Origin of the sequence: Glycomyces tenuis DSM 44171 (assembly GCF_000427885.1) — a bacterium.
Classification (GTDB): domain Bacteria; phylum Actinomycetota; class Actinomycetes; order Mycobacteriales; family Micromonosporaceae; genus Glycomyces; species Glycomyces tenuis.
Genome location: NZ_ATYW01000010.1, coordinates 115,344 through 173,014, shown reverse-complemented (window position 1 = coordinate 173,014; position 57,671 = coordinate 115,344). Strand labels below are relative to the sequence as shown.

Annotated in this window: 42 protein-coding genes (1 of these 42 only partly in view); 27 read left to right on the top strand and 15 right to left on the bottom strand. The window is 71.0% G+C overall.

Annotated features, from left to right (window positions below):
* Nucleotides 1–19 precede the first annotated feature (19 nt).
* The 3 genes from secG to YWW_RS0113645 all read left to right on the top strand — a co-directional run bounded on the left by secG (nucleotide 20) and on the right by YWW_RS0113645 (nucleotide 3,955).
* Nucleotides 20–265, top strand: a complete 246-nt coding sequence (gene secG / locus YWW_RS0113655; RefSeq protein ID WP_211228555.1) for a preprotein translocase subunit SecG — start codon at nucleotides 20–22, stop codon at nucleotides 263–265.
* Nucleotides 266–527: 262 nt separating this feature from the next.
* Nucleotides 528–3,380 carry a hypothetical protein gene (locus YWW_RS0113650; RefSeq protein ID WP_026930564.1) on the top strand — a complete coding sequence of 951 codons (2,853 nt, stop codon included), beginning with the start codon at nucleotides 528–530 and terminating at the stop codon, nucleotides 3,378–3,380.
* Nucleotides 3,381–3,604: 224 nt separating this feature from the next.
* Complete coding sequence (locus tag YWW_RS0113645; RefSeq protein ID WP_026930563.1) at nucleotides 3,605–3,955, top strand: RNA polymerase-binding protein RbpA; 351 nt, start codon at nucleotides 3,605–3,607, stop codon at nucleotides 3,953–3,955.
* 247 nt (nucleotides 3,956–4,202) lie between these two features.
* On the opposite strand, the gene pgl is transcribed toward YWW_RS0113645, so the two are convergent.
* The 6 genes from pgl to tkt are packed head-to-tail and all read right to left on the bottom strand — an operon-like array spanning nucleotide 4,203 to nucleotide 12,386.
* Nucleotides 4,203–4,979, bottom strand: a complete 777-nt coding sequence (gene pgl / locus YWW_RS0113640; RefSeq protein ID WP_026930562.1) for a 6-phosphogluconolactonase — start codon at nucleotides 4,977–4,979, stop codon at nucleotides 4,203–4,205.
* On the bottom strand, nucleotides 4,976–5,917 hold the full coding sequence (locus YWW_RS30270) for a glucose-6-phosphate dehydrogenase assembly protein OpcA (protein ID WP_051325769.1): 942 nt from the start codon (nucleotides 5,915–5,917) through the stop codon (nucleotides 4,976–4,978). Before YWW_RS30270 ends, pgl begins: the two co-directional genes overlap by 4 nt.
* A 54-nt stretch (nucleotides 5,918–5,971) precedes the next feature.
* Nucleotides 5,972–7,492, bottom strand: coding sequence for a glucose-6-phosphate dehydrogenase (zwf, locus tag YWW_RS0113630; protein ID WP_081687449.1), 1,521 nt, complete (start codon nucleotides 7,490–7,492; stop codon nucleotides 5,972–5,974).
* 26 nt (nucleotides 7,493–7,518) lie between these two features.
* The gene (locus YWW_RS0113625) at nucleotides 7,519–9,126 is read right to left on the bottom strand and encodes a glucose-6-phosphate isomerase (protein WP_035698673.1); all 1,608 of its coding nucleotides are present in this window, start codon (nucleotides 9,124–9,126) and stop codon (nucleotides 7,519–7,521) included.
* 4 nt (nucleotides 9,127–9,130) lie between these two features.
* Nucleotides 9,131–10,261: a transaldolase gene (gene tal, locus YWW_RS0113620; RefSeq protein ID WP_026930559.1), complete on the bottom strand. Its 1,131-nt coding sequence runs from the start codon at nucleotides 10,259–10,261 to the stop codon at nucleotides 9,131–9,133.
* Between the two features lie 49 nt (nucleotides 10,262–10,310).
* Nucleotides 10,311–12,386, bottom strand: a complete 2,076-nt coding sequence (gene tkt, locus YWW_RS0113615) for a transketolase (protein WP_245595423.1) — start codon at nucleotides 12,384–12,386, stop codon at nucleotides 10,311–10,313.
* A 213-nt stretch (nucleotides 12,387–12,599) separates the two neighbouring features.
* Between tkt and YWW_RS30265 the strand changes: the two genes are divergently transcribed.
* A complete protein-coding gene (locus tag YWW_RS30265; RefSeq protein ID WP_051325767.1) occupies nucleotides 12,600–13,586 on the top strand; it encodes a heme o synthase in 987 nt (328 codons plus the stop codon).
* Between the two features lie 131 nt (nucleotides 13,587–13,717).
* On the opposite strand, the gene YWW_RS0113605 is transcribed toward YWW_RS30265, so the two are convergent.
* A complete protein-coding gene (locus YWW_RS0113605; RefSeq protein ID WP_026930557.1) occupies nucleotides 13,718–14,881 on the bottom strand; it encodes an RNA-guided endonuclease InsQ/TnpB family protein in 1,164 nt (387 codons plus the stop codon).
* Between the two features lie 145 nt (nucleotides 14,882–15,026).
* Entirely contained in the window at nucleotides 15,027–15,590 is a 564-nt protein-coding gene (locus YWW_RS0113600) for a 3'-5' exonuclease (protein WP_026930556.1), read from the bottom strand.
* A 144-nt stretch (nucleotides 15,591–15,734) separates the two neighbouring features.
* On the opposite strand from YWW_RS0113600, the gene YWW_RS30260 reads away from it, so the two are divergent.
* From YWW_RS30260 to YWW_RS30255, 3 genes are all read left to right on the top strand, one after another.
* Nucleotides 15,735–19,109: a DUF4132 domain-containing protein gene (locus tag YWW_RS30260; RefSeq protein ID WP_035704503.1), complete on the top strand. Its 3,375-nt coding sequence runs from the start codon at nucleotides 15,735–15,737 to the stop codon at nucleotides 19,107–19,109.
* A gap of 11 nt (nucleotides 19,110–19,120) precedes the next feature.
* The gene (locus YWW_RS0113590) at nucleotides 19,121–22,468 is read left to right on the top strand and encodes a DUF4132 domain-containing protein (RefSeq protein WP_026930555.1); all 3,348 of its coding nucleotides are present in this window, start codon (nucleotides 19,121–19,123) and stop codon (nucleotides 22,466–22,468) included.
* Between the two features lie 108 nt (nucleotides 22,469–22,576).
* Nucleotides 22,577–25,864 (top strand): DUF4132 domain-containing protein, encoded by a 3,288-nt coding sequence (locus tag YWW_RS30255; RefSeq protein ID WP_155830170.1) that lies wholly within the window; start codon nucleotides 22,577–22,579, stop codon nucleotides 25,862–25,864.
* Between the two features lie 79 nt (nucleotides 25,865–25,943).
* On the opposite strand, the gene YWW_RS0113580 is transcribed toward YWW_RS30255, so the two are convergent.
* Complete coding sequence (locus YWW_RS0113580) at nucleotides 25,944–26,771, bottom strand: SAM-dependent methyltransferase (protein ID WP_026930554.1); 828 nt, start codon at nucleotides 26,769–26,771, stop codon at nucleotides 25,944–25,946.
* Between the two features lie 318 nt (nucleotides 26,772–27,089).
* Here YWW_RS0113580 and YWW_RS0113575 point away from each other — a divergent pair, with 318 nt between their 5' ends.
* From YWW_RS0113575 to YWW_RS0113555, 5 genes are all read left to right on the top strand, one after another.
* A complete protein-coding gene (locus tag YWW_RS0113575; protein ID WP_026930553.1) occupies nucleotides 27,090–28,178 on the top strand; it encodes an ATP-binding protein in 1,089 nt (362 codons plus the stop codon).
* Nucleotides 28,179–28,183: 5 nt separating this feature from the next.
* Complete coding sequence (locus YWW_RS0113570; protein WP_035704501.1) at nucleotides 28,184–30,472, top strand: DUF5682 family protein; 2,289 nt, start codon at nucleotides 28,184–28,186, stop codon at nucleotides 30,470–30,472.
* A complete protein-coding gene (locus YWW_RS0113565; protein ID WP_026930551.1) occupies nucleotides 30,469–31,593 on the top strand; it encodes a VWA domain-containing protein in 1,125 nt (374 codons plus the stop codon). The genes YWW_RS0113570 and YWW_RS0113565 overlap by 4 nt, the downstream gene beginning before the upstream one ends.
* A complete protein-coding gene (locus YWW_RS0113560) occupies nucleotides 31,590–33,551 on the top strand; it encodes a hypothetical protein (RefSeq protein ID WP_035698687.1) in 1,962 nt (653 codons plus the stop codon). The genes YWW_RS0113565 and YWW_RS0113560 overlap by 4 nt, the downstream gene beginning before the upstream one ends.
* 114 nt (nucleotides 33,552–33,665) lie before the next feature.
* Nucleotides 33,666–34,799 (top strand): malic enzyme-like NAD(P)-binding protein, encoded by a 1,134-nt coding sequence (locus YWW_RS0113555; RefSeq protein ID WP_026930549.1) that lies wholly within the window; start codon nucleotides 33,666–33,668, stop codon nucleotides 34,797–34,799.
* Nucleotides 34,800–34,955: 156 nt separating this feature from the next.
* Here YWW_RS0113555 and YWW_RS30250 read toward each other — a convergent pair whose 3' ends face one another.
* Nucleotides 34,956–35,912 carry an ADP-ribosylglycohydrolase family protein gene (locus YWW_RS30250; RefSeq protein WP_035698689.1) on the bottom strand — a complete coding sequence of 319 codons (957 nt, stop codon included), beginning with the start codon at nucleotides 35,910–35,912 and terminating at the stop codon, nucleotides 34,956–34,958.
* Between the two features lie 144 nt (nucleotides 35,913–36,056).
* Between YWW_RS30250 and YWW_RS0113540 the strand changes: the two genes are divergently transcribed.
* Complete coding sequence (locus YWW_RS0113540) at nucleotides 36,057–38,519, top strand: alpha-L-arabinofuranosidase C-terminal domain-containing protein (RefSeq protein ID WP_026930548.1); 2,463 nt, start codon at nucleotides 36,057–36,059, stop codon at nucleotides 38,517–38,519.
* Between the two features lie 350 nt (nucleotides 38,520–38,869).
* Here YWW_RS0113540 and YWW_RS30245 read toward each other — a convergent pair whose 3' ends face one another.
* The gene (locus YWW_RS30245; protein ID WP_081883497.1) at nucleotides 38,870–39,859 is read right to left on the bottom strand and encodes a COX15/CtaA family protein; all 990 of its coding nucleotides are present in this window, start codon (nucleotides 39,857–39,859) and stop codon (nucleotides 38,870–38,872) included.
* Nucleotides 39,860–40,056: 197 nt separating this feature from the next.
* On the opposite strand from YWW_RS30245, the gene YWW_RS30240 reads away from it, so the two are divergent.
* The 10 genes from YWW_RS30240 to YWW_RS30235 all read left to right on the top strand — a co-directional run bounded on the left by YWW_RS30240 (nucleotide 40,057) and on the right by YWW_RS30235 (nucleotide 48,993).
* The gene (locus tag YWW_RS30240) at nucleotides 40,057–40,812 is read left to right on the top strand and encodes a helix-turn-helix transcriptional regulator (RefSeq protein ID WP_081687435.1); all 756 of its coding nucleotides are present in this window, start codon (nucleotides 40,057–40,059) and stop codon (nucleotides 40,810–40,812) included.
* A 30-nt stretch (nucleotides 40,813–40,842) separates the two neighbouring features.
* On the top strand, nucleotides 40,843–42,276 hold the full coding sequence (gene sufB, locus YWW_RS0113525; RefSeq protein WP_026930547.1) for a Fe-S cluster assembly protein SufB: 1,434 nt from the start codon (nucleotides 40,843–40,845) through the stop codon (nucleotides 42,274–42,276).
* Nucleotides 42,277–42,309: 33 nt separating this feature from the next.
* Nucleotides 42,310–43,494 carry a Fe-S cluster assembly protein SufD gene (sufD, locus tag YWW_RS0113520; RefSeq protein WP_026930546.1) on the top strand — a complete coding sequence of 395 codons (1,185 nt, stop codon included), beginning with the start codon at nucleotides 42,310–42,312 and terminating at the stop codon, nucleotides 43,492–43,494.
* A complete protein-coding gene (locus YWW_RS0113515) occupies nucleotides 43,491–43,829 on the top strand; it encodes a non-heme iron oxygenase ferredoxin subunit (protein ID WP_026930545.1) in 339 nt (112 codons plus the stop codon). Before sufD ends, YWW_RS0113515 begins: the two co-directional genes overlap by 4 nt.
* Nucleotides 43,830–43,842: 13 nt before the next feature.
* Nucleotides 43,843–44,604 (top strand): Fe-S cluster assembly ATPase SufC, encoded by a 762-nt coding sequence (gene sufC, locus YWW_RS0113510; RefSeq protein WP_026930544.1) that lies wholly within the window; start codon nucleotides 43,843–43,845, stop codon nucleotides 44,602–44,604.
* 21 nt (nucleotides 44,605–44,625) lie between these two features.
* Nucleotides 44,626–45,909 carry a cysteine desulfurase gene (locus YWW_RS0113505; protein WP_026930543.1) on the top strand — a complete coding sequence of 428 codons (1,284 nt, stop codon included), beginning with the start codon at nucleotides 44,626–44,628 and terminating at the stop codon, nucleotides 45,907–45,909.
* Nucleotides 45,909–46,376 (top strand): Fe-S cluster assembly sulfur transfer protein SufU, encoded by a 468-nt coding sequence (gene sufU / locus YWW_RS0113500; RefSeq protein ID WP_026930542.1) that lies wholly within the window; start codon nucleotides 45,909–45,911, stop codon nucleotides 46,374–46,376. Before YWW_RS0113505 ends, sufU begins: the two co-directional genes overlap by 1 nt.
* Nucleotides 46,373–46,711 (top strand): metal-sulfur cluster assembly factor, encoded by a 339-nt coding sequence (locus YWW_RS0113495; protein ID WP_026930541.1) that lies wholly within the window; start codon nucleotides 46,373–46,375, stop codon nucleotides 46,709–46,711. Before sufU ends, YWW_RS0113495 begins: the two co-directional genes overlap by 4 nt.
* Before the next feature lie 10 nt (nucleotides 46,712–46,721).
* Nucleotides 46,722–47,378, top strand: coding sequence for an acVLRF1 family peptidyl-tRNA hydrolase (locus YWW_RS0113490; protein ID WP_026930540.1), 657 nt, complete (start codon nucleotides 46,722–46,724; stop codon nucleotides 47,376–47,378).
* 103 nt (nucleotides 47,379–47,481) lie between these two features.
* The gene (locus tag YWW_RS30235) at nucleotides 47,482–48,993 is read left to right on the top strand and encodes a serine/threonine-protein kinase (protein WP_051325765.1); all 1,512 of its coding nucleotides are present in this window, start codon (nucleotides 47,482–47,484) and stop codon (nucleotides 48,991–48,993) included.
* A gap of 4 nt (nucleotides 48,994–48,997) precedes the next feature.
* On the opposite strand, the gene YWW_RS30230 is transcribed toward YWW_RS30235, so the two are convergent.
* The 4 genes from YWW_RS30230 to YWW_RS0113465 form a co-directional block, all read right to left on the bottom strand.
* The gene (locus tag YWW_RS30230) at nucleotides 48,998–50,608 is read right to left on the bottom strand and encodes an MDR family MFS transporter (RefSeq protein ID WP_035698691.1); all 1,611 of its coding nucleotides are present in this window, start codon (nucleotides 50,606–50,608) and stop codon (nucleotides 48,998–49,000) included.
* 45 nt (nucleotides 50,609–50,653) lie between these two features.
* Nucleotides 50,654–52,567, bottom strand: coding sequence for a beta-galactosidase (locus YWW_RS30225; protein ID WP_051325764.1), 1,914 nt, complete (start codon nucleotides 52,565–52,567; stop codon nucleotides 50,654–50,656).
* A gap of 104 nt (nucleotides 52,568–52,671) precedes the next feature.
* Nucleotides 52,672–53,391, bottom strand: a complete 720-nt coding sequence (locus YWW_RS0113470; RefSeq protein ID WP_026930539.1) for a type 1 glutamine amidotransferase — start codon at nucleotides 53,389–53,391, stop codon at nucleotides 52,672–52,674.
* The gene (locus YWW_RS0113465; RefSeq protein ID WP_211228553.1) at nucleotides 53,381–54,625 is read right to left on the bottom strand and encodes a Mur ligase family protein; all 1,245 of its coding nucleotides are present in this window, start codon (nucleotides 54,623–54,625) and stop codon (nucleotides 53,381–53,383) included. Before YWW_RS0113465 ends, YWW_RS0113470 begins: the two co-directional genes overlap by 11 nt.
* 612 nt (nucleotides 54,626–55,237) lie before the next feature.
* On the opposite strand from YWW_RS0113465, the gene mraZ reads away from it, so the two are divergent.
* The 4 genes in view from mraZ to YWW_RS30215 are tightly spaced (at most 15 nt apart) and all read left to right on the top strand, a layout consistent with a single transcriptional unit that may run on beyond the window.
* Entirely contained in the window at nucleotides 55,238–55,669 is a 432-nt protein-coding gene (mraZ, locus tag YWW_RS0113460) for a division/cell wall cluster transcriptional repressor MraZ (RefSeq protein ID WP_026930537.1), read from the top strand.
* A 15-nt stretch (nucleotides 55,670–55,684) separates the two neighbouring features.
* Nucleotides 55,685–56,653, top strand: coding sequence for a 16S rRNA (cytosine(1402)-N(4))-methyltransferase RsmH (gene rsmH, locus YWW_RS0113455; RefSeq protein ID WP_026930536.1), 969 nt, complete (start codon nucleotides 55,685–55,687; stop codon nucleotides 56,651–56,653).
* Nucleotides 56,650–57,225 (top strand): cell division protein FtsL, encoded by a 576-nt coding sequence (ftsL, locus tag YWW_RS34115; protein ID WP_051325763.1) that lies wholly within the window; start codon nucleotides 56,650–56,652, stop codon nucleotides 57,223–57,225. Before rsmH ends, ftsL begins: the two co-directional genes overlap by 4 nt.
* Before the next feature lie 3 nt (nucleotides 57,226–57,228).
* Nucleotides 57,229–57,671, top strand: partial view of a peptidoglycan D,D-transpeptidase FtsI family protein gene (locus tag YWW_RS30215; protein ID WP_155830168.1) — the start only. 1,705 nt of this gene lie beyond the right edge of the window; the window shows 443 of its 2,148 coding nt (coding positions 1–443); its start codon is at nucleotides 57,229–57,231; the stop codon falls past the right edge of the window.

Here is a 57,671-nt window from a genome sequence, read left to right as displayed (position 1 = left end):
GGACACCCGATCGCCGATGATGACGGTATTGACTTACACCCTTCTGGTCATCCTGCTGCTGACCAGCGCCGCGCTGATTCTGCTGGTGCTGCTGCACAAGGGCAAGGGCGGCGGCCTGTCGAGCATGTTCGGCGGCGGCATGTCGTCGGTGGCCACCGGCTCCTCGGTCGCCGAGAAGAACCTCACGCGCATCACCGTCGGTGTCGGCGTCATCTGGTTCGCCTGCGTCCTCGCCTACGGCCTCCTCTTGCGGGCGATCGCCTAGAACCCACAGCCTTCAACCGGGGGTCCGGCGGAGCGAAGCTCCGCCGGACCCCCGGTCTTTCTTCACGAGGCCCGCGGCTCTCACGGAAGAATCGTTCCGAAGACCGCGTGAGCGGCGATCCGGCGACGACCCCACTCGCGCATGGGGCTTGCCGAACTGGGCTTATGCCGACACGGACGGTATACATGGCACACTGCTGGTACACCACCTGTACCACCGCACCACATGAACGATCTCCGACCTCGAAAACCAGAGAGCCCCCATGTCTGACTCCTCCTCGGAACTCCGCCGAACTCTGCTGCGCATCAACTCGGAACTGAATGGCGAGGCCCGCTCCGCGGCCCTGGAGCAGCACGTCGAAGCCGTCTCGGCCGCCGACGACCAGCCCCTGCTCAACCAGACGCTCGCCGACCTGGTGAACTCCTACGAGTTCTCGATGGACGCCTCCCGCATCATCGTGCCCTTCGCGAGGCTGCTGCACAACTACGACACCGCCCCCGAGCATTTCGACGCGAGCACCACGCACCGCGTCTACTGGATGTTCAAATGGGTCATCTACAAGATGATCGAGCACCCCGACATCCCGCTCGAATCCGTGGAGGAATGGCTGAGCCGGTTCCGGTCCCGCTATGCCGAAGCCGGCCACTCGCTGCACCCCGTCCACGAAGCCGAGCAAGAGCTCGCCGATCACCTCGGCGACGCCGAACGCGCGGCGAAGGCCGTCACCGCGATGAACGCCGCCGAACCCGACCGGATGAGCAACTGCAAAGCGTGCCGCTGCCACAACCTCGGCTGGATCGCGGCCTGCGACGGCGAGCACGAGCGGGCCGTCGAACTGTGGAGCCCGGTCCTCGAGGGCAACCTCCGCTGCGCGCACGAACCGCACGCGGCGCTCGCGAGCTCGCTGCTGTCGCTGGTCGCGCTCGGGCGCCTCGACCAGGCCCGCGCCAACCACATGCGCGGCTACCTGATGATCCGCGACAAGGACGACATGACCTATGCCGTCGCCAGGCACCTCCGCTTCTGCGCCCTGACCGGCAACGAGGCCCGCGCCATCGAGATCATCGCCGCCCACGACCGCTTCTACGAGCTCCGGCTCTCCCTGCGCGAGCGGCGCTACCTGCTCGAAGGCGTGCAGGTGACCTGCGCGGCCCTCATGAGCCGCGGCATGGGCGACACAGAGGTCCCCGGCCCCGAGAACCGCGCCTGGCGGGCCGCCGAGCTCCACTCCTGGGCCGACGCCGAACGCCGCGCCATCAACGAGCGCTACGACAGGCGCAACGGCAACGACGCCCAGTCGCGCTCCTCCGACGCACGGGCCGCGTTCGAGGACGCCTACCCGCACGTCCCCCTGGGGCTCAGGACGCTGACGCCCGCCCGCAGGCCGAAGCGCACCGCGCCGCAGGACGAGCGGCCCTCGCCCGAGCGCTTCGAGACGGCCCTGGCCGAGGCCCGCGAGGCGACCGCCGCGTTCGCCGAGAGCGCCCACGAGCTGTGGCGTCGCGTGGACCGGCTCGCGCAGGGACTCGGCGTGGAACTCGGACCGAGCGACCTCGCCGAAGTCCTGACCGCCCGCATCGACCCCGACGCCGGACTCGACTCCGCGCTCGAACAGGCCGAGCGGGCCCGTGAGGTGTTCCTCGCCGCGGGCCTCGAAGGCAGGGCCCTCGCCAACCGCGCCTCGGTCCTGGTCTGGAGCGTCGGGGCCGACCCCGAAGCGGTGCCCGCCGAAGTGCGGCGCATCCTCGACGACGCGCGCCGCGTCGCCGCCACCGACCCGGCGAACGCCGTCCGGGCCAGAGCGCTCGCCCACATCGCGCTCATCGAGCGGTGCCGCCACCGAGGAGAGCGGCCCGACGAGGAATTGCGCGCGGCCGTCGTGGAGGTCGACGCGGCACTGGCCGAACTGCCCGACGAGCCGCGGGCCGGCCAGGCCCGCGCGCGCCTGACGCTCACCATGGCGTCCATGGAGACCGAAGCCGAGGCCCGCACCGCGGCGATGAGGGCCGCCTTCGAGCAGGCGTCGTCGGGAGACCACTCTTACGAGACCTTCCTCAGCGCGGGCGAATACGCCTCGGCGCTCAACATGGCGGGCCGCTTCGAAGCGGGCCTGGAGGTCGCCGAGACCGGCCTCGCCAGTGTCGTCCCGGAGCTCCCGGCCTTCCCGGTGGCCGCCCTCCATCTCACCGCCGCCGAATGCGCGGTGAACCTCGGCCGCTGGTCAGCCGCCGAACGCCATGCGATGCAGGCCGCCGTCCACTACGACCGCGCTCGCGAGACCGGCTGCGCCGGCGTCGCCAGGCACCTCATGGGGCTCGCGCTGGCCTCGCAGGGCCGCCACGAGGAGGCGGCCGTCATGCTCGCCGCCGCACTGGACGACCTGCCGTCCATGGACGAGCAGGAGCACTGGCGGCTCGTCGACGTGCGCTTCCTGCTCGCCGCCTCGTATGAGCGGCTGCGGAACCCCCGGGCCGGCTCCGAGCACGCCTTGGAGGCTCTGCGCCTGATCGACGGCGGCCTCGTCCACCCGAACCCGACCGTCTACGCGCGCGCGGCGCACCTGGCCGGCCGCTTCCTCGGCCGGATCGACGAGAACGAGGCGGCGGTCCAGTGCTACCGGCGCGCCGAGGAGGCGTGGCGAGCGCTGGGCGCGCTGCCGGCCGCCGCGAACTCGATCCGCGCCCTCGTGTGGCTCGCCGGGAACGGCGAGGACTCCCCGCAGCGGCGATCCGGCTCCGCGACCATGGCCGCGCTGGCCGAGGAGCTCCGGTCCGACTGGGGCGACGAGGAACTCCCGCCCGAATACCGCGAGGCGTGCCGCCGGGAAGTGGGGGAGACGCTGATGCAGCACGCCCGTTTCCTCCAACACGGGGACGAGTCGGAGCCGCTGCTCCGAGAGGCCATATCAGTGGCCGCGGACGGTGAGTTCCTCGCGGAGCAGGCGACCGAGGCCGCGCATTGGCTGATGAACTCCTTGAACTCGAACGGCGATGCGGACGGGGCGCGCGCCTGCGCCGACGAGGTCCTCAAGAGGCTGAACGCCGCCGAACACGAGCGGCTCATCGCCGGACTCGAGCGGCACCGCCGCCAATTGGGAGATGCGAATGGACAGTGAATCGCATTGCCGAATTCGGTGTATTCCGGGTGATCGAATCCGATAGGGCATTTCTCCGGTGCACGTCACCGATGGCTTTACAATATGTGCTGTGCGTCATAGAATTTGCTGGAGCGGTTCCCCTGCCGCTCCGGCCAGTGACTCACGGTGACGTTCGCGGAGCCGTGCCTTCGCATGGCCGCTATCCACAGAAGATCCCCCATCTGTGAGGAGCGATCACACATATGTCCAACGGACACGCCATCCGTGGCACCCGAATCGGCGCGACACCGGGACTCCACTCGGAACGCGGCGAACCGGTACCCCGGCAGAACGTGAGTTACTGGTGCGCCAACGGACACGAGACCGTCCGGTTCTTCGCGCTCTACGTCGATGTCCCGAGCGAATGGGATTGCACCTGCTGCGGCTGGCCGGCCAGCCGCGATCAGGCCAATCCGCCGGAACGCCGCACCGTCAAGCCGTACAAGACACACCTCACGTACGTCCGCGAGCGCCGCACCGAGGAGGAGGCCGAGGACCTTCTCGCCGAAGCGCTCGCCGCACGCGCCGCCAGCCGCGGCGAACGATTTCTCTGATTCCCCGACTGATATGAAGGAACCGCCGCCGATGCTGGTTGGGCAAGGCGGCGAAGCGGTGGCCGACGGCCCGCACACGGGCGGGGGCCACCACCCCATGGACGGCTTCCAGGTGGGAGAAGCCCAAGAAGGCAACCGAACGGCGGCGCACCGGTGGGAGGCGCCGCGAGAGCGTCGGCTTTCCTTGAAGGAGACGAGAAGAGGGGCCGGGCGATCATCGCGATCGCCCGGCCCCTCCGTCGTTCCGCTAGAACGCCAGGTGCTTCAGGTTCGCCGCGGCGTCGGCGTCGACCAGCCAGCGCGTGTGGCCCTGCGCCCGCACCAGCCCGGCGGGCAGCTCCGCCTTCGTCAGCGCCTCGTCCACCGCTTCGGCCTTGCCCGAACCGGAGGCGATGATCCACGCCGCGGCGGCGCCGTTGATCGTCGGCATCGTCAACGTCACGCGCTCGGGCGGTGGCTTGGGCGCGCCCCGCACCCCCACCGCCGGGGCGCCGCTCGCCTCCAGCGCCGGGTGCCCGGGGAACAGCGAGGCCACGTGCCCGTCCTCGCCGATGCCGAGCAGCACCAGGTCGAACGGCGGCACGCCCTCGATCCGGTCGGGCGCCTTGCCGGCGAGCCGTGACGAGGCCGCGACGCTCTCGAGTTCGGCGCTGTAGACCTCCGCGGCCTCCTCGGGCGTGTCGACGACGTCGGCGGCGGGCATCGGGTGGACCCGCTCGGGGTCCACCGGCAGCGCGTCGAGGAACGCGTCCCTCGCCTGCGTCTCGTTGCGCTCGGCGTCGCCCGAGGGCAGGAACCGCTCGTCGCCCCACCAGAAGTCGACCTTCGACCAGTCGACGACGCCCCGGATGCGGGAGGTCAGCACGTACCCGTACACCTTCGCGGCGATCCGCCCGCCGGTCAGCACGATCGACGCCTCGCCGCGCCGCGCCTGCGCGTCGGCCAGCCGGTTGACCAGTCGCGAGGCCACCGCCTCGGCGAGCACTTCGGCGTCCTCGTGGACGATCACCGCGCCGCTGCTCACGACTCGGCCTCGGGCTCGTGGTTCGCCCGGAACGTGTCCAGCACGCGCCTGTAGGCCGTGTCGGGGTCGATGTGCCGCAGCTCCTCGGCCAGCAGCTGGCCGAGCGTGCGCCCCTGGAGCAGCTGGCGGCGCTTCGGCATCCCCGCCTGGCGCAGCACGGTCTCGCCGTCGGCCTTGCGCTCGACCTCCATCGTCTCGCCGTTCGCCATCGTGAACGCCACCGACGCGATCGCAGGCAGGTGCTCGGAGTTGCGCTCGACGTCCGTGTCGACGACCTTCGGCGCGACCCCGAGCCGGTTGTGGAGCCACGCGGCCATCAGCCGCGCCGACGGGTCCTCGCGGTCGGCCTTGATGTCGATGCCCTGCACCTCGGCCGAGACGCCGTCGAAGGCGCTGGCGATGAGCGAGCGCCACAGCGTGATCCGGGTCCAGCAGATGTCGGTGTCGCCGGCGACGTAGGTCCGGGAGCGGCGGTACAGCGACTCGACCGGGTCGGTGGCCCGGGCCGAGTAGGTGATGCGGCGGTCGGCGAAGGTGCGCAGCTCCTGCTCCAGGCCGTAGCGCACCGGGTCGAGCAGCCACCAGGTCACCACCGGCACGTCCGGCGCCAGCATCGGCAGCACGATCGACGTCAGGTGCTCCTTGGCCGGCCCGTCGAGGCGCAGGATGATCGCCTCGGCGGCGCCCAGGCGCTCCCCGAGGGTGACCTCGGCGTCGATGCGCGGCTCGGCCGCGTCGGTGTCGCGCGGGATGACCAGGATCAGCCGGTACGGGTGCTCCTGGGCCGCCTCCGAGGCGGCCTGCTCGACCTGCTCGCGTTCGTCCTCAGTGGTCAGAGCCACGAGGTTGAGCGCGAGACTCGAGGTGCCGCCGACGTCGTGCAGCAGCCCGGCGAGCGCCTTCATGATCTCGCCGGTCGTGGTGTCCTTCAAATGCATTGCCGGGCTCCTCCCGAGGCGGGGACTTCGATCGCGGACATGTGCGATGCCTTCCTATGCCCGCCGCCAGCGCCGACCGGACGCCTGCAGCATGAGGTCGGAGCCGCCCGGGCCCCACGTCCCGGACTCGTAGGCCTCCGGTTTGGTGCCGGCCCAGAACTCCTCGAGCGGATCGATGACGGCCCACGAGGCGTCCACCTCGTTCGCGTCGGGGAACAGGGTCTTGTCGCCGAGCAGGACGTCCAGGATGAGCCGCTCGTACGCCTCCGGGCTGGACTCGGTGAAGGTCTCGCCGTAGCCGAATCCCATGGTGATGTCGCGCAGCTCCATGCCGGTGCCCGGCACCTTGGACCCGAACTTGACCGTGACGCCCTCGTCGGGCTGGACGCGGATGACCAGCTGGTTGTTGCCGAGGATCTGCGTGTCGTAGTCGGCGAACGGCATGTGCGGGGCCTCCTTGAAGACCACCGCGATCTCGGTGACCCGCTTGGGGAGCCGCTTGCCGGTGCGCAGGTAGAACGGGACGCCGCTCCACCGGCGGTTCTGGATCCCGATCTGCACGGCCGCGTACGTCTCGGTCGTGGAGTCGGCCGGGATGTTCTCCTCGGAGTGGTAGCCCTCGACCGGCCGCCCCTGGACCCACCCGTCGGTGTACTGGCCGCGGATGGCGGTGGCCTCCAGGTCGTCGCCGAGCTTGATGGCGCGCAGGACCTTGAGCTTCTCGATGCGGATCTCCTCGGCGTCGAAGCCGACGGGCTGCTCCATGGCGGTCAGGGCCAGCAGCTGGAGCACGTGGTTCTGGAGGACGTCGCGGGCGGCGCCGTTGGCGTCGTAGAACCCCGCCCGAGTGCCGATGCCGACGTCCTCGGCCATGGTGATCTGCACGTGGTCGACGTAGTTGGAGTTCCAGATCGGCTCGAACATCGCATTGGCGAAGCGCAGCGCGAAGATGTTCTGGACGGTCTCCTTGCCGAGGTAGTGGTCGATGCGGAACACGTCCGGGGCGGTGAAGACCCGGTCGACCAGGCCGTTGAGCTCGCGGGCGGAGTCCCGGTCCGAGCCGAACGGCTTCTCGACCACGACGCGGCGCCAGCCGCCGCCGTCCTGGCGGTTGTCGGACATGCCGGTGCGCTTGAGCTGCTTGAGCACCGTCGGGAACGCCTGCGGCGGGATCGAGAAGTAGAACGCGGCGTTGCCGGGGATGCCGTGCGTCTCGCGCAGCTCGTCGACCGTCGCGTCGAGCTTGTCGAAGGCGTCGTCGTCGTCGAACGCGCCGGGCACGAACTTGAAGTTGCCGCTCAGCCGGTCCCACACGTCCTCGCGCCAGGGCGTGCGCGCGTGCGACTTCGCGGCCTCGCGCGACATCTCCTCGAAGGTGCCGTGCGTCCAGTCGCGGCGGGCGAAGCCGACGATCACGAACGAGGCCGGGAGCAGCCCCCGGTTCGCCAGGTCGTAGATCGCCGGGATGAGCTTCTTCCGCGCCAGGTCGCCGGTGACGCCGAAGATGACCAGCGCGCACGGCTCGGGGATCCGCGGCAGGCGCCGGTCCACCGGGTCCCGCAGAGGGTTCGCCATCAGAGCGGCGGTTTCGTCGCTCATCGCTAGCTCAACCCCCTCACCGCGTGGAGCAGCTGGTTGACGCCCCGTTTGCGGTCGGTCAGGTGCAGGCGCACCAGCGGCCGGTCCCGGGACTCGAGCGCCTGGCGGTCCCCGGCGGCCTGCGCGGCCTGGAGCCCGCCGAAGGTGTAGTCCCGGCCCGGGATCTCCACGTCTTCTCCCACCGCGCCGGTGATCTGGAGGAAGACGCCGGTCTGGCGGCCGCCCTTGTGGAACTGGCCGGTGGAGTGCAGGAACCGCGGGCCCCAGCCCCAGGTGACCGGCGCGCCGGTGCGCTCGGCGAGTTCGGCGCGCAGCTGCGCGAGCGGCGCGTCGTCGAGCCGGTCGAGGTAGGCCATGACGGCGATGTAGGCCCCGTCCGAGTCCGCGTCGACGAGGAGCTCGCCGATCGCCCCGCCGACGGTCTCGGCATGGCTGCCGTAGATCTCGATCGCGCCGTCCACGGCGTGCGGGCGCTCCTCGGACAGGCCCTCGTCGAGGATTCGGTTGGTGTTCTCCTTGGACTCGGTCACGTTCGGCTGGTTGAACGGGTCGATCCCGATCAGGTGCCCCGCGTAGGCCGTGGCGAGCTCCCAGCACAGGAACTGCGCGCCGAGCGGCCCGTTGACCACCGTGTCCGGCATCGCCAGCTGCGACCCGGAGTTCGGCAGCCCGGTCGAGGAGCCGCCGACGGTGGCGTAGGTCCGGTCGGAGCCGCGGGCGCCCGCCGCGCCGGGGCCCTCGAGGACGACCGGGAGCGTGCCCTTGCCGTCCTTGCCGAGGGATTCGGCGACGAGCTGCTCGGCCCAGTCGCCGAGGCCGACGATCCCGGTGCCGTCGTCGGCGATCGTGATCGTCGGCTTCGCGGCGATGACCGCCCCGAGCACCACCGCCGGGTTCTCGTCCTCACTGGCGATGGACGCGGCGAAGGCCTCGGCCTGCTCGATGAGTTCGGCGATGTTCGCACCGGCCAGCGCGGTCGGCACGAGCCCGAACGCGGTCAGCGCCGAATAGCGCCCCCCGACGTTCGCGTCGGCCAGGAACAGGTGCGCACCGGTCTCGGTGGCGAGGGCCTCGAGCTGCGAGCCGGGGTCGGTGACGAACACGAACCGCTTCGCGAAGTCCTCGATGCCGACGCCCCTGAACGCGGCCTCGAAGGCGCGCCGCTGGGAGTCGGTCTCGACCGTCGAGCCGGACTTGGAGGAGACGACCACGGCGGTGCGCCGCAGCGACTCCTCGCCGATCTCGGCCAGGATCTGGCCGGGGTCGGTGGTGTCGAGGATGCTGATCCCCAGGTCCAAGGTTCGCGAGATGACCTCGGGGGCCAGGGAGGAGCCGCCCATGCCGCACAGCGCGACGTGGTCGATCCCCTGTTCGCCGAACTCGGCACGGAGCTTCGCGAGCGGATCGACGAGCTCCTTGGACTTCTCGAAGGTGTCGATCCAGCCCAGTCGGATCGAGGCCTCGGCCTCGGCGTCGGGGCCCCAGAGCGTCGCGTCCTTGGCCGCGAGCCTCGCCGGGATCCCCTCGCCCTTCAGGCGCTCGACCACGGCGTTCACGTCCACGCCGGTCGTGACCGCCAGGCCTCCCGCGGCTTCCATCTTCCCCATCATTCGCCTATCCTCGGTTCTCGTCTTCCGCGTGCGCGGCGAGCTTGGACTCCACTTCGGCCAGCAGCTCGTTCCAGCTGACGGCGAACTTCTCGACGCCCTCGTCCTCGAGCACCTTGACGACGTCGTCGTAGTCGACGCCGATGCGCGCCAGGTGCTCGAACAGCTCGGCGGCCTCGCCGTAGCCGGGCCGGACCGTGTCGGCCTCGACCCGCCCGTGGTCGGCGAAGTCCTCCATGGTCTGCTCGGGCATCGTGTTGACGCAGTTGGGTGCGATGAGCTCCTCGACGTACATGACGTCCCGGTAGTCGGGGTCCTTGACCGACGTCGAGGCCCACAGCGGACGCTGCGGGTGGGCGCCGAAGGAGGCGAGCCCGACCCAGCGCGGACCGGAGAAGACCTCTTCGTAGGCCTGGTACGCCAAGCGCGCGTTCGCGATCGCGGCCTTGCCCTTGAGGGACTTCGCCTCGTCGGTGCCGATCGAGTCGAGGCGCTTGTCGATCTCGGTGTCCACACGGGAGACGAAGAACGACGCCACGGACTGGATGGTGCTCAGGTCGATCCCGGCCTCCCTGGCCCCTTCGAGGCCGGCCAGGAACGCGTCCATGACCTCCCGGTAGCGGTCCAGTGAGAAGATCAGCGTGACGTTGACGCTGATCCCGGCCGCGATGGCGGCCGTGATCGCCGGCAGCCCCGCCTCGGTCGCGGGGATCTTGATCATCAGGTTCGGCCGGTCGACGGCCCACCACAGCGCCTTGGCCTCGGCGATCGTGGTCGCCGTGTCGTGGGCCAGGCGCGGGTCGACCTCGAGCGAGACGCGGCCGTCGACGCCGCCGTGGGCGTCGTAGACCCCGCGCAGCACGTCGCAGGCCCAGCGGATGTCGTACGTGGTGATCGAGCGGACCGCCTCTTCGACGCTCACCTTGCGGCGGGCGAGGTCGGCGATCTGCTCGTCGTAGCCGCCGCCCTTGGAGACGGCCTTGGCGAAGATCGTCGGGTTCGAGGTCACCCCCGCCAGGCTGCGGGACTCGATCAGCTCGGCGAGGTTGCCCCCGGCGAGCCGCTGGCGCGATATGTCGTCGAGCCATACCGAGATTCCGGCGTCGGACAGGGCGGCGAGGTTCTGATTGGTGCTCACTGGTTCCTCCAGCTGCTCTGGATAGTCCTCTGTGGCCTTATCTGCTGTCTTACTGTGCCTTCTTGATCGACGAGCGGGCCGCGTCGGCGACGGCCTCGGCGGTGATCCCGAACTCCTCGTACAGTCTCTCGAACGGCGCGGAGGCCCCGAAGTGTTCCAAGGAGACGCTGACTCCTGCGTCACCCACCAGATCGCGCCACGGCATGGCGATCCCGGCCTCGACCGAGACGCGCGCCCTGACGGCCGCCGGCAGCACCGACTCGCGGTAGGACTCCTCCTGCTCGTCGAACCACTCGCGGCACGGCATGGAGACCACGCGGGCCTTCACGCCCTCGACGGCGAGGGTCTCGGCGGCCTCGACGGCCAACTGCACCTCGGAGCCGGTGCCGATGAGGATCACGTCCGGGGTGCCCTCGGTGTCGGCCAGGACGTAGCCGCCCTTCGCGGCGCCCTCGGCGGAGCCGTACTTCGAGCGGTCGAAGGTCGGGACGGCCTGGCGGGTGAGCGCCAGCGTCGCCGGGCGGTCGGTGTTGCCCAGGACGGTCCGCCAGACCACGGCGGTCTCGTTCGCGTCGCCGGGGCGGACGACGTCCAGGCCCGGGATGGCGCGCAGCGCCGCGAGGTGCTCGACCGGCTGGTGCGTCGGGCCGTCCTCGCCCAGGCCGATGGAGTCGTGCGTCCACACGAACAGCACGGGCGTCTTCATCAAGGCCGCCAGGCGCACCGCCGGACGCATGTAGTCGGAGAACACCAGGAACGTGCCGCCGTAGGGGCGAGTGGGGCCGTGCAGCTTGATGCCGTTGAGGATCGCGCCCATCGCGTGCTCGCGGATACCGAAGTGGAGGGTGCGGCCGTACGGGTTGCCGGGGAACTTCTTGCTCTGGCGCTCCTCGGGAAGGAACGAGGGCTCGCCGGTCATCGTGGTGTTGTTCGAGCCAGCCAGGTCGGCCGAACCGCCCCACAGCTCGGGCAGGACCGGCGCGAGCGCCTCGAGCACCTTGCCGGAGGCGGCGCGGGTGGCGACGCCCTTCTCGGAGGCCTCGAACTCGGGGAACGCGGCCTCGAATCCCTCGGGGAACTCGCCGGCCCACAGGCGGTCGTGCAGCGCCTTGTTCGACGGGTTGGCCGAGGCCCACTCGTCGAAGCCGGTCTGCCAGGCCGCCCGGGCCTTCCGGCCGCGCTCGACGGCGCCGCGGGTGTGCTCGATGACCTCGTCGGCCACGGCGAAGGACTCGGCCGGGTCGAAGCCCAGGACCTCCTTGGTGGCGGCCAACTCCTCGGCGCCGAGCTTGGAACCGTGGATGCCGCCGGTGTTCTGCTTGCCCGGGGCGGGCCAGCCGATGATGGTCTTGAGGACGATCAGGCTCGGCTTGCCGGTCTCGGCCTTCGCGGCCTCGAGGGCCTCGAACAGGGCCTTCGGGTCCTCCCGGTACTGGGCCGCGGCCCGCCAGTCGACGGTCTGCACGTGCCAGCCGTAGGCCTCGTAGCGGGCGGCGACGTCCTCGGAGAGGGCGATGTTCGTGTCGTCTTCGATGGAGATCTCGTTGGAGTCGTAGATCAGGACCAGGTTGCCCAGCTGCTGGGTCCCGGCGACGGCGGAGGCCTCGTGGGTCACGCCCTCCTCGATGTCGCCGTCGGAGGCCAGCACGTACACGTGGTGGTCGAACGGGCTCTGCCCCTCCTCGGCCGTCGGGTCGAACAGGCCCCGCTCGCGCCGCGCCGCCATCGCCATGCCGACCGCCGTGGCCAGGCCCTGGCCGAGCGGGCCGGTGGTGGTCTCAACGCCCGCGGTGTGCCCGTACTCGGGGTGGCCGGGGGTGAGCGAACCCCACTGGCGCAGGCTCTTGAGGTCCTCCAGCTCCAGGCCGTAGCCGGACAGGTAGAGCTGGACGTACAGGGTCAGGCTGGAGTGCCCGCAGGACAGCACGAAGCGGTCGCGGCCTTCCCAGGTCGGCTCGCTCGGGTCGTGCCGCATGACCTTCTGGAACAAGGTGTGGGCCACGGGAGCGAGGCTCATGGCCGTCCCAGGGTGGCCGTTGCCGGCCTTCTCGACCGCGTCGGCGGCCAGCAGCCGCGCCGTGTCAACCGCTTTCTGGTCGAGTTCGGTCCACTCGAACTGTGCCACTGCGATACTCCTTGGTACTCGTCGTATTCGGGCCGTAGACATCTGCCTTTCGACCCTACCTATCCAGGCTGAACTTTATGCGCAGTCTCTCGGAGGGCGAAATTCGAACTCTTGTGAACCCGCCCACGAGCCAGTCTCCCACGTTGTAAGCGCAGGTAGGGACCCTCGCCCCGGGGCCCGGTCACAGCCTCGCGGCCCGTATGGTGAGCCCTGATGAACGAGCACCCGACCGGAGCCGCCGCCGCTGCCCCCAAGCCCGCCGCCCGACCCAGCATCCACCTGCCCGCCGACGGCCCCGAGGACGGCGAGCGCCCGAGTCTCAAAGCCCGCGTCGCCGGCTACGTGTCGCTGACCAAGCCGCGCATCGTCGAACTCCTCCTCATCACCACCGTCCCCGCGATGCTCGTCGCCGCCCGCATGGAATACCAGGGCCTGCCCTCGCTGGCGGCCGTCGTCGCCACCATCCTCGGCGGCGCCCTGGCCGCCGGCTCGGCCAACGCCATCAACTGCTACATCGACCGCGACATCGACCAGCTCATGCGCCGCACCTCGCGGCGCCCGCTGGCCAAGCAGCAGATCCCGCCGAAGAACGCCCTGATCTTCGGGCTCGTCATCGGCGCCGTCGCCGTCGCCGGCATGTGGGCCGTGGTCGGGCCGCTCGCCGCCGCGCTCACCTTCGGCGCGATCGTCTACTACGACGTCGTCTACACGATCTGGCTCAAGCGCACCACTCCGTACAACACGGTGTGGGGCGGCGCCTGCGGCGCCGCGCCGGTCCTCATCGGCTGGGCCGCCGTCACCGGGCACATGTCGTGGATGGCGTGGGTGCTGTTCGCGATCGTGTTCCTGTGGCAGCCGCCGCACTTCTACGCCCTGGCCATGAAGTTCAAGGACGACTACGCCGCCGCGGGCATCCCGATGCTCCCGGCCGTCGCCCCCGCCAGGCGCGTCGCGATCGAGTCGGTCGTCTACGGCTGGCTGACCCTCGCCGTCTCGGTGGTGCCGTTCTGGCTGGGCTCGACCTGGCTGTATCTGACGGTCGCCGTCATCACCGGCGGGCTGTTCGTCCTGGAGGCCCACAAGCTGCTCGGCCGCGTCAACCGCGGCGAGGACCCCAAGCCGATGCGGCTGTTCCACTGGTCGACCAGCTACCTCACGCTGCTGTTCCTGGCGCTGGCGGTCGACTCGTTCCTTATTTGACATCCTCCGTCCGCCTGGAGGCGGGGGATTCCCGGCTTGCGGTCCGCGTGTCGCAGCCCGTCTACGGGTGGGTTCCTGGTTCAACGGGCCGCGCCGGGTCCCCCCGGTCTTACCAGCCCTCCGCAGGCGTTTCAGCTCTCCGTATGTCCTGCGGCGAGGGATGCGAGGCGCTGGCCTTCGCGGCGGATGTTGATCTCGGCATTGGCATCCCGATCATGGACAACCCCGCATCCGCACGCCCATCGGCGTGTTCTGAGACCGTCCAGGCCCTTCGGGCCGGTCAAGGCCCCGCAGGCTGAACACAGACGCGTCGAAGGGAAGAACCGGTCCACCCTGGCAAACGTCCGTCCGGCACGGTGAGCCTTCGATTCCAGGCGGGCCAGGAACATCCCGAGTGCGGCATCGTGGACCGACTTCGCCGCCCGGCCCTGACCGAGTCCTCGAACATGCAAGTCTTCGACATAGATGCCTTGGTTCTCGGCAACGATGCGATGCACCTGCTTGTTCACCCAGTCGGATCGACTGACTTTGATGCGTTCGTGGATCTTCGCGACCTTGAGGCGGGCTTTGGCCCGATTCTTACTGCCGCGCTGTTTGCGTGACAGGGCCCGCTGCGCTTTTTTCAGCTTGCGTTTCATCCGGCGGAAGAACTTCGGCGAGGCGATGGTCTTGCCCCCGCGCAAGACCGCGAAGTCCTTCAAACCAAGGTCGATCCCGGTTTCCGCTTCGTGGTAGGCGATCGGCTCGGCCAGGTCCGTGCCCCCATCCACGGCGACGACGAACGAGGCGTAGTACTTGCCGGTCGGAGTCTTGATCACCGTCACCGAGGACGGCTCGGCCGGGAGCCGGCGGGACCAGGCGACCTTGACCTCGCCGATCTTCGGCAGGCGCAGCCTGTCGTTGTCGAGGACCTTGAAGTGGGCGTTGCGGGTGAAGCGGACCGTCTGCGTACCTGTACGACGCTTGAACCGAGGCGGTCCCATCCGAGGGCCGGAGCGTTTCCCGCTCAACGAGGCGAAGAAGTTCTTGTAAGCCCGGTCGGCATCGGCCAGGGCCTGCTGGAGCACCACCGACGACACCTCGCCCAACCATGCTCGCTCAGCGGTGCGCTTTGCCTCGGTGATCAGGGCCTTGGACAGTACCGCCTGCGTCGGGTACGGCAGGCCCTGAGTGTATGCGTGCTTCCTGGCGGCCACGGCGTCGTTAAACACCACGCGGGCGCACCCGAACGCCCGCGCCAGCGCAGTGCGCTGGGGGCGAGTCGGGTAAATGCGATACCGGTACCGAAGCAGCACCTCACCACCGTAAACAGCGAGTACGACAACAATACGGCCCAGGCTTGCACTCCCGCTGGCGTGGGATCGCGAGCAGGTAATCGCTCGGCTTCATCTTCGTTCGCAAAGGCGGATCTCTCTCCAGGCGATTGGTGTCCCCTGCCGGTCACGGCCGCGGCCATTGGCCGCGGCCGAGGAGATCGAGCACCAGCGCGGCGATGTTCCACGCGTCGTCGGCACCGCTGTGATGGCGCCCCTCCAGCGGCAGCCCCGCGATCTCGAGCGCCCGGGCCATGCCAGGGCGCCGCCGCAGCCCGCGTGCGAGAGCGAACGCCTGTTTCGCGTTCGTGTGCCGCTGCCCGAACGGGTAGGCGGTCTCGGTGGCCTTGCACTGGTGTTCGAACTGCTTGCGGTCGTAGTCGCCCCAGCTCGCCCACGGCCGCGTGCCCGCGTCGTGCTCCGCGGCGAGCCACCGGCACGCCTCGGCGAATTCGACGCCCGTGTCCACCTCGGCCTGCGTCAGGCCGGTCAGCTCGGTGCAGAACTCGCTCACAGCCGAGCGGCGCGGCCGCACCAGCATCCGATGCCTGGCGACGCGCTCGCGCGCCTCGATGTCGACGACGGTCAGCCCGATCTCGATGATCTCGTTCACCGCGCCGGGCGGCGGCTGCCCTTTCCAGCAGGTCGCCTCGACGTCGACCACGTTCAGCAGTTTCCGGGCATCGTCCATGTCCCACACCGTAATGGGCCGGTCCGGCGCGGGTCAATCGCAGCAGGGTCGTCCACCGGTAACGAACCGCCTACGCGCTCAACGGAATCACTGTTCGAACATGCGAATGCCCCCCTGTCGGTCGTCTTCTCTAGGCTTCGCGACATGAAACAGCCTGAGACGAACGACGACGCGCGTCACCCCGATGAAGACCGGCTCCGCCTCCCCGCGAGCTGGCGGCGGCATGTGCTGCCCTGGCGCGGCCGCGACGACGCCAACCGCGCCGATCTCGACGTCGCCGTCGATCCGAGCGCGTCCGAGGCGGTGGCCCGGCGGATCGAGGAGTTCCGGCCGCTCATCGAGAAGGCCATGGCCAAGGGAGGGAGCGCCAAGCAGTACATCCCCCTGGTGAAGGACCACCTCGAAGGCCGGCCGAACCCGGCCGGAGCCGCCGCTCTGATGCAGATGCTGGAGAGCACCGACTACCGCAAGGTCGATCCCGCGGGCCGACGGAGGCACCTCGACGCCTGGCTCACCGACCACGGGCTCGCCTTCGCCGCCGCCGCCGTATTGGAGGCGGCGATGATCCACGGTTACCGCCTCAAAGAGTCCCCCTACCTCTCCTGGCCCATCTCCTCCAACAGCGGTGGCGACCAGGCCCAGGCATGGAAGGACGCCCAAAGCTCGGTGCACCGCATCCGCTCACTCCTGACGCTGGCCTCCGAACCGGAGTACCGGGAGGCCGTCGCCGCGGTCGACGCCCACCGCACCGATTCGGAACGGTGCGTCGGTGCGGCGCTGCTGATGCCGACGGAAGCCGCCTGGGTCGAGCAGGCCGTCGAAGCGATCTCCGGGTACTTCACGAGCCGCCACGGCGACGACTGGATGCGGTGGTCCTTCGCCGCCGAGCCCGGATATCTCGACCGGAACCCGAGGCTCCGCATCGCCGACGTCGACGCACGCAGTCTCGCCCCGCTGATCGGAGGACTGGGAACCGCCGCTCTTCCGCTCCTGGCAAATCGACTGGACTGGCGCTTCGCGGAGCTGTCCAAACCCGCCCGTGCCGCCCTGCTGACCGCGATCGGTCTGCTGCCCTCGGACGAGGCCACCGCCTGCCTGGTCGACGGGCTGGAGCGGCCCGGCGCGCTCACCGCGCTGCTCGAGACCGCCGAGCGGTTCCCGAACCGCACGCTCCGCACCGTCGCCGCCCGCGTCGAGGACGCCGACCTGGAGACGCAGGCGCGACTCGCGGGCATCGTCAAGTCCTCCCCGGCGCTGAACGCCGCACTGCCCGAAGCCGACGAGCGCACTCGCGAGGCGATCACCGCACTCCTCGACGATCCGGACCGGGTCCCCGAGGCCCCGGCCGACGCGCTCCCGCCGCTGCTGGTCGCCCCGACGTGGAAGGACAAGCGGCGCAAGGCCGCGCCGACCGTGGTCGAAGGCCTCACGCCCTCGCTCGGGACGCGCGTCGTCTGGGACGGCGACGAAGAGCGGCGACGCTGGGCCTCGCTCCACGACGACTCCCCGTACCACCGGCTCGACGCCGAGGACGAACGGAGAGCGCTCGAGCACTTCGAAAGGCACTCCGATTCCAGCGACGCGACGCACTTCTTCGCCTGGGCGAGCGTCGAGACCGCCGAGCCGATGCTCGAGCGGTGGGACGGCACCGCCCACCGCCCCCACCGGTACGAGCTCATGCGCATCCTCGGCAGATTCGGGTCCAAGGCCGCCGACCAGATCGCCGACATCGTCAAGGGCAGCGCCTTCGGCGAGGTGCTCATACCGATCCAGAGCCTCGCGGCCGCCCGCATCGCCGCCGACTGGCTCTCCCGGTCCAGCTCCCGGGGGCCGATCGCGAAGCGCTGGTTCAACCGGCACGCCGCCGCGGCGGCCCACCTGCTCATCCCCGACGCGCTCGGCGGCGACAGAACGGCGCGCCACGCCGCGAACACCGCCCTGCGGCACTTGATCGCCTTCCACGGCGCCGAGACGGTGGCGGCCGCCGCGAAGGACTACGGCGAGGCCGCCGCCGAGGCGATCGGCTCGCTCATCGACACCGATCCGCTCGATCCCCTCGACGTCAAGATCCCCAAAACGCCGGCATGGGCGGCCCCGGCCATACTGCCGCAGGTGCTCCTGGAAGGGCGGGAGGCGGCGCTGCCCATCGAATCGGTCGGGCATCTGATCACGGTGCTCGCCATCGACAGTCTTGAACTCCCGTACGCCGGGGTCGACGTCGTCGCCGAGACCTGCGACCGCGTCTCGCTCACGCGCTTCTCCTGGAAGCTGTTCGAGCAGTGGACGGCCGCCGGCGCGCCGGCCAGGGACGGGTGGGCGTTCACTCAGCTCGCGCGTTTCGCCGATGAGGAGACCATCCGAGCGCTCGCCGCGATGATCCGCACATGGCCCGGAGAACGCCAGCACAAGCGGGCCGTCGCCGGACTCGAAGTGCTCGGCGCCATCGGCTCGCAGACCGCCCTGCGGGCGGTGCACGACATCGCGCGGAAGGTCAAGTTCAAGGGAGTCAAGGAGGAGGCCAAGAAGCAGATCGAGTTGATCGCCGACAACCTCGGCCTCACCACCGATCAGCTCGGCGACCGGCTCGTGCCCGACTTCGGACTCGACGACGAGGCGAGCCTCGTCCTCGACTACGGGCCGCGCCGGTTCACGGTCGGCTTCGACGAGCAGCTGAGGCCCTTCGTCGCCGATGAGAGCGGCAAGTCGCTGAAGAACCTCCCCAAACCCGGCGCGAAGGACGACGCCGAGCTCGCCGAGTCCGCCTACAAGCGGTTCGCGCAGTTGAAGAAGGACCTCCGCACCGTCGCCAAGGAGCAGGTGACGCGCCTGGAACGGGCGATGCGGTCGGGGCGGACGTGGACCGCCGCCGAATTCCAGGGGCTCTTCGTCGACCACCCGCTCATGCGGCACCTGGCCCGCCGCCTCGTCTGGCTCGCCGACACCGACGGGCGCCGAGAGGCGTTCCGACTCGCCGAGGACAAGAGCCTCTCAGGGGTCGAGGACGACGAGTTCGTCCTTCCCGAGAACGCGCTCGTGCGCCTGGCCCACCCGGTCGAGCTGGAGGACCGGCTGGAAGCCTGGGCCGAGAGCTTCGCCGACTACGAGATCCTCCAGCCGTTCCCGCAGCTTTCGCGCCCGGTCACGGCCTTCACCGACGAGGAGCTGAAGACCGGCCGGATCACCCGCTTCGACGGCGCGACGCTCAAGGCCGGCAGCGTCATCGGCATGGCGGCCCACTGGGGCTGGCGGCGCCCCGCCTCCGACGGCTTCTGGGTGGAACCGGGCGTCCACTACCCTCTTCCCGGAGGCGGATTCGTCGTCGTCTCGCTCGATCCGGGCGTCGAGGTCTACCTCGGCAGAGCCGACTCCTCGAAGGTCCAGACCGTCCAAGGGGTGTACCTCTCCGCCACCGCGGACTACGGCGCCCTCGGCGAAGGCCGGGACCACCCGACCGACATCGACGCGCTGACCGCCGCCGAAGTGCTCGGCGACCTCGCCCGTGTCACCGGAAACGTGTAAGGACGACCGCGATGAACGAATCCCCTGCGACCCTTCCCGACGAGAACCGCCTCGAACTGCCCGCGGCGTGGGCCAGACAGCTCCTGCCCTTGCGCGGTGAGCGCCCGGGACGCGGCGTCGAGCTCGACGCCCAGGCCCCCGAGACCGTCCGGGACCTGATCCTCCGGCACCGGGAGGAGCTGCTCCAAGCGCTGGCCGCCCCCGAGAACCGCGACTACGCGGACGCCGCCGAAGCCTACATCGAGGGCGAGCCGGACGCGCGCGGCGCCGGAGCGGTCACGGCGCTCCTGCTCTACTCGTCCCACCGCCCGGTGAGGTCGCCGCTGCGGCCCGAGCTCGACGCGTGGGTGCTCGACCACGGGCTGCCGTTCGCGGTGTGCGCCGTGATCGAGACGCTCGCGACCAGCGCCTGGCGGCCCGGCGGCGGCGTCCGGAATCCCGGCATCGCGGTCCGCATCCTCGAACCGGCGGTGGTCGGCGACCTGTACTCCCTCGTTCGGGATCCCGAGGACAGCGTCGAGGTCCTGCGGTCGCTGCTGGCCGACGCCGCCGACGAGGAGTACGCGGCGGTGGTGGCCGCCGTCGCCGCCCACCGCGACAGTCCCGTGAAGCGCGTGGCCGCCATGTTCCTGCTCCCAGGCGAACGCGGATGGAGCGACGAGGCCTGCCTGGACTACGCGGCGGGGCGGACCTATGGGCACACCGACAGGATCGTGTTCCACTCGGCGCGGAGCATCGCCCAGGTCACCGCCGCGGGCATCTCGAGCATCAAGGACTACTACATCACCAGCGCTTCGGTCGCGGCCCTGTCCGACGGGCTGGGAACCGAGAGCCTCCCGATACTGACCGAGAGCCTGGGGCGACCGCTGAACGTCGGCGACCGCCGACTCCTGCTCGGGGCCGTCGCGATGCTTCCGAGCGACCAGGCGACGGCGTACCTGCTCGACCGCCTCGACGAACCCCACGTGTTCGAATTCGCCGTAGCCGCCGCCGAGCGGTTCCCGGTCCGGACGCTCCGCGCGATCGCCGCTCTCGCGGCCGGGGCCGACGGACGGCGACGGTTGAGACTGGCCGGCGTCGCCGCGGCCCATCCGGCCCTGATGGAAGCGGCCCGCGCCTCCCTGACCGGATCGGAACGGGCGGTGCTCGACGAACTGGCCGCCGACGGCTCCTCCGTGCCGACCGCCGCTCCCGAGACACTGCCGCCACTGCTCACCGCGCCGCCGTGGACGAAGCGACGCGCCCGGTCCAAGCCCGCCGTCGTCCCCGGCCTCCAGCCGATCGGCGAACCGCGCCTGGTCTGGGCCGACGGCGAACGCGAACACTGGGCCGAACTCCCGCACCCCTACCGCCCCGGCACGGACGAGCGGTACCTCCGCCGTCTGCTCGACAACCTCGACGGGCCGCGCCCGAACCGGAGGATCGCCGAGATCCTCGCCTACGCCCCGCTCGAGACCGCCGCCCCGCTGCTCGAGCGCTGGGAGGGCGGGCCCGGCCGGTACTGGGAGACCACCTATCAGCGGCTGCTCGCCAGGTTCGGCGAGGCCGTCGTCGAAGGGATCGTCGCCGACCTCGCCAAGGAGCCGCGCTCGCAAGCGGTGCTGCTGCCGGTGCTGAGCCTCGAGGTCGCCAGGATCACCGCCGACCGGTTCCAGCGCCTGAAGTCCGCGCGCGCCGAGGCGAGGGACTGGCTCGACCGGCACGGCGCCGCGGCCGCCCGGCTGCTCGTCCCCGACGCCCTGGGAACCGGGAAGCAGGCCCGCGCGGCCGCCGAAGCGGCGCTCTCGTACGTGGCGATGCGCCACGGCCCCGAGGCCGTCCGCGCGGCCGCCGAGCCGTACGGCCCGGCGGCCGCGGAGGGGATCGAGCGGCTGCTCGACACCGATCCGCTGGAGCCGGTGGGAGTGAAGCTCCCGCACCCGGGGCCGTGGGCGAACCCGGCGATGCTGCCGCAGGTGCTCCTCAAAGGACGTGAGACGGCGCTGCCGGACGCGTCCGTGCCCCACCTGGTCACCGTCCTCGCCGTCGGCACCCCCGACTACGAGTACGCGGGCGTCGACGTCGTCGCCGAGTCCTGCGACGGCGACTCCCTGCGTGAGTTCTCCTGGGCCCTGTTCGAGCTGTGGATCTCGGTCGGCGCGCCGTCCAAGGACGGCTGGGCGCTCACCCAGCTCGCCCACTTCGCCGACGACGAGACCGTCCGGCGCCTGACGCCGCTCATCCGGGAATGGCCCGGCCAGAGCCAGCACAAACGTGCCGTCACCGGCCTCGAAGTGCTCGGCGCGATCGGCTCCGAGGAGGCCCTGCGGGCCATCCACGGCATCTCGCAGAAGGTCAAGTTCAAGGCCCTCAAGGAGAAGGCCACCGAGCAGATCGAGGCGATCGCGGCGGGACTGGGCTTGAGCGGCGAGCAGCTCGGCGACCGGCTCGTGCCCGACTTCGGGCTCGACGACGAGACGAGCCTCGTCCTCGACTACGGCCCCCGAACATTCAAAGTGGGCTTCGACGAGCAGCTCAAACCGTTCGTCACCGACGCGGACGGCAAGCCCCGCAAGAGCCTGCCCAAGCCGGGCGCCAAGGACGACGCCGCGGTGGCCGAGGCCGCCTACAAGCGCTTCGCCCAGTTGAAGAAGGACCTCCGCACCGTCGCCGCCGACCAGGTGCGGCGCCTGGAGCACGCCCTGGTCGCGGGCCGGACGTGGACGACGGGGGAGTTCCGGGAGTACTTCGTCGACCACCCGCTCGTGTGGCACCTGGCCCGCCGCCTGGTGTGGCTGGCCGAGTCAGGCGGTGAGTCGAGCGTGTTCCGGCTGGCCGAGGACAAGACCTTCACCGACGTCGAGGAGAACGAGCTCGACCTCCCCGCCGACGCGCTCGTCCGCCTCGCCCACCCGGCGCACCTCGACCGCGAGACGATCGACGCCTGGGCCGAGATCCTCGCCGACTACGAGATCCTCCAGCCGTTCCCGCAGCTCTCACGGCCTGTCATGGCCTTCACCGACGAGGAGCTGCGGACCGGCCGCCTCGAACGCTTCGAAGGCGCCAAGGTCGACGTCGGCAAGATCCTCGGCCTGGTCAAGCGCGGATGGCAGCGTGCCGCTCCGGAGGACGCCGGAGTCGAGCCCGGCATCTCGTACGCGCTCCCCGGCGGCGGCTTCGTCGTCGTCGCACTGAACCCGGGCATCGCCGTCGGGTACATCGAGGAGTGGCCGAGCCAGACCCTGGAGGCCGTCCGCCTCTCGGCCGTCGACGACTACTGGCACAGGCGCGACCGCGGCCCCGACCACCCGACCGAGATCGACGCGGTGACGGCCTCCGAGGTCCTCGCCGCGCTCGCCCGGATCACCGAGACCGCCTGACCTCCCGACGCCGCGACCCGGGTCCACTGAGGAACATGGACCCGGGCCGCGGTGACGCCCCGCAGTGATCCGACCACGGTGTCGTATCGGCCTCCTAAGCTGGCGGCCATGACTGACGCCCCGACGCCGCCACTCCCGGACGAGGACCGATTGGACCTCCCCGCCGACTGGGACCGGTACCTTCCCCTCCGGCGCGGCCAGGGACGACGCCGGCGGATCCAGGCCGACTTCGCGCGCGCCGAGCGGACCCGCTCACAGCTCGCCGCGCACATCGACCAGATAGTGCGGATCCTCGAACTGGACGCGAACCAGGGCTGCAAAGACGCGGGACTGGCCTTCGCGGAAGGAGAGCCGCACCCCTTCGGCGCGGCGGTGGTCGCCCAGATCGTCCAGCACGTGAACGTCTTCCGGCACGTGAAGCCGTTCGACTTCTTCAACCTGGTCCTCGCCGACCACGGCCCCGGCATCACGGCCGCCGCCGCCGTGGAGCTCCTGAGCCTGCTCCCGGCCCGAGACGACTCGGGCGACCGCGTGGAGTTCTACTGGGCGGGCATGGACGACCTCGACTGGACCTGGGAGCCCTTCCGCGGAGTCGTCCACGCCGTCCGGGACCTGCTGACCGCCGTCCCCGAACCCGAATACGCGCTGATCGTGTCCTTCGTGGACTCCTTCAGGGACAGCGCCGTGAGGCGCCTGGCGGCCGCCGTGCTCATGCCCGAGGAGACCGAATGGGTGCGGGAGGCCTGTGCCGAATACACCCCCGGCTACTACCGGGAGTTCATCACGCTCCTGCTGCTGCAGGCGACGAGCGCGGCCGGACACACCGAGGGCGCCCTCGACCTGGTCAAGCAGAGCTACCGCAGAAGCGCCGACTGGACGGCACCGCTGGTGGCCGCCGCCGGGGCCGACGCCCTGCCGCACCTCACCTCACTGTTGCACTGGTACTCCAGTGCGGCCGAACGCAAGACGCTGCTCAAAGCGATCGCGATACTGCCGAGCGACGAAGCGATGGCCTACCTTCTCGACCACCTCGGTGACGCCCAGGCGATCACCTTCGCGAAGGAGGCCGCCTCGCGGTTCCCCCGGCGAGCGCTCCGCCTCGCCGCCGCCAGTGCCGCCGACGCCACGCCCGGGCAGCGCAGGCGCCTGACCGGGATCATCCGGTCCGATCCGATCCTCCTCGAGACCGCGCTTCCCACGCTCGACAGGGGGACCGCGGACACCATCGCGGCCCTCATCGGCGCGGGCGGGCGGGCCCCCGAGGCCCCCGAGCGCGAACTCCCCGCCCTCCTGGTGGATCCGCCCTGGGCCAAGAAGGGCCGCAAGCGGAAAGGCCCCGTCATCGACGGCCTGGTCCCGCCGCCGGTGAACCGCCTCGAATGGGGCGACGCCGAACGCGAGGATTTCAGCTGGCGGCGCACCGCGCCCGACCAGAGCCACTACGACGAGATGGACCGGGACTTCGGCGCCGCCGACTTCGACTACACGACGTTCTTCTGCTTCGCGTCGATCGAGATCGCCCGGCCGCGGCTCGGCCAATGGCACGGCGAAGTCCGGTACACCTGGAGCGGGGAGCTCGAAGAGATCCTGCACCGCTTCGGACCCGACGCGGCGGCACCGGTCCTGAAGCTCATCGCAGCGGAGCCCGCCTACCGCGGTGAGGTGATCCTGCCGATCGTGAACCTCGACGCCGCCCGCCTGGCCGCCGACTGGTTCGCCAGGCTCAAGTCCGTCCGCGCCATCGCCGCGCAGTGGCTGAAGCGGCATCCCGCCGACGCCGCCCTGCTGCTCGTCCCCGACGCGCTCGGCGGGAGGAAGCGGGAGCGGACCGCCGCCGAAGCGGCCCTGCGCCACCTGGCCGTGACGGTCGGGCCCGAGACCGTGCGCGAGGCGGCCGGGGCCTACGGGAGCGAAGCCGCGGCCGCGCTCGAGGAGCTGACCGGCAGCGAGCCGCTGAAGCCGATCGGCAAGCGACTGCCCAAGATCGCAGGGCTGTTCGCCCCGGCGTTCCTTCCGCAAGTCCTCCTCAAGGGACGCGAAAAGGCCCTTCCGGAGACCGCCGTCGAGCACCTGCTCACCGTGCTGTCCATCGCCACGCCCGACTACCCTTACGCGGGAGTCGACGTCGTCGCCGAGCACTGCGACCGCGAGTCGCTCGCACGCTTCTCATGGGCGGTGTTCGAGCACTGGCTCGAACTCGGCGGCCCCCTGGCCCATCAGTGGGCCCTCACGCAGCTGATCCACTTCGCCGACGACGACACCGTGCGCGAGTTCGCCCCGCACGTCCGGAAATGGCCGGGCATGAGCCACCACAAGCGGGCCCTCACCGGTCTGGAGGTCCTCGGCGCGATCGGCTCCGAGTCCGCCCTGCGCGCCATCCACGAGATCGCCGAGAAGGTCGAGTTCGAATCGCTCAGGTCGGAGGCGAGCGCGCAGATCCACGCCGTCGCCGAAGGACTCGGCCTGAGCACCGAGCAGCTCGCCGACCGGCTCGTCCCCGACTTCGGGCTCGACGAGGCCTCGAGCCTGCTCATCGACTACGGGCCGCGCCGGTTCACGGTCGGCTTCGACGAGCAGCTGGTGCCGTTCGTCACCGACGACAATGGCAAGCGCCGCAAGGCCCTCCCCAAACCGGGCGTGAAGGACGACGAGGAGCTGGCCCAGCGGGGCAGGAAGCGGTTCGCGCAGCTGAAGAAGGAGATGCGGAGCGTCTCGTCCAAGCAGGTGAAGCGCATGAAGCGGGCCATGGTCGAGGGCCGCGCATGGTCGACCGAGGAGTTCCGACGCTACTTCGCGGACCACGCCCTGGTGCGGCACCTGGCCCACCGCCTGGTGTGGCTGGCCGAGCTCGACGGGAAGCGCGTGGCGTTCCGCCTGGCGGAGGACCGCAGCTGCGCCGACGTCGAAGAGGACGAGGTGGCGCTGCCCGCCGACGCGGTGATCCGGCTGGCGCACCCGGTGCTGCTGGGGGAGCAGGTCGACGCCTGGTCGGAGATCTTCGCCGACTACGAGATCCTGCAACCCTTCGACCAGCTGGCGAGGCCGGCGATGGCGTTCACCGACGAGGAGGTCGCCACCGGCCGCCTGGCGAGGTTCGAAGGCCGCCAGGCCTCGACCGGCGCGCTGCTGGGGCTGACGAACGAGGGCTGGGAGCGCGAGTCCGAGTGGGGCGGCGGCACCGGGACGGGGCTGTACCAGGTGGTGCCCGGAGCGGGCGTGCTGTCGATCGACCTGGATCCGGGGATCGTCGTAGGCGAGGTCGAGCAGGGGCGGATGCAGACGCTGACATCGGTGCGGTTGGAGCGGTACGGGGACGACGCGGACCTGTCGAAGATCGATCCGGTGCCTGCCTCCGAGATCCTGGCCGGCCTCGCGAAGGCGACGAGAACCGGCTGACTTCCGACCGGGGCACGGCTGTCACGACGGACACGGCGCCGTGGCGGCACACCGCCACGGCGCCGGGCGCTCCGCTCGATCAGGCCTTCTTCGCGATGCCCGCCATCTGCGTGCGCTCGTAGGGCTCCAGCTCCTCGACGGCGGGGACCGGCCGGTCGGGGTGCTCGGGGAACCACCTGGGGATGTACTCCAGACCCGGCGGCGCCATCTCCATGCCGAGGAAATGCCGCTCCAAGGCCTCGATCGGCCGGATCCAGCCGTTGCCGAGCGTCTCGATGCAGGCCCGCGACAGGGCCCGCTGCTCGGGTTCGCCGGTGTCGGGCCAGGAGGTGATGAACAGGTGGCTGCCGGACGACGTCGCGTCCATCAGCGTCGCGACGATGTCGTCGGGACGCTGCTCGTCGCTGATCTGCATGATCATCCCGATGATCATCACGGCGATCGGCCGATCGAAGTCCAGGAAGGAGCGGACCTCGGGATGAGTGAGGATGCGTTCGGGTTCGACCAGGTCGGCGCCTATCACGATGGCGTTGTGGTTGCCGGCGAGGAGGGCCTTCGCGTGGGAGACGACCATCGGGTCGTGGTCGACGTAGACCACCCGCGCGTCGGGGTCGATGTCCTGGGCCGCCTCGTGGGTGTTCTGCTCGGTGGGCAGGCCGCATCCGATGTCGATGATCTGGTCGATCCCGGCCGCCCGCACCAGGTACTCGACGCCGCGGATGAGTGCGTTCCGGTTCAGCCTGGCGCACTCCCGCGCCTGCGGAATGTGAGCGGCGAAGACCTCGGCGGCCTCGCGGTCGACCTCGAGATTGGTGGTGCCGCCCAAGATCGCGTCGTAGACCCGGGCGGTCGTCGGCACATTCGGGTCGACGTCCGGGGGCAGTTCGATGGCTGAGTCCTCAGTCATGTCGGCTTTCCTTTCGTGCGACGCGAGTCCTGGAGGCACGCGAACCCCACCGCCGTGAGATGTGTCTCAGATTACTGGATCCGCCCGAAACGTGCACGGCCGATTCATTCGATTTCTTTGCGCCAGAAGGGATTACATCAATCCAATCGTCTTGTCAACCGCCACCGGTGTTCGAACGCGGCGGTGTCGCACCGGCTCCCTATGCTCTGTGGGACGCCCTCGCCCGCCGAAGGAGGGGCATGAACGAACCCATTGCGTCTCAAGAGGACCGACTGCCCGGCACCCCACCGCACACGCATCGACCACTGGAAAGCAGCCATGACCCGGACAAGCCCCGAACCGAAGCTCCAACGGCCCCCCGCCGAGCGGCGCTACGCCGACGAGCTCGCGAAGCTCACCGCCGACGACACCGCGCCGCGCCCGCCCGGCTGGGCCATGAGCCTCCAGGCCGCCCGCACCTTCATCGTCGGTGACGACAAGCTCGGCATCGCCCGCAAGTTCGTCGGCGACCCGTCCCTGATCGACCGCGCCCTGGTCACCCTCGCCACCAACCGCGGCCTCATGCTCGTCGGCGACCCCGGCACCGCCAAATCACTGCTGTCCGAGCTCATCGCAGCCGCCGTCTCCGGCGACTCCACCCTCACCATCCAGGGCGGCGCCGCCACCACCGAAGACCAGATCGCCTACTCCTGGAACTACTCCCTGCTGGTCTCCGAGGGCCCCACCCGGCGCGCGCTCGTGCCGGCGCCTCTGCACCAGGGCATGGCCGAGGGCCGCGTCGTCCGCTTCGAGGAGATCACCCGCTGCCCCCTCGAAGTGCAGGACTCCCTGCTCTCGCCCCTGTCCGACCGGGTGCTGGCCGTGCCCGAACTCGAAGGCTCCGACGGCATGGTCTTCGCCCGCGAGGGCTTCAACATCATCGCCACCGCCAACACCCGCGACCGGGGCGTCAACGAGATGAGCGCGGCCCTCAAGCGCCGCTTCAACTTCGAGACGGTCTTCCCCATCGGCGACTTCGACACCGAACTGGCCCTGGTCGAGGCCGAGGCCGCGGCCGCCCTGGAACGCTCCGGCGTGCCGGTGCCGCCCAGTCGCGACGTCCTCGAAGTGCTCGTCCACGTCTTCCGCGACCTGCGCTCCGCGGACGGCTCCGGCGACCGGATGCAGTCGGTCATGTCCACCGCCGAGGCCGTCTCCGTCGCCCACGCCGTGGGCATCAAGGCCTGGTACCTGCGCGGCGGCGAGGCCGCCGCGGGCGACATCGTCGACTGCATGGCCGGCGCCGCCGCCAAGGACAACGCCGAGGACCTCGCCAGGCTCCGCCGCTACCTCGAACAGCGCGCCCCCAAGCGGAAAGGCCGACACTGGCAGGACCTCCACCAGGCGCGGAACCTGCTGCCGGGCTGATACCCATGCCTGACGATCTGCACGTCATCGGCGTGCGCCACCACTCGCCGGCCTGCGCGCGCCTCGTCGCCGACACCGTCGACCGGCTCCGGCCCGCCCACGTCCTCATCGAGGGCCCCGCCGACTTCAACGACCGCCTCGGCGAACTCGCCCTCGCGCACACCCCGCCCATCGCGATCTACTCCTATATGGCCGCCGGAGGCGCGGCGCGCCGGTCCTGGTCGCCGCTGTGCGACTACTCGCCCGAGTGGCTCGCCCTCACCAAGGGCCGCGAGACCGGCGCCGCCGTGAAGTTCATCGACCTGCCCGCCTGGCACGACGCCTTCGCCGAGGTCGAGAACCGCTACTCGGACGCCGAACGGCGCTACGCCGACGCCACCGAGCGGCTGTGCCGCGAGTTCGCCGTCGACAACACCGACGCCCTGTGGGACCACCTCGTCGAGATCGCCGACCCCGAGGGCCTCGCCGAACGCCTCGACCGGTACTTCGACCTCGTGCGCGGCGAAGCCGAGGCCACCGAGCCCGACAGCGCCCGCGAACGCCACATGGCCGAGTGGATCCGCGCCGCCCTCGCCGAGGACGACGGCCCGGTCCTGGTGGTCTGCGGCGGCTTCCACGCGCCCGCCCTGCGCCGCCTCGCCGAAGCGGGCGGCCCGCGCGCGTGGCCGGAGGTGCCCGGCCCGCCCCCGGACGCCGTCGTCGGCAGCTTCCTCGTGCCCTACTCGTTCAAGCGGCTCGACGCCTTCGCCGGATACCAGTCCGGGATGCCCTCGCCCGAGTACTACCAGCGGCTGTGGGACGACGGCGCGGAGACGGCCGCGGGCGCGCTCGTCGAACTCATCGCCACGCGGCTGCGCGGCAAGCACCAGATCGTCTCCACCGCCGACCTCATCGGCGCCCGCGGCCTCACCGAAGGGCTCGCGCGGCTGCGCGGCCACGACCGGCCCGGCCGCACCGACCTGCTCGACGGCCTCGCGAGCGCGCTCATCAGCGACGACCTCGAGCAGCCGCTCCCGTGGACCAGGCGCGGCACGCTCACCGCGGGGACGCACCCGGTCGTCGTCGAGATGACCGCCGCGCTCACCGGCTCGCGCACGGGCCGCCTCCACCCCGACACGCCCGCGCCGCCCCTCGTCGCCGACGTCGAGGGCGCACTGGAGCGGCTCGGGCTCGGCGGCACCCGGCGGCTCCGCCTCGACCTCACCGACGCGCGGGACCTCGAACGCAGCCGGGCGCTGCACTGCCTGCGCCTGCTCGAGCTCCCCGGCTTCACCCGCCAGGACGGGCCCTCGGCCGGATCGGACGTGACCGCCGAGGAACACTGGGACCTGCGCGACGGCGACGGCCGCCTCCCGGCCGTGATCGAGGCGGGCGTCTACGGCGCGACCCTCGGCGACGCCGCCCAGACCGTCCTCGAGCACCGGATCGACCGGGCCGGAGGCGACCTGGACGCCCTGTCGGGCGTCCTGTTCGGCGCCGCGCTGTGCGGACGGGCGCACCTGACCGACCGGCTCGGCCGCGCCGTCGCCGACGGCGTCGCCGACTGCGGCGACCTCGCCGCCGTCGGGGCGGCCCTCACCGTCGCGCTCGCCCTGTGGCGCCACGACCACCTGTTCGGCACCGCGGGCAGCGAGCTGTACGCCACCGTCATCACCGCGTGCGCCGAGCGGGCGATGTGGCTCGCCGAAGGGCTGCGCGCCGGACCCGGCCCCGCCGACCTCGGGCGGCTGAAGACCCTCGCGGCCGTGCGGGACGCGGTCCGGCACGCGCCCTCGCTCACGCCGCCCGCCGCGTCGGTGGCGGCCACGGCGCGCCGCATCGCCGGCGACGGCGCCGCACCGCCGGACCTGCGCGGCGGGGCCGCCGGACTGGCCTGGTCGCTCGGGGCGTCCCTCGACGCCGCCGGGGCCGCCGCGGGCGTGTCCGAACCGGACCGGCTCGGGGACTGGCTGGCCGGCCTGTTCCGGGTCGCCCGCGAAGAGGTCCTCGCCGAGGCCGCCGAGCACGGCGTCGTCCACGCCGTCGACGAGATCGTCGGCGACATGACCGAGCAGGAGTTCCTCGTGGCGCTGCCCGCGCTGCGGCAGGCGTTCGCGTTCTTCCCGCCGCGCGAGCGGGCACAGATCGCCGAGCAGCTGGTCGCGCTGCGAGGCGGCGGCGAGAGCGCCCACTCCATGCTCGACAGGCATGACGCCGACCCGCTGACCGTCGCCGCCGCGCACGCCCTGGAAGCCCGCGTCGACGAGGTCCTGACCCGTGAACACCTCACGGCCGCAACGGAGGAGCAGCGATGAGCGCAGACCTGGAGCGGTGGCGGCTGATCCTCGGCCCCGCCGCCGAGCAGCACACCGGACGCCTGTCGGCCGAGGGCGAGGCGTGCGACGCCGCCCTCGACTGGCTCTACAACCGCGAGGAGGGCCTGGGCGAACGCGAGGTCCGCCGCGGCGGCGTGCGCGGCGCCGGCAGCGGCGGCTCCGCCCTCACCACAGTGGACTGGCTCGACCAGATCCACCGGCTCTTCCCCAAGGAGACCGTCGAGCGGCTCGAACGCGACGCCATCGAACGCTACGAGATCGACGACATCGTCACCAATGCCGAGGTCCTCGAGCGCGTCGAGCCGAACGCGGCGCTCCTCAAAGCCGTGCTGCGCACCAAGCACCTGATGAACCCGCAGGTCCTGGCCGCCGCCCGCCGCATCGTCGCCGAAGTGGTGCGCCAGCTCGTCGAGAAGCTCTCGGTCGAGGTCCGCACCGTCTTCACCGGCAGCCGCGCCCGCCGCCCCAGCCTCCACCGCCGCGCCCGCGACTTCGACCTGCGCCGCACCATCCACGCCAACCTCAAGCACTACGACCCCGAGCGGAACCGGATCGCCATCGAGCGGCCCCACTTCCACTCGCGCACCAGCCGCAGGCTCGAGCAGTGGCAGATGATCCTCGTCGTCGACCAGTCCGGGTCCATGGCCGGCTCGGTCATCCACTCCGCGGTCACCGCCTCGTGCCTGTACGCCCTCCCTGGACTGAAGACGCACCTGGTCGCCTTCGACTCCAACGTCGTCGACCTCACCAGCGACGTCGACGACCCGGTCGAACTGCTCATGAAGGTGCAGCTCGGCGGCGGCACCGACATCTCCAGGGCCGTCGACTACGCGGCCGGCCTCGTCGAGAACCCCCGGCGCTCCATCATCGCGCTCATCACCGACTTCTACGAGGGCGGCAACGCCCAGCGACTCGTCCACACCGTCAAGCAGCTGTGCGAGCAAGGCACCGAGTTCCTCGGACTGGCCGCATTGGACGAGGACGCCAACCCGTCCTACGACCGGGACCTGGCCGGGCGCCTGGCGTCCGCGGGCGCCCACATCGGCGCCATGACGCCCGCGCACCTCGCCGAATTCGTCGCCGAAAGGCTCGGCAAATGATCAGAGAAGACCTCCTCGCGCTCACCCACGAGAGCCTCGCCGCACTGGCCAACCGCGGCCTGGTCAAACGCGCCGCCAAGGACCTCGACGCCGGGACCGTCCCCGAACTCGACCTCGCCGACGACGGCGCCGTCCGCGCGGTCTTCCCCGACGGCACCGAGACCACCCTGCCCGCCGAAGGCGGCCTCGCGGCCGCCGCCTGCACGTGCTCGGCCGCCGCGAAGTGCCGCCACCGCATCGGCGCCGTCCTCGCCTACCAGCGGCGCCATGAGCCCGCCGACGCCGCCGAACCCGACGGCCCCGCCGAGGCGGTCCCCTCGCCCGCGGCCGTCACCGACGAGCAGCTGCGCGAAGCGGTCGGCAGACACGCCCTCAACGCCGCCGAGAAGGCCCGCCGCGCCGGCTACACCGCCAGGCTCACCTGGCCCGGACCCGACCGGCCCGCCGTCGCCGAACTGCCCACCTGCACCGTCTCCTTCCTCGTCCCCGGCGAGCTCGGCTACGCCCACACCGACGCCACCGGCCCCGCCCGCGACCTCGGCATCGTCCTGGCCGTCTGGGCCTTCCGCGAAGCCGAGGCCGCCGCCGAAGCCGTCCCCGAATCCACCGCGGCGGCCTCGATCAGCGTCGGCGGCGGCGGCGACGCCGCCGAACTGTCCGAGGCCACGGCCCTGGCCGAGCGGCTCCTCCTCGGCGGCGTCGACAGCGTCGACGGCGTCCTGACCGCCGCGCTCACCCGCGAGGCGGGCGCCCTCGCCGGGCGCCGCATGCACTGGCCCGCCGGAGCCATGCGCGACCTCATCGACCAGGTCCGGCGCTACCGCGAACGATCGGCCTCCTACGACCCGCAGCGCTTCGCCGCCCTCCTGGCCGAACTGCCCGCCCGCGAGCGCGCCGCCCGCTCGTCCTCGGGCACGCCGAACTCGCGGATCCTCGGCAGCGACGAGGTCGACGAGACCCCGCTGACCCTGGTGCGGCTCACCGGACTGGGCTGCCGGATCGGCACCGACGGCGAGCGCCGGACCGCCGAACTCTTCCTCGCCCACCCCGAGACCGGCGTGGTCCTGACCGTCGCCCGCGACTGGGAGATCCCCGAAGACCAGGCCCTGACCGGCCACGACATCGCCGGACGCCGCCTCGCCGGATGCCGGATCGGCGCCCTCGCCGCCGGGAACGTCGTCTCCGAGGCCGCCAGCCGCAACGCCGCCCGCGCGCTCAAGCTCGGCACCGGACGCCTCGCCAGGACCCAGGTGCTGCCGCTGGGCCAGGCGTGGAACGAGCTGCCCGCGAGCCTGCGGGTCACCGACCTCGACGCCGCCCACGAGCAGCTGAACGCGATGCCGCCGAGCATGATCCGCCCGCGCGTCGCCGCCGAACTCGTCCGCGTCGTCGCCGTCGACCGCGTCGAGGCGAGCGGATACGACCCGGCCTCGCAGACCTTCGAAGCGGTCCTCACCGCCCCAGGCGGCGGGCGAGCGCGGCTGCGGGCCGTCCACCGTGCCGCCGCGCCCGGGGCGCTCGAGGCCATCGAGACCGCGCTCGCGCGGGGGACGCGGGCGATCGCCGGGACGCTGCGCCGCCACCGCGGCGAACTCGTCGTCGAGCCCACCGCGATCCTCACCGGTGAAGGACTCGTCGTCCCCGACCTCGCTCCCGGCGACGACTCGGCCGGACTCGGCGCCGCGACCGCCGTCGAACGCGACCCGATCGCCGCCGCCGTCGACGAGGCCCTCGGCGTCTGCGCCGACCTCGCCCACCGCGGGCTGCGGCAGGCCCGCGAACCCTCCCGGCAGCGCGTCGAATCCGCCGCCGCCGCACTGCGCCGCGTCGGATTGCGAAGGACCGCAACTGATTTCGTTCAACTGTCCAAAGCGTTGGGCGAAGACGACGACGCCGCGCGAACCGCGGCCTGGACCCGAGCCGCCATTCGGACGCTCATCACCGCCGAGCTACACTGAGCCGTCTCTGGGCGACACCCAGCATCTCCAGCCACGCGAACAACCGGCGCATCACCGTTCCCGGATTCGACTGTCGGCGATCGTCATCGAAGCAATGAGGCTTGAAACCACGTGATCGACATGCAGGACCCGGTCTTCCTCGCCCACCGGGGCGGGAAACTGCGCACCACCGCCACCGTCCCACTGGACAGCCGCGAGGACCTGTCCATCGCCTACACGCCCGGCGTCGCCCGCGTCTGCGAGGCCATCGCCGACGACGCCGCGCTCGCCCGCGACTACACCTGGCGGTCCAACCTGGTCGCCGTCGTCACCGACGGCACCGCCGTGCTCGGCCTGGGCGACATCGGACCGGCGGCGTCCCTGCCGGTCATGGAGGGCAAGGCGGCCCTGTTCCGGCGGTTCGCCGACGTCGACGCCGTCCCGATCTGCCTCGACACCACCGACCCCGACGAGATCGTGGCGGCCGTGACCGCCATCGCCCCGTCCTTCGGCGGCATCAACCTCGAGGACATCGCCGCGCCGCGCTGCTTCGAGGTCGAATCGCGGCTCAAGGCCGCCCTCGACATCCCCGTCTTCCACGACGACCAGCACGGTACCGCCGTCGTCGTCCTCGCCGCGCTGCAAGGCGCCCTGCGGCTCCAGGGCCGGGAGCCGGGCGACGTCACCGTCGCCGTCGTCGGAGCGGGCGCCGCGGGCGTCGCCATCACCGAGATCCTCCGCTTCGCGGGCGTCGGCGACATCATCGTCTGCGACTCGACCGGGATCATCCACCCCGGCAGGGAACGGCTGAACCCGGTCAAGCAGGAGCTCGCCAAGACCACCAACCGCTTCGGCCGCACCGGCGGCGTCGCCGAGGCCCTGGACGGCGCCGACGTCCTCATCGGCGTCTCCGGCGGCCTCGTCCCCGAAGCGGCGCTCACCGGCATGGCCGACGACGCGATCGTGTTCGCCCTGGCCAATCCGAGGCCCGAAGTGGACCCGGCCGTCGCCGCGAAGCACGCCGCGATCGTCGCCACCGGCCGCAGCGACTACCCCAACCAGATCAACAACGTGCTGGCCTTCCCCGGGATCTTCCGCGGCGCCCTCGACGCCGGAGCGAAGGCCATCACCGAGGACATGAAACTCGCCGCCGCGCAGGCGATCGCCGACCGCGTCGGCGACGACCTGGCCGCCGACCGCATCGTGCCCTCGGCGCTCGACCCGCGCGTCGCCCCGGCCGTCGCAGCGGCGGTGAAGGCGGCGGCCTGAGACACGGAGGGATGGTCGGTGCCCGCCGATCCCGTGCCGTGATCCGCCTGGCGCACCCGCTCCTCCTCGACGCGGCGCCGCCCGAGCGTCTCGACCCGGTGACCGCCTCCGAACCGCTCTGCACGCTGTCCAGGCTCACCGATACCGCCTGAGCGTCTAGGGCCTGGCCGCGGCCATCCGCTCGGCCAGGCCCGCCATGGTCTCGCGGCCCTCGACCTGGGCGGCCCACTCCGGTGGGAGCGCGGCGCAGCCGTAGGCGGCGCCGAGCAGGTTCCCCAGGATCGCCCCGGTCGAGTCCGAGTCGCCGCCGTGGCTGACGGCCGCGACCAGCGCCCGGCGGACGTCGTCGGTGCCCAGCAGGCAGTACACGGCGATCGCGAGGGCCTCCTCGGCGATCCAGCCCTCGCCCAGCGGAGCGCACGAGTTCGGCCCGGGCGGGACGTTCCCGGCCAGCTCGAAGGCCCGCTGGAGGGCGTCGGCGGTCTCGGAGCGGTCCAGGCTCTGGCGCAGGTGCAGCATCGTGTGCGACACGGCCTTCTGGACGGTCTCGCCGTCGAGCAGGTGGGCCGTCATCATCGCGAACGCGCCCGCCGCCGCGCCCGCGGTGGGGTGGCCGTGGGTGAGCGCCGAGCATTGCCGCGCCAGCTCGTAGGCCGCGTCGGGGGAGGAGGCGAGGAGGCCGAACGGCGCCGAGCGCATGACCGTCCCGCAGCCCTTGGACTGCGGGTTGACGCCGGGCTCTGCGCCTTTCGCGAGCCCCGACAGGCACGCGTTGCCCGGCGCGCGTCGCATGTAGAGCCACGGCTCGGCGGCCAGGCCTCGGGACCCCATGGGCGGCATGGGCTTGGTCTGCGTGTCGTACCAGCGCAGATAGGCGCGGCGGACCGAGGCGAACTCCTCGCCCTCGACGGCCTCGAGGAGTCCTTCGGCGGTGAACAGCGTCATCTGGGTGTCGTCGGAGACGCGGCCGTAGCGCAGCTCGGTGACCCCCGAGGGGCCCCATTCGCGCTCGATCTGCGGCCAGGAGTCGAACTCGACCTGGTAGCCCAGCGCGTCGCCGATCGCGCCTCCGATGAGGCAGCCCAGGATCCGATCGTCGGGGGGAGGAGTCACTCTCGGATTGTATTCGGGACGTTCGGGCCAGAGGAATTCGGTGCCCCGCGGCCTTGACTGCGTGATCGATAACATTCACAATATATCGACATGCTTCAAACCAGAGGACGGGAGCACATGAAGCCTCTGAAACGACCCCGAACCATGGCCGCAGTGGCCGCGGCGGCAGCCGCGGGCATCGCGGTCACCTCTCTCACTGCGAGCCAGGCGTCCGCCGACGACCTCGATGCCGAGATCAAGGTCGATCTGGAGGACGCGACCGCGATCTCCGATCGCCTCTATGGCCTGTTCTATGAGGACATCAACCACGCCGCCGACGGCGGCCTGTACGCCGAGCTGGTCCAGAACCGCTCGTTCGAGTTCGCTCCGGCCGACAACGCCGCATACGACTCGCTGACAGCCTGGGCCGTGGACGGCGCTGCCAGTGTTAGCGATAACTCAAGTTTGCACGAGAACAACGTCCACTACCTCACCGCCGAGGCCGGCACGACGATCGTCAACGCCGGATACAACTCCGGGATGGCCTTCGAGGCCGGGAAGTCGTACGACTTCTCGGTGTGGGCCAGGACCGGCGGCGCCGAGCTGACCGTCCAGCTGCTCGACGCCGACGGCGCCGCGGTCAGCGATCCGGTCGCCATCACCGCCGGCGGCGGTGAGTGGACCCAGGTCGAGGCCGCCTTGACGGCGACCGACTCCACGATCGACGGACGGCTGGCGGTCGGCACCGACGCCGCGGCCGACCTCGACATGGTGTCGCTGTTCCCGCAGGACACCTGGAAGGGCCGCGAGAACGGCCTGCGTCCCGATCTGGCGCAGATGATCGCCGACCTCGATCCCTCGTTCCTTCGCTTCCCGGGCGGCTGCCTGGTCAATACCGGCTCGTTCGATCCGGACAGCCGTCAGCGCTTCTACAACTGGAAGGACACCGTCGGCCCGGTCGAGCAGCGCAAGACCAACTTCAACACCTGGGGCTACAACCAGTCCTACGGGCTGGGCTACTTCGAGTACTTCCAGTTCGCCGAGGACATCGGCGCCGAGCCGCTGCCGGTGGTGCAGGCCGGGGTGACCGGCTGCGGCTGGAACGAGGTCGCCACGCCCGAACAGCTCGACGCCCTGGTGCAGGACGCGCTGGATCTGATCGAGTTCGCCAACGGCGAGGTCGACACCGAGTGGGGCGCGGTGCGCGCCGAGATGGGCCACCCCGAGCCGTTCGGCCTGGAGTCCATCGGCATCGGCAACGAGGAGCCGAACTCCGACGGCTACGCCGCGCACTATCCGGAGTTCCACGCGGCGATCCGGGAGGCGTACCCGGACATCGAGATCATCGCCAACTCCGGTCCGGACGACCAGGGCCCGATCTTCGACCGGGGCTGGGAGCTCGCCCGCGAGTACGGCGCCGACCTGGTCGACGAGCACTACTACAACTCCCCGGAGTGGTTCTTCTCCAACAACGAACGCTACGACTCCTACGACCGGAACGGACCGCACGTGTTCCTCGGCGAGTACGCCTCGCAGGGCAACACGTGGTGGAACGCGCTGTCCGAGGCCTCCTACCTGACCGGCATCGAGCGCAACGGCGACGTGGTCGACATGGCCTCGTACGCGCCGCTGCTGTCCAACATCGACTATGTGGACTGGGCGCCCGACATGATCTGGTTCGACAACCACCAGGCCGTGGCCTCGACCAGCTACGAGGTGCAGAAGCTGTTCGGCACCAACGCCGGCGACGAGGTCTTCGCCTCCGAGCTGGAGGCCGATCCGCTCGAGCAGCCCGACATCGCCGGCGGCATCGGCCTGGCCACGTGGAACACCGCGGCGTCCTACGACGACGTGAAGGTCACCGCCGCCGACGGCGGATCTGTTTTGTTCGAGGACGACTTCTCCGCCGGAGCCGAGGCCTGGACGCCCTCGGGTCCCGGCGGCACGCCCACCGGCACATGGGAAGTGGTCGACGGGGCCTACCAGCAGAGCGCGATCGTCACCGACGCGCGCTCCGTCGCCGGCGAGGCCGACTGGTCGAACTACACCATGGAGGTCAAGGCCACCAAGACCGCCGGCGACGAGGGATTCCTGGTCATGTTCGGCGTCGAGGGCTCCGAGGACTACTACTGGTGGAACCTCGGCGGCTGGGGCAACACGACCTCGGCACTGGAGAAGGCCAGCGGCGGCGGCAAGTCCACACTGGTCAACCACGACACCGTGATCGAGACCGGCCGCACCTACGACCTCCGCCTGGAGGTCCGCGGGCGCACCATCACCGGTTTCGTCGACGGCGAGCAGGTGTTCAGCGTGGTGGACGAGCAGCGGATCGAGCCGCTGTACCAGGTCGTCACCCGCGACGAGGAGACCGGCGCGGTCACGCTCAAGGTCGTGAACGCCACCGGCGAGCCGGTGCGGACCGACGTCGAGCTCGAGGGGCAGAAGCTCCACAAGACCGGCGAGGTCACCACCCTCGCCTGCGATCCGGGCTGCGACAACATCCTCGGCGAGGAACCGGTCCTGTCCCCGGAGACCGAGCGGGTCAGGCACCTGGGCAACGACTTCACCTACGAGTTCGAGCCCTACTCGGTGACCTTCATCGAACTCAGACCCACCGGAAGGCATTGACCTGACTGAATGAACCCGGCTGGCGCCGGAGAGGGTCCGGGGAACGAACCCCGGACCCTCTTGCGCGGTTCATGCCTCGCTGCGTCAGCTCGCGCCGGCGCCCGAGCTCACGATGGATTTGACGTCTTCGGCGTCGTCGAGGTCGTAGCCGTAGGGCACGGGATCGACCGAGCCGGCGTTGTCGGGGGTGCCCGAGCCGACCAGGTGGTTGTCCCGGGAGACCCGAACGTCGGTCGAGGCGCGTTCCCCTGAGGCGGACGCTCCTATGCGGATGGTCCGTACCCGGCGTCATAAGGGAATGTGGACAGCGTTTGCAAGGCCTCGGGCGAGCGAAGCGGCCGGCTTCGGCCTCAGCGCTCGGCCGCCGCCTCGGTGTCGACCGGAACCGGGCTCGTCGGCGCCTCCGGGCCCGGGTCCACCACGATGCGCTGCGGTTCCCGGCTCTCGGCCGGGACTCGCCTGCGCAGCGCGAACACCACCGCGATCACGCTGATCCACAGGAGCGAGGCGCCCAGCATGTGCATGCCGACCAGCACCTCGGGCAGGTCCGTGTAGTACTGCACGTACCCGATCAGGCCCTGGAGCAGCTCCACGGCCACGAGCACATGGGCCGCCCGCCGCGCGGACTCGGAGGCCTTCACGGCATGCAGCGTGAAGACCAGCGCGACGCTGAGGCCGATCAGCAGCCATACCCCGTCGGCGTGCAGCTGGGACATGAGCTCGGGATCCAAGCCGTTGCGAGGCGTGTCCTCGTCGCCCGCGTGCGGGCCCGAGCCGGTCACGACCACACCGAGCAGGATCACCACCGCCGCGGCCGAGACCACCGCCCTGCCCAGGAGCGCCACGGCGTGCGGCACCAGCGGCCGTGCGGGCCCGTCCGGCTCGCCGGAGCGCAGATAGAGCGCCAAGGCGAGTACGAGAATCACCATCGAGACCACGAAGTGCAGCCCGACGATCCACGAGTTGAGGCCCGTCCAGACCGAGATCCCGCCGATCACCGCCTGCGAGACCGCGAGCAGCACGACCCAGAGGGCGAGCTTGACCAGGGACGTTCGCCGCGGGGCGCGTTTCCAGGCCGCGAGCAGCGCCGCGACGGCGAGGGCCACCACGATGCCGCCCAGGAGCCGGTTGCCGAACTCGATGGCGCCGTGAACGCCCATCTCCGGGGTCGCGACCAGCGACTGCTCGGTGCATTTCGGCCATTCGGCGCATCCGAGGCCCGATTCGGTCAGGCGTACCGCGCCGCCGGTCACGATGATGACCACGTTGGCGATCAGGCTCACCAGCGCCCACCGGCGCACCGCGCCCGGTTGGGCGAACCACCTCTGGAACAGGTTCACAGCGCCGAATGTAACCGGGCCGCCGAAGGCCGCCGCCGCCCCGGTGCCGAGATGTGGGCTGCGGCGGCCCCGCCGGCCGCGATGAGCCTGCGAGCCGCGCATCAGCCCGAGTGAGGTTAGGCAAACCTGCGTGCTCGGTCTCACGATCGGCGCTGTCGACATGCCGAAGCGAATTAAGTAACATTTTCCTTGTGGAAATGGTGACGAGGGTGGGCGGCAGCCACTCGACCGACGGGGAGACCCGCCGTCGAGTCTCCCGGCTGCTGCTCGAAGGCGGCCACGCCACGGCCGCCGAGCTCGCCCGCGCCCTCGGCATCACCGCCACCGCCATCCGCCGCCATCTCGACGCCATGGAGTCCGAGGGGCAGGTCGAGACGCGTGTCGTCAAGACCCCGCGGCGCGGCCGCCCGGCGAAGCAGTACCAGCTCACGTCGGCCGCCCGCGCGTCCTTCGGCCACACCTACGACGACCTCGCGATGGAGGCGCTCCGCTGGATCCGCCGAGTCGAAGGCGAGGACGCCGTCGGCGCCTTCGCCGCCGAGCAGGTCTCGCGTCTGGAGGCCCACTGCCGGGCCGCCCTCGACGCGGCCGACGCCGACGACCCGATGGCCAGGGCCCAGGCCCTGGCGGACGCCCTGTCGGGTGAGGGCTACGCCGCAACGGCGTCGGTCATCGCCTCCGGCGGGCAGCTGTGCCAGCATCATTGCCCGGTGGCGGGAGTGGCGGCCGAGTTTCCGCAGCTGTGCGAGGCGGAGACCCGCGTCATCAGCAAACTGCTGGGCGTCCACGTCCAGCGCCTGGCGACGATCGCCAACGGGGACGGCGTGTGCACCACCCACGTCCCCGGCCACAGGGGCGACCGCGAAGCGGCGACGACTCCGGACGGCGGGAGACGGAAGGGCCCGGTGCCCCTGCCCGCCCCGCGACGGACGAACGCGGACCGACCGAACTGAGCAACCGACAGGTCAAAGGTGAGACTTGAGATGACCGACACGCAGAAGACTCCGCAGCTGAGCCAGGAGGAGGCCCTCGCCTCACTGGAGCGGTACGAGTACGGCTGGGCCGACTCGGACCTCGCCGGCGCGAACGCGAGGCGCGGCCTGACCGAAGAGGTCGTCCGCGACATCTCCGCGCGCAAGAACGAGCCCGAGTGGATGCTGGAACGCCGCCTGAAGGGCCACAAGCTCTTCGGCCGCAAGCCCATGCCGAACTGGGGCGCGGACCTCTCGGGCATCGACTTCGACAACATCAAGTACTACGTCGAGGCCTCCGAGAAGCAGGCCGAGTCCTGGGAAGAGCTGCCCGAGGACATCAAGAAGACCTACGACAAGCTGGGCATCCCCGAGGCCGAGCGCCAGCAGCTGGTCTCCGGCGTCGCCGCCCAGTACGAGTCGACGGTGCTCTACCACTCCATCCGCGAGGACCTGGAGCAGCAGGGCGTCATCTTCATGGACACCGACACCGGCCTGCGGGAGCACCCCGAGCTGTTCGAGGAGTACTTCGGCACCGTCATCCCCACCGGCGACAACAAGTTCGCGGCCCTGAACACGGCCGTGTGGTCCGGCGGGTCCTTCATCTACGTGCCCAAGGGCGTCCACGTCGAGATCCCGCTCCAGGCCTACTTCCGGATCAACACCGAGAACATGGGCCAGTTCGAGCGCACGCTCATCATCGCCGACGAGGGCTCCTTCGTGCACTACATCGAGGGCTGCACCGCCCCGGTCTACTCCTCGGACTCGCTGCACTCGGCGGTCGTGGAGATCATCGTCAAGAAGGACGCCCGCGTCCGCTACACGACCATCCAGAACTGGTCGTCCAACGTCTACAACCTGGTCACCAAGCGCGCGATCGCCGAGCAGGGCGCCACCATGGAGTGGGTCGACGGCAACCTCGGCTCCAAGGTCACCATGAAGTACCCGGCCGTGGTCATGACCGGCGAGCACGCCAAGGGCGAGGTCCTGTCCGTGGCGATGGCCGGCGAGGGCCAGCACCAGGACACCGGCGCGAAGATGACCCACGCCGCGCCGCACACCTCCTCGACGATCGTCTCCAAGTCGATCTCCCGCGGCGGCGGGCGCACCTCCTACCGCGGCCTGGTCAAGGTCGACGAGGGCTCGCACCACGCCAAGTCCACGGTCAAGTGCGACGCGCTCCTGGTCGACACGATCTCCCGCTCCGACACCTACCCGTACGTCGACATCCGCGAGGACGACGTCGACATGGGCCACGAGGCCACGGTCTCGAAGATCGGCGAGGACCAGATGTTCTACCTCATGAGCCGCGGCCTGACCGAGGACGAGGCCGCCGCCATGATCGTGCGCGGCTTCATCGAGCCGATCGCCAAGGAGCTGCCGATGGAGTACGCCCTGGAGCTCAACCGACTGATCGAGCTGCAAATGGAAGGCGCGGTCGGTTAAGCGGCCCGTACGGACAAGGAACCAAGAGATCTGATGAGCATCGAAGTCGCATCGCGCCCGCACACCCACGGAGCGGGCGAGGCGCCGCCCAAGACGAAGTCGCAGCTGCTGCGCTCGTTCGATCCCGCCGACTTCCCGGCCCTGACGGGCCGTGAGGAGGACTGGCGGTTCACGCCGATCAAGCGCCTCGCCGGCCTCGACGACGCCGACACCGCCCGCGCGGCGGGGCCCGTCGAGTACACCGCGCGCGAGCTGCCCGCCGGCGTCGAAGTCGAGACGGTCGACAAGAGCGACCCGCGTCCGGGCTCGATCCTCAAGCCCTTCGACCGGCCCAGCGCCGTCGCCTGGGCGAAGAGCGGCAAGGCCCTGGTCGTCACCGTCGAAGCCGAGGCCGAGATCGCCGAGCCGCTCTGGATCGACGTGACCGGCGGCGGCCTCGACGGCGCCTCCTGGGCCCACACCTTCATCGAGATCGGCCACCACGCCGACGTCACCGTGATCCTGCGGCACACCGGCGCGGCGCGCCTGGGCGACAACATCGAGATCGCCGTCGGCGACGGCGCGCACCTGCGCATGGTCTCCGTCGCCGAATGGGACCGCGACTCGGTCCAGGTCGAGCACCAGAAGGCCCGCCTCGGCGCCGACGCGAAGCTCGACCACATCGCCGTCAGCCTCGGGGGCGACCTGGTCCGCCAGTTCCTGTCGGTCGACTACGCCGGGCGCGGCGGCTCCGTCGACGCCTACGGCCTGTACTTCGCCGACACCGGGCAGCACATCGAGCACCGCCAGCTGGTCGACCACTCGGTGCCCGACTGCCGCTCGAACGTCAACTACCGCGGCGCCCTCCAAGGCGAGACCGCCCACACCGTCTGGGTCGGCGACGTCCTCATCCAGGACGCGGCCACCGGCACCGACACCTACGAGATCAACCGGAACCTCGTGCTCTCCGACGGCGCCCGCGCCGACTCGGTGCCCAACCTCGAGATCGAGACCGGCGAGATCGTCGGCGCCGGCCACGCCTCGACCACCGGCCGCTTCGACGAGGAGCACCTGTTCTACCTCCAGTCGAGGGGCATCCCCGAGGACGAGGCCCGCCGCCTGGTCGTCAAGGGCTTCTTCAACGAGATCGTCCAGAAGATCCCGTCCGAGGAGCTGCGCGAGGAACTCAACGAGACCATCGTCGCCAGGTTGGACGCCGGTGAGGCGGTCGCCTCATGACCGACGCCGACTTCCTGCGCGTCTGCGCGCTCGACGAGCTGCCCGAGTCGGAGGCCGTCGCCGCCGACATCCACGGCACGTCGATCGTGCTCGTGCGCAAGGCCGAAGAGGTGTTCGCCCTCTACGACGAGTGCTCCCACGCCGCCGTGGCGCTCTCGGAGGGCGACGTCGAGGACTGCACACTGGAGTGCTGGCTGCACGGGTCGATGTTCGACCTGCGCACCGGCAAGCCGACCGGGCCGCCCGCCACCGCACCGGTGGCGAGCTACCCCGTCGAAGTCCGCGACGGCGACGTCTACCTCAGCCTGAAACCCAAGACCACCGAAGAAGCCTAAGAGGAAACCACTGATGAGCAAGCTCGAGATCCACGACCTGCAAGTCTCGGTCAACACCGACGAAGGCGCCAAGCCGATCCTGCACGGCGTCGACCTCACCATCGACTCCGGCGAGACCCACGCCATCATGGGCCCCAACGGCTCGGGCAAGTCCACGCTCGCCTACTCGCTGGCCGGGCACCCGAAGTACGAGGTCACCGGCGGCACCGCCCTGCTCGACGGCGAGAACGTCCTGGAGATGAGCGTCGACGAGCGCGCCCGCGCCGGCCTGTTCCTGGCCATGCAGTACCCGGTCGAGGTGCCCGGCGTGAGCGTCTCGAACTTCCTGCGCACCGCCAAGACCGCCATCGACGGCGAGGCCCCGAAGCTCCGCACCTGGATGAAGGACCTCAAGGGCGCCATGAGCGGGCTGAAGATGGACGAGGCGTTCATCAACCGCAACGTCAACGAGGGCTTCTCCGGCGGCGAGAAGAAGCGCCACGAGATCGTCCAGATGGAGCTGCTCAAGCCCAAGATGGCGATCCTCGACGAGACCGACTCCGGGCTCGACGTCGACGCCCTGCGCGTCGTCTCCGAGGGCATCAACCACGCCAAGGAGACCACCGACTGCGGCGTCCTGCTCATCACGCACTACACCCGCATCCTGCGGTACGTGAAGCCCGACTTCGTCCACGTCTTCGTCGACGGCCGGATCGCCGAGGAGGGCGGCCCCGAACTCGCCGACAAGCTCGAGGCCGAGGGCTACGAGTCCTACGTCGGCGCGAAGGCCGCCTAGAGCCCAGGAAGAAGGAGCCCAGTGGAGGCTGCAAGCAAGCTCGACGTCGAGTCGATCCGAGCCGACTTCCCGATCCTGCAGCGCAAGATCGGGGACAAACCGCTCGCCTACCTCGACTCGGCGGCCACGTCGCAGAAGCCCGTCCAGGTGACCGACGCGATGCGGCGGTTCACCGACCACTCGAACGCGAACATCTCACGTTCGGTCCACACCCTCGCCTCCGAGGCCACCGAAGCCTACGAGGGCGCGCGGGCCAAGGTCGCGAACTTCATCGGCGCGATCAGCCACGACGAGGTGGTCTTCACCAAGAACTCCACCGAGTCGATCAACCTGGTCGCCTACGCCTTCCAGAACGCCAGCGTCCAGAACGGCACTGTCGAGCGCGGCGCCGACCCGCGCTTCCGGCTGGGGCCGGGCGACGAGGTCGTGGTGACCGAGATGGAGCACCACGCCAACCTCGTGCCCTGGCAGCAGCTGTGCCTGCGCACCGGCGCCACGCTCCGCTGGATCGGCATCACCGACACCGGCCGGCTCGACCTCGCCCACCTCGACGAGGTCGTCAACGAGCGCACCAAGGTCGTCTCCTTCGTCCACGTCGCGAACCTGCTGGGCACGGTGAACCCGACCTCGCAGATCGTCGCCCGCGCCAAGGAGGTCGGCGCCCTGGTCGGGCTCGACTCCTCGCAGGCCGTGCCGCACATCCCGGTCGACGTGACCGAGCTGGGCGTCGACTTCATCGTCTTCACCGGCCACAAGATGCTCGGCCCCACCGGCATCGGCGTCCTGTGGGCGAAGGCCGAACTGCTCGACGCCATGCCGCCGTTCCTGACCGGCGGCTCGATGATCGAGACCGTCACCATGGAGCGCACCACCTTCGCGAAGGCACCGGCGAAGTTCGAGGCCGGCACGCCGCCGGTCGCCGAGGCCGTGGGCCTCGCCGCCGCCGTCGACTACCTCTCCTCGCTCGGCATGGACAACGTCCGCGCCCACGAGAAGGAACTCGCCGCCTACATGCTCGAGCGGCTGGAGACCGTCGACGGGCTGACCGTGATCGGCCCGCGCGTCCCCATCGGCCGCGCCTCGACGGTCTCGTTCGAGCTCGACGGCGTCCACCCGCACGACGTCGGGCAGGTCCTCGACTCCGAGGGCATCGCCGTCCGCGTCGGCCACCACTGCGCCAAACCGACCTGCGTCCGCTTCGGCGTCACCGCCACCACCCGCGCCTCGGCGTACGTCTACACGACGACCGAGGAAATAGACCGCCTGGTGTCGGCGTTGGAGCAGGTACGAAAGGTGTTCGCCTGATGGATCTCGACGAGCTGTACCAGGAAGTCATCCTCGACCACTACAAGCGGCCCCGCGGCGTGGGCCTGCGCGAGCCCTACGAGGGCGAGTCGCACCAGGTCAACCCGACCTGCGGCGACGAGATCACCCTGCGTGTCCACGTCGAGGGCGACACCGTCGCCGACGTCTCCTACGAGAACGCGGGCTGCTCGATCTCCAAGGCCTCCGCGTCGGTCCTGTACGAGCTGGTCAAGGGCGCCTCGGTCGAGGACGCGCTCAAGCGCCTCGGCGAGTTCACCGAGCTGATGAACTCCAAGGGCCGAGAGGAGGGCGACGAGGAGACCCTCGAGGACGCCGTCGCGTTCTCCGGGGTCTCGAAGTACCCCATGCGCGTCAAGTGCGCGCTGCTGGGCTGGATGGCGTTCAAGGACGCGCTGGTCCGGGCTGAAGCCGCCATACCGACCTCCGGAGGGGGAAGCGAGCAATGACCGAGGCAACGAAGGCCAAAGAGGAGGACATCCTCGAGGCGATGAAGGACGTCGTCGACCCCGAGCTCGGCATCAACGTCGTCGACCTGGGCCTGATCTACGGCGTCCACGTGGACGAGGAGAACGTCGCCACGCTCGACATGACGCTCACCTCGGCGGCCTGCCCGCTCACCGACGTCATCGAGGACCAGTCCCGCTCGGCGCTCACCGGCGGGGCCGAGGGCGGCCTGGTCTCGGACATCCGCATCAACTGGGTGTGGATCCCGCCGTGGGGCCCGGACAAGATCACCGACGAGGGCCGCGACCAGCTGCGCGCGCTCGGCTTCAACGTCTGACGGCGGTCCGATGACCAAGGTCCGCCCCGCGCCGGGCGGCGGCAGACTCGTCGAGGTCGAACCCGAGCGCCTTCCCCGGTGGGTCGAGCGCTTCGCCGAACGCAACGGCGGCATCGCCGCCCACCGCGCCGACGGCGAGGCCTGGACGATCGAATCGAACGACGGAGCCGAGGCGAGCGTCCGCTGGGCGCTCGCCTCCGGCATACCCCCCGAGTGGCTCCTCGACGACGATCCGGTCAAGGCCGCCGAACGCCTGCGCGACCGCGCCCTCGAACCGCGCCGCCTCGGCGTCCTGCTGGCGCGCAAGGGCGCCTACTCGGTCGGCGTCGTCGCGGGCGGCCGCATCGAGTCCTCCAAGACCGACACCGCCTACGTCCAGGGCAAGACGAAGGCCGGAGGCCAGTCCCAGCAGCGCTTCGCGCGCCGCCGCGAAGGCCAGGCGAAGGCGGCGGGCAAACGGGCCGCCGAAGCGGCGGCGGCGGTGCTCGCGAACGCCGACCTCGACGCCCTGGTCACCGGGGGAGTGGTGGACGCGATCCTCGACGACCCGCGACTGCGGCACCTCACGCCGTCCGTCCATTTCGGTGACATCGCCGAGCCGAAGCAGGCCCTCCTGCAGGCGACGGCCCACCGGGCGATCGGCTTCACCGTCCACATCCCCGACTGACGGGGGCGGATTCGGGGCGGGACCGGGGCCGTTAAACTGCTAGGAACCCTCCAGTTCAGCGCCGCCCCAGTGCCGTCTCCAGTGCCGACCGCAAGGATGCCGAGTGTCCGAGACCGTCATCGCGAACCGCTACCGACTCGACAGCCTCATCGCGACCGGCGCAATGGGCGCCGTGTGGCGGGCCCACGACACCCGCCTCGACCGCCCGGTGGCCGTCAAACTCCTCAAGAACTCCGTGTTCGAGGACGGCGCACGCGCGCGGGCGCGGTTCGAGCGCGAGGCCAGGGCCGCCGCGAAGCTGAAGGGCCCCGGCATCGTCGCCGTCCACGACCACGGCGAGGACACCGTCGGGGACGACAGCGTGGCCTACCTCGTCATGGAGCTCGTCGAGGGCGAATCGCTGTCGGCGGTCCTGGACCGCGAAGGAAGCCTGTCCGCCGGACGGACGCTCGACCTCGTCGCGGCGGTGGCCGCCGCGCTCGACGTCGCCCACCGGCAGGGCATCGTCCACCGCGACATCAAACCCGCGAACATCCTCATCGACGGGGACGGCGCCGTCAAACTCGTCGACTTCGGCGTCGCCCAGATCAGCGGCGCCACCGCGCTGACCTCCACCGGCGTCTCCCTCGGCACCCTCACCTACGCCGCACCCGAGCAGCTCGGCCCCGGCGAGGTCACCGCCGCCACCGACGTCTACGCGCTGGGAGCGGTCGCCTACGAGTGCCTCACCGGGCGCCCGCCCTTCGACGCCGCCGACCCGAAGACCGTCGTCGCCGGGCACCTGAGCACCGAGCCGCCCCCGATCGACGGCGTTCCCGAGGAGACCGCCGCCGTGATCCTCAAGGCCCTCGCCAAGGAGCCCGCCGACCGCTGGGCCTCCGCCACGGCGTTCGCCGAGGCGTGCCGGACGGCGCCCAGCGACCGGGAGACCGCTCCGCTCCCTCCGAAGCAGACGGTGCCGCCGTTCAGGCCGCCGAACCAGGACCTGATCGCCACCGCCGAGCAGCCGCCGCCCGAGCGCCCGCAGCGCCTGTGGGCGTGGAGGATCGCGTTCGCCGCCGCCACGGCGGCCGTGGTCGTGCTGCTGATGACGACCCTGGTCTGGGCGCCCTGGGACCGCGGTGACGACACCGACGGCGCCGGGTCCGAGACGACCGCCGACGCGGCCGAGGGGGCCACGGCGAGCGAACCGGAGGAGGACACGGCCTCGCCGACCGAATCCCCGAGCCCCGAGGACGCGGCGACCACCGAGGCGAGCGGCGGCACCGGCCAGGACACCGGCGGCCAGGACGGCGGCGGCGAGGACACCGGAGGCCAGGACGGCGGTGGTGGCGACAGCGGTGATGACGGCGACGCCGGGCAGCCCACCGAGGAGGACGAGCCCCAGTCCACGGTCCCCGACGTCGTCGGCCAGTCCTCAGGCGACGCCCGCTCCGAACTCGCGGCCGCCGGCTACGACGACCTCGACTACTGGATGCCCAACCCGTACTTCTACTCGCCGTTCCCCGAGCAGTGCGAGGTCGTGTCCCAGAACCCGGCGGCCGGAACGGCGGCAGACACGAGCGAGACGATATCGCTGGAGGTCTTCGACCCGGGGGGCGAAGGCTGCCCGTGAGCGGTCACGGCGAGGTCTCGCACTTGATCTCGGCGGCCCGCGCGTCGGGGTCCTCGCGGGCCTCCGCGGGCGCCGCCCCGCGCAGCTCCAGGTCCGGCAGGAACAGCGTCATGACGATCGAGACGGCGGCGATGGAGGCGGCCACCGTGAACACCAGGTCCAGGCCGTCGGTGAAGGCGAGCTGCACGACCTCCTTGATCGGCTCGGGCAGGCCCTGCACCACCGTCGGCGACTCCATCACGGACGACAGATCGGACTCGCCGAGACGCTGCGCCTGCTCCGGATCCAGCTGGGCGACCGCACCCGGCAGGTTCGCCTCCAACTCCTCGCCGAGCCGGTGGTTCATGACCGCCCCGAGCAGCGCGGTGCCGATGGCCCCGCCGAGCGACCGGGAGAAGTTGTTGGTCGAGGTCCCCGCGCCCAGGTCCTCGACCGAGACGATGTTCTGCATGGCGAGCACCAGCGGCTGCATGAACATGCCCATGCCCGCGCCGAGGACGAGCATGTAGACCGCGCTCAGCCACAGCGGCGTGTCCAGGTGCAGCTGCGTGAACATGACCAGCCCGGCCGTGGTGACGACGGACCCGGCCACCAGGAACCACTTGTAGCGCCCGAGCTTCGAGATGATGAACCCCGACGACACCGACGTCAGCAGCATCCCGCCCATCATCGGCAGCATGAGCAGCCCGGAGTTCGTCGGCGTGTAGCCGCGCACCATCTGGAAGAACAGCGGGATGTAGACGATTCCGGAGAACATCGCGACACCGAAGACGAGCGCGATCGCCGCGGCGAGGCTGAACGTGCCGTGGCGGAACATCCGCAGCGGCAGGATCGGCTCCTCGGCGCGGGTCTCCACGTACAGGAACACGGCCGCCAGGGTCGCCGCGGCGGTGAACAGGCCGATGATCACGCCCGAGGTCCACGGGTACGTCTGCCCGCCCCACGTGGTCGCCAGCAGCAGGCAGACCACCGCCGGGACGAGGCAGGCCGCGCCGAGGTAGTCGATCCTGTGGCTGCGGGTCGGAATCCGGTGGCGGCGCAGCACCAGGTCGACCGCGATGAGCGCGGCCAGACCGGTCGGGAGGTTGATGTAGAAGATCCAGCGCCAGTCCACCTCGGCGAGCCACCCGCCGAGCACCGGCCCGGCCACCGACGAGATCGCGAACACCCCGCCGAACAGGCCCTGGTACTTCCCCCGCTCCCGGGGCGGCAGCACGTCGGAGACGATGGTGAACGCCAGCGTCATCAGCCCGCCCGCGCCCAGGCCCTGGAGACCGCGGAAGAGGACCAGCTGGAGCATGTTCTGCGCCAGGCCGGCCAGCGCCGAGGCCAGCAGGAACACCGTGATCGCGAGCAGGATGATCGGCCGCCTGCCGTACAGGTCGCTCATCTTGCCGTACAGCGGGGTCGAGGCGGTGGTGGCGATGAGGTAGGCGGTGACGACCCACGTGTAGTCGCTCATGCCCTCCAGATCGCCCACGATCGTGGGCAGGGCCGTGCCCACGATGGTCTGGTCCAGCGAGGCCAGCAGCATCGTGAGCATGAGCGCGCCGAAGAGCGTGAACAGCTCCCGGCGGCTCAGCGCCTCCCCGGCCCGGTCCGTGTCACCGCCCATAGACGCGAGCGTATGACCCGTCCCGCACCCGAGGTGCCGAAACGGCTATTCGGACCGCTTGTCGACCGTCCACGCCCCGGCCGGGACGATGACGTGGCCGACCTGCGCCTCGGCCTCGGTGTGGTTGACGATGAAGCGCCACGGGCCGCGGTCGACGACGTCGACGCCGGGCAGCCCGGGCCCGTTCAGTTCGAGCGCCTCGAACAGGCGGTCCCAGGCCTCGTCGACGAGCTTGCACGAGACGTACCAGGCCTCGCCCTCCCCGAAGGGGTTGACGGTGACGGCCGGCTGGTTCTCGATGACCTCGCCGGTGGCGTACTGGGTGACGCACTGGGCGCCGCGCAGCTCGACCAGTTCGCAGAAGCGCTCGGCGGCGCCGAAGTTCCACAGCGCCCGCGTCTCGCCGGCCGGCTGGGGGAGGTGCTCCAGGACGCGGATGCCGAACAGGTCGGTGAGCCCGCCGAGGAAGCCCCCGAGCCAGATCTGGCAGTGCTCGTCGACCGCGCCGGTGAGGTAGGAGGCGACCAGGCGCCCGCCGCCGGCGGTGAACCAGCGGAGGTTCTCGGCGGCGGCCCCGCTGAGCACGTAGGTGGAGGGGGCGATCACGGTGCTGTACTTGCCGAGCTCGCCCTCGGGGGCGACGAAGTCGACGGTCACGCCGCGGTCGCGCAGCACCCGGTGGATCTGGGCGACGTTCTCGAAGTAGTCGATGCGGGCCGGCAGCGAGGCGTGGCCGCCCGTGGCCCACCAGGACTCCGGGCTCCACAGGATCGCCACGTCGGTCTCGACGGGCGCCTCCGCGGTCTCGGCGAGGCCCGGGAGCGCGTTGCCGAGCTCGACGACCTCGCGGAACATGCGGGTGTCCTTGCCGGCGTGGGGGACCAGCGCCGAATGCCACTGCTCGGCGCCGCCGCGCCCGCTTCGCCACTGGAAGAACATGGCGCCCTTGGAGCCGCGGCTGATGTGGATCATCGAGTGGCGGGCCATGCGGCCCGGGCCCTTGGCGATCGAGCCGTCGGGGCTGTGGACGCTGGCCGCGGCCTGCTCCATGAGCAGCCACGGCTCGCCTCCCGCCCAGGAGCGGGACAGGTCGGCGTGGAGGGCGCTCTGCCGCTCGGCGGTCTCGTCCGCGTCGCCGGGATAGGAGTCGAAGGCGACGAGGTCGACCTCCTTCGACCATGCCCACTGGTCGACCGGGACCCACTGGCCGAAGACGTAGTTCGTGGTGACGGGGACCTCCGGGTTCGCCTCGTGCAGGAGGTCGCGCTGCGCACGGAAGTGCTCGAGCAGGGCGTCGGAGGTGAAGCGCTTGAAGTCGAGTTCGTGGGCGGGGTTGGTGAGGTACTGGGTGGCGCGCGGAGCGAGGATCTGCTCCCACTCGGAGTACGCCTGGGACCAGAACGAGCCCCACCACGCCGCGTTGAGGGCCTCCAGCGTCCCGTACTTGTGCCGGAGCCAGTCGCGGAAGGCCTGCTCGGCGTGCGCCGAGTGGCTGGTGGAGCCGTACTCGTTGTGCACGTGCCACATCGCCAGGGCCGGGTGATCGGCGTAGCGCTCGGCGAGCTTCTTGGCGATCCTGAGGCTCGCCTCCCGGTAGGCGGGGGCGTGGACGTCGTAGGTGTCGCGCGAGCCGTGGACCTGGAGCGTCCCGTCGGGGCGCATGTTCAGCGCGTCGGGGTGCGCGAGGGTGAACCACGGCGGCGGGGACGCGGTCGGGGTGGCGAGGGCGACGCCGACGCCGCCCTCGTGGAGCTTGTCGAGGACGCGGTCGAGCCAGCCGAAGTCGTACTCGCCCTCCTTCGGCTCGAGCCTGGACCACGAGAAGATGCCGACGCTGACGAGGTTGACCCCCGCTTCGCGCATGAGCGCCACGTCGTCGTCCCACACCTCCTCGGGCCACTGCTCGGGGTTGTAGTCGCCGCCGTAGCAGAGTCCGTCGACGCCTTTGGGCCAGTGCATGAGGGTGTCCTCTCGACAAGCGGGGTGTGAGTTAGTTGTCTGACAAAACTAACTCGCTTCAGGGGACTCGGCCAACCGGTTCCCGGCCTGTGAGCCCCGGGCGCTCATTCGGGGGTGAGCGCCGCGAACCGCTCCGAGCGCAGCCGCTCGGGCCAGGTGTCGTCGATCGGCGGCAGCGAGGCCGGGGCGACGCCCACCGCCCACGACAGCAGCAGGTCGGCCAGCCTCGGATTGCGCGCCAGCGCCGGCCCGTGCATGTAGGTGCCGATGACGTGCCCGGCCCAGGCGCCCTCGGTGGCGCCGTCGTTGCCGATGCCCGCGCTGACGCGCGCCAGCGGCTGCACGGCCTCGCCGAGGTGGGTGCGCCCGCCGTGGTTCTCGAAGCCGGTGATCGGGCCGATGCCCAGCTGCGGCGCCCCCTCGCCGGCGATCTCGCCCACCGCGCGGCTCTCGCCGCGGTCCGAGCGCAGATCGAGGATCCCCAGGCCCGGATAGCAGCGTCCGTTGGCGTAGAACGACTCGCCGAGCAGCTGGTAGCCCGCGCAGATCGCCAGGACCGGCTTGCCGGCCTCGGCGGCCTTGCCGAGCGCGCCGTCGTCGAGCAGCCGCTCGGCCGCCACCGCCTGCGGGCCGTCCTCGCCGCCGCCGATGAGGTAGAGGTCGGCGCCGTGGGGGACGTGCTGGTCCGAGCGGATCTGCATCGGCTCGACGTCGATGCCCCGGGCCCGCGCCCGGTGCGCCAGCACCAGCAGGTTGCCCCGGTCGCCGTAGGTCGACAGGAGGTCGGGGTAGAGCCAGACGATGCGCAGGGTGCTAATTGACACGATTGAACTCCGCCCTGATGTCTTGGAACGCCGTGTAGTTCGCGACGACCTCGACCGGGCCCGGGGCCACGGCCGCGATCGCCGCCCTGATGTCGTCGACGACGATGTAGTCGACCCGGTCGACCTCCAATCGGACGGCCAGGTCCGTGCGCCGGTCGCCGGTGACGACGACCTTGCGCCCGGCCAGCGAGGTGAAGTCGACGTCGTAGATCCACGAGGTGTCGAAGCCGTCGACCTCGCGGGCGTTGAGCGAGAGCACCACCGGCGGATCCTTCTCGATCATGTCGAACGACTCGAGCCAGCCGGCGGGGTTCTTCGCCAGCAGCAGGCGCAGCTGCCGCCCGTCGCGCTCGACCTTCGCGTAGCGCCCGGCCACCGAGGCCACCTCGGCGAGCCGCGGCGCGGCCTGGGCCGGCTCGACCCCGAACAGGCTCGCGATCGCCAGCGCGGTCGCGGCGTTGGCCCGGTTCACCCGGCCCGGCAGCTGGAGGTTGAGCTCGTAGCGGCGCCCGTCGGGGCCGACGACGGCCTCGCCGGTGTGGGCCACCGACCACTGCGGGGAGGGCCGGTTCAGGCCGCAGTTGGTGCAGCGCCAGAACTCGCCGAAGCGGTCGAGGTGCGAGCCGCAGTTGGGGCAGATCGCCGAGTCGGCCGTCCAGTTCTGCCCGGCCGCCACCCACACGACGCGCTCGCAGACCGAGGCCGCCCACACGATGAGCGGGTCGTCGGCGTTGGCGACGACGGTCGTCTGACCGGCCGAGACCTGGAGGGTCTGGCGCCACTTCGCCGCCAGAGCGGTCACCTCCATGGCCCGGTCGAGCTGGTCGCGCGAGAGGTTGAGCAGCGCCACCACCTTCGGGTGCGCCGCGTCGAGCAGCTGTCCGAGGTAGTGCTCGTCGCATTCGAGGGCGGCGTAGGTGGCCTTGGGCGCTTTGGCGAGCGCGGTGGTGTGCCCGGTGGGCATGTTCGCGCCGAAGGAGTTCGTCGCCACCTTCCCGATGGCCTCCAGGGCCGCGGTGGTGAAGCGGGTGGTGGTGGTCTTGCCGTTGGTGCCCGAGATGAGGACGACGTGCCGGCCGTCCGCGAGCAGTTCGAGGAGTCTGGGCTCGACTATCAGCCCCACGCGCCCGCCGATGACGGAGCCGTCGCCCCTCCCGGTCGCCCGCGACAGCGCGGCCGCGGTCCGTAGCAGTGCGGTGGCGAATTTCGCGCGTGGTGGCAGATTCGCGCTCATGCGGGCTCGCTTTCCACTTGATCGGACTCGACGACTATCAGAAGAGTTTGTCACACGGTCGCCTGCGCCCGTGCCGAGCGGGAGGGGAGCGTGAGGCCGGTTGCGCTGCGGCGGGGACCGCGGCGAGCGGATGGGAGGCCACCGGCGGCGGAGCCGGGCGAGGCGTCCGGCGGCTCGCCCCGAGGCGGCCGCGCCGCCGCGCTCGGGAGCCGGGCGGCCGAGCCTCCCCTCCGCCGCGGTCCCGTCGGAGGACACTGTGGTCGCTCCCCGGCGGCGTGATCCGTAGCGGCGCCGTCGCCGAACGTGTCCATATTGCTCGCCGAGCGTGCCGGTCCGACTGCGCGTTCTCCGCTTCGCTTGCGGGCCTTGGTGCCCCTACCGGGTGAATAGTGAATGAATCTAGCATCCGGGGCCGCTGTAGCCCATCCGTCACTCCACTCTCCTCCACCGATACTGAGCTGCGCCTTCACCATCCGAATCACAGATGTCGGCACTAAACAACCCCCAACGGTGGGGGGAAGTGGAGTATGGTGGGGCGCATTGGCGGGACGGGGCTCCCGCCGACGCGGCATGGGAGGCCGCGCAGCCTGAGAGTCACGGGGGGTGGTGCCGATGTTCCTCGGCACCCACAATCCGCGCCTGGACGACAAGGGCCGCGTCATCCTTCCCGCGAAATTCAGGGAAGCGCTCGCGGAGGGGGTGGTGATCACGAAGGGCCAGGAGCGGTGCCTCTACGTCTTCCCCGAAGAGGAGTTCGCCCGCCTGGCCGACGCGCTCCAGGCCGCGCCCATGTCGAGCAAGACCGCCCGCGCCTACAACCGGGTGTTCTTCGCCTCGGCCCACGACGAGGTCCCCGACAGGCAGGGTCGCGTGACGATCCCGCCCCGGCTGCGCGAATACGCCGGTCTCGACCGCGAGCTGGTCGTCATCGGCGCCTCGAACCGGGTCGAGATCTGGAACGCCGAGACCTGGGACGCCTACCTGGAGGCCTCTGAAGAGGCCTTCGCCGACATCGAAGAGGGCGACCTGCCCGAAGGACTGTGAGAGGAGGTGAGCGACATGAACGCACCGCACGTGCCCGTCATGCTCGACGAGGTGCTCGACTACCTCGCGCCCGCCGCTTCGCGGCCCGGCGCGCTGGCCGTCGACGCCACCCTCGGCGCCGGCGGCCACACCGAGGCGCTCCTGAAAGCCCACCCCGACCTCACGGTCATCGGCGTCGACCGCGACCCGACCGCGCTCGAACTCGCCTCCGAGCGCCTGGCCGGCTTCGGGGACCGCTTCATCGCGGCCCGCGCCGTCTACGACGCGATCCCCGAGGTGCTCGCCGAGCACGGCCGCGAGCGCGCCGACGTGATCCTGTTCGACCTCGGCGTCTCCTCGATGCAGCTCGACCGTCCCGAGCGCGGCTTCGCCTACGCCCGGGACGCCCCGCTGGACATGCGCATGAACCCCGACGACCGCCTCACCGCCGAGACCGTCGTCAACGCCTACGAGGTGGGCGAGCTCGTGCGCATCCTGCGCGACTACGGCGAGGAGAAGTTCGCGCCCCGCGTCGCGAGGGCCATCGCCGCGGCCCGCGCCAAGGCGCCGATCACCTCCAGCCGGCAGCTCGCCGACCTCGTGCGCGACGCGATCCCGGCCGCGGCCCGCCGCACCGGCGGCAACCCCGCCAAGCGGACCTTCCAGGCCCTGCGCATCGAGGTCAACGGCGAACTCGACACCTGGCGGGCGGCACTGCCGGCCGCGCTCGACGTGCTCGCGCCCGGCGGGCGCGTCGTGGTGATGTCCTACCACTCCCTGGAGGACCGCATCGCGAAACAGGAGCTGGCCCGCCGGGCCGCCTCCACCACCCCGGCCGGCCTGCCGGTCGACCTTCCCGGAACCGAGCCCACCTTTCGACTCCTGACAAGGAAAGCCCAGCAACCGACCAAGACCGAACTCGACCGAAACCCGCGATCGGCGCCCGCGCGACTGCGCGCCGCCGAGCGGGTCGCCGCATCCACCGGAGAAGGAGGCGACTCATGAGCAACGCGCCCTACCGTCGGCCCCGAGCAGACGCCGACGAGATCATCAAGGCCGCCCGACGCCGGGCCCGCGCCGCGTCCTCGCGGCGGCGCTCCCTCGTCGGCGAGGCCGGCGAGGCTCCGGTCGTCGACGGCTCCCTGGCGGTCCAGCCCGAGGCCGTGCCCGTCGAGGCGCCCCCCGCTCCCGAGCGGAGGACCGAGCCCCTGCCCCGGCCGAAGCCGACCGAGCGCACCCGCACCGCCGAGCGCCCCGCCCCCGAGCCCGAGCCGGTCGAGATGCCGCGCCCGGCCTTCGTCGGCGGCATCGTCGCTCTGGTCGTCGCCGGGATCGTGGGCCTGCTCATGCTGAACACGGTCATCAACGAGGACGCCTACCACCTGCAGGAGCTCCGCACCGAGGCCGCCGACCTGGACCAGGCCGAGCAGGAGCTGGAGAGCGAGCTGAGCAACCTGAACTCGCCGGTCAACCTGCAGGCCAAGGCGAGCGAGTACGGCATGGTCGAGCCCGAGAAGGTCATCCACCTGAACCTGAACGACGGCACGACCCTCGAGGTCCCCTGGAGCGGAGAGTAGCCGGTGGAACCATCCGACCCCCGCCGACGGCGCGACCCCTCCTCGATCTCGAGGGCCCGTCGTTACACGCCTCGCGGACGCACCGTCCGCGAGGCGGCTTCGGATCAGGACGAGGACAACCGCGCCCGCGAGCACGGCGCGCGCGACCGCGAGGCCGCGCGCCGTGCTCGCAGCCGCGAGGCCGAACGGCAGGCCGAGGACCTCGCGGCGAAGCGCCGCCGCGAGGCCGCCGCGCGCTCCCGCCAGCGCCGCCAGCGCGAGACCGCCACCGTCACCCGCGAGAGCCGCGAGATCCCCCGCCCCCGCCAGGAGGCGCCCGGGCGCCGCCCCGCGCCCCGTCGCCCCGGCACGCCCGGCCCGCGGCGCCCCGCCCGGGAGCGCGCCGAGAAGGTCCGCCCCATCCGCGAGCTGCCCCGCATCGGCAGCTCCGGGCGGCGGCTCCGCTT

Excerpts from the sequence above, each read along its gene's own strand:
- secG (WP_211228555.1), top strand. The coding sequence starts at position 20 with ATGACGGTATTGACTTACACCCTTCTGGTCATCCTGCTGCTGACCAGC.
- YWW_RS0113650 (WP_026930564.1), top strand. The coding sequence starts at position 528 with ATGTCTGACTCCTCCTCGGAACTCCGCCGAACTCTGCTGCGCATCAAC.
- YWW_RS0113645 (WP_026930563.1), top strand. The coding sequence starts at position 3,605 with ATGTCCAACGGACACGCCATCCGTGGCACCCGAATCGGCGCGACACCG.
- YWW_RS30270 (WP_051325769.1), bottom strand. The coding sequence starts at position 5,917 with ATGCATTTGAAGGACACCACGACCGGCGAGATCATGAAGGCGCTCGCC.
- zwf (WP_081687449.1), bottom strand. The coding sequence starts at position 7,492 with ATGGCGAACCCTCTGCGGGACCCGGTGGACCGGCGCCTGCCGCGGATC.
- YWW_RS0113625 (WP_035698673.1), bottom strand. The coding sequence starts at position 9,126 with ATGATGGGGAAGATGGAAGCCGCGGGAGGCCTGGCGGTCACGACCGGC.
- YWW_RS30265 (WP_051325767.1), top strand. The coding sequence starts at position 12,600 with ATGAACGAGCACCCGACCGGAGCCGCCGCCGCTGCCCCCAAGCCCGCC.
- YWW_RS0113600 (WP_026930556.1), bottom strand. The coding sequence starts at position 15,590 with ATGGACGATGCCCGGAAACTGCTGAACGTGGTCGACGTCGAGGCGACC.
- YWW_RS30260 (WP_035704503.1), top strand. The coding sequence starts at position 15,735 with ATGAAACAGCCTGAGACGAACGACGACGCGCGTCACCCCGATGAAGAC.
- YWW_RS0113590 (WP_026930555.1), top strand. The coding sequence starts at position 19,121 with ATGAACGAATCCCCTGCGACCCTTCCCGACGAGAACCGCCTCGAACTG.
- YWW_RS30255 (WP_155830170.1), top strand. The coding sequence starts at position 22,577 with ATGACTGACGCCCCGACGCCGCCACTCCCGGACGAGGACCGATTGGAC.
- YWW_RS0113580 (WP_026930554.1), bottom strand. The coding sequence starts at position 26,771 with ATGACTGAGGACTCAGCCATCGAACTGCCCCCGGACGTCGACCCGAAT.
- YWW_RS0113575 (WP_026930553.1), top strand. The coding sequence starts at position 27,090 with ATGACCCGGACAAGCCCCGAACCGAAGCTCCAACGGCCCCCCGCCGAG.
- YWW_RS0113570 (WP_035704501.1), top strand. The coding sequence starts at position 28,184 with ATGCCTGACGATCTGCACGTCATCGGCGTGCGCCACCACTCGCCGGCC.
- YWW_RS0113565 (WP_026930551.1), top strand. The coding sequence starts at position 30,469 with ATGAGCGCAGACCTGGAGCGGTGGCGGCTGATCCTCGGCCCCGCCGCC.
- YWW_RS0113560 (WP_035698687.1), top strand. The coding sequence starts at position 31,590 with ATGATCAGAGAAGACCTCCTCGCGCTCACCCACGAGAGCCTCGCCGCA.
- YWW_RS0113540 (WP_026930548.1), top strand. The coding sequence starts at position 36,057 with ATGGCCGCAGTGGCCGCGGCGGCAGCCGCGGGCATCGCGGTCACCTCT.
- YWW_RS30240 (WP_081687435.1), top strand. The coding sequence starts at position 40,057 with ATGGTGACGAGGGTGGGCGGCAGCCACTCGACCGACGGGGAGACCCGC.
- sufB (WP_026930547.1), top strand. The coding sequence starts at position 40,843 with ATGACCGACACGCAGAAGACTCCGCAGCTGAGCCAGGAGGAGGCCCTC.
- sufD (WP_026930546.1), top strand. The coding sequence starts at position 42,310 with ATGAGCATCGAAGTCGCATCGCGCCCGCACACCCACGGAGCGGGCGAG.
- YWW_RS0113515 (WP_026930545.1), top strand. The coding sequence starts at position 43,491 with ATGACCGACGCCGACTTCCTGCGCGTCTGCGCGCTCGACGAGCTGCCC.
- sufC (WP_026930544.1), top strand. The coding sequence starts at position 43,843 with ATGAGCAAGCTCGAGATCCACGACCTGCAAGTCTCGGTCAACACCGAC.
- sufU (WP_026930542.1), top strand. The coding sequence starts at position 45,909 with ATGGATCTCGACGAGCTGTACCAGGAAGTCATCCTCGACCACTACAAG.
- YWW_RS0113495 (WP_026930541.1), top strand. The coding sequence starts at position 46,373 with ATGACCGAGGCAACGAAGGCCAAAGAGGAGGACATCCTCGAGGCGATG.
- YWW_RS0113490 (WP_026930540.1), top strand. The coding sequence starts at position 46,722 with ATGACCAAGGTCCGCCCCGCGCCGGGCGGCGGCAGACTCGTCGAGGTC.
- YWW_RS30230 (WP_035698691.1), bottom strand. The coding sequence starts at position 50,608 with ATGGGCGGTGACACGGACCGGGCCGGGGAGGCGCTGAGCCGCCGGGAG.
- YWW_RS30225 (WP_051325764.1), bottom strand. The coding sequence starts at position 52,567 with ATGCACTGGCCCAAAGGCGTCGACGGACTCTGCTACGGCGGCGACTAC.
- YWW_RS0113465 (WP_211228553.1), bottom strand. The coding sequence starts at position 54,625 with ATGAGCGCGAATCTGCCACCACGCGCGAAATTCGCCACCGCACTGCTA.
- mraZ (WP_026930537.1), top strand. The coding sequence starts at position 55,238 with ATGTTCCTCGGCACCCACAATCCGCGCCTGGACGACAAGGGCCGCGTC.
- rsmH (WP_026930536.1), top strand. The coding sequence starts at position 55,685 with ATGAACGCACCGCACGTGCCCGTCATGCTCGACGAGGTGCTCGACTAC.
- ftsL (WP_051325763.1), top strand. The coding sequence starts at position 56,650 with ATGAGCAACGCGCCCTACCGTCGGCCCCGAGCAGACGCCGACGAGATC.